We start from the raw sequence: 55,241 nt of genomic DNA on the forward strand, positions 1-55,241 counted from the left end.
GCCTGGCGACTGCCTGTTCGGCGATCGCGGGCAGCCGGGCGAGCCAGTCGTCCCCGGCCGGTGCCGTCTCACCGAGCGCCCGTACCAGGCGCGGCGGCGGTTCGAAAGCCATGCGCGAGTCGTTCCCTTCCAGTCCGGGTCGTGTCGTACGGGCGCCTACGGCGTCACGGGGACACCGGGGCGGAGGCCGACGGTGTCGTACCGGCCGCGCCGGTCCCTTCGCCGGCGGACCGCTCGGCGAGTCCAGGGAAGGCTACGCTCTCCCCGCTCCAGCGCACCGCGCGCACCGCGGCCTCCCGCAGCGCGGCGGCGGCCGACGCGCGCCGTGCGCCCGTCGCCGCCCGCACCAGGTCCGCGTAGACGCCGGCCACCCGGTCCTCCAGGCGGGCGGCGAGCCGCACGGCCGTGGCCGGGTCCTGCACCGGGAACGGCAGCGCGTACGCCGCGTTCGCGGCGACCGGCTGCCCGCCCAGGTCGCGGACCTCGCGGGTCAGCGCGTCCCGTCGCGCCCGGTGGGCGTCGTACGCCGCCCGCGCCTCGGTCCGGCGCGCCGAGCCGATCCGGCCGCCGACGACACCGTAGCCGTACACCGCCGCGTGCTCCGCCGCCAGCGCCTCCTGCAGCGCCCTCAGTTCGGCCGACTTCGCCTCGTCGCTCACTTCGGCCCCTCCGTCAGCAGGTACGCGTGCGTGGCTCCGGCCGCCGCCACCGATGCCAGCAGCCGCGCCAGCTCGCCCGGCACCTCCACCAGGGCCTTGGCGCGCCGGTCGGCGAGGGCGCGCTCGGCGCCGGCCAGGTCGGCGAGGGCGTGCTTCTCGGTGGCCGGGACGGCCGGGTCGGGGGACGGGGAGGCGGAGGACTTCGCGGGCGTGGGCGTCGTACCGTCCCCGAACGCGTCGGCGTGGGCCGCCACCTGCGCGCGCAGCGGGCGCAGCCGCTCCGCCAGGCCGGGGTGTGCGGCGAGCACGGCGTCGTACCGGGCGAGCAGCTCCCGGCTGTCCCGGGCGGCACGCGCGCGTGCCCGTTCCGTCGCCGACGAACCACCGCCGCCGCCGGAGTCCGGATCAGCCGAACACCCCACCAACAGGGCGGCCCCGGCGGCCGAGACGAGCAGGGTTCTTCTGCGCGGCCCCGAGGGGGCGCGCAAGGGCGGGCGGTACGGCACGGCTGACGTCCTCGGGGAGCTCGTACGAACACACGGGCGGGAGGGCAGCCCGCCGTGATCACGGTACCCGCGCATTCCCCCGCCTCATGTCACCGGCTCAGTGGACCCACCGTGAGGGGCGCGCGGCCGTACCGGTGTGCGGCTCTGCCGCGTGGGCGCGACCGGCCCCCACAACCCGCGCCCGCCGACGGTCAACAGCCCCCGGGCCGGAGGGCGCCCGCCCCCGCCGCCGGAGGCACGCGCACGCAACAGTGCCCGCGACCGGATACCCTTTGACCAGACACGCGACCCATCCCACAACAGCACACGCGGCCGAGGAGTCACCCGGATGAGCACCACCCAGAGCGAGAGGCTGCGAGAGCTGCTCGAACCGCTCGTCACCTCCCAGGGACTGGATCTCGAAGAGATCGCCGTGGACTCCGTCGGACGCAAGCGGGTGCTGCGCGTGGTCGTCGACTCCGACACCGGAGCTGATCTGGATGCCATCGCCGATGTGAGCCGTGCGCTCTCGGCGAAGCTCGACGAGACCAACGCGATGGGCGACGCGGCGTACGACCTGGAGGTCGGAACCCCCGGCGCGGAGCGCCTCCTCACCGAGCACCGGCACTTCGTGCGCGCCACCGACCGGCTCGTGAAGTTCCAGCTGACCGAGGGCGGCGAGCTGGTCGCCAGGATCCTGAAGGTCGACGACGAGGGCCTGGACGTCGAGGTTCCCGGGGTCAAGGGCCGCAAGGCCACCAGCCGCAGGCTCGGCTTCCCGGAGATCGCCAAGGCGCGCGTGCAGGTCGAGTTCAACCGCAAGGACGACAAGGTCGAGAAGGACCTGAAGGAAGAGGAGGAGGCGTAGCCGTGGACATCGACATGAGTGCCCTGCGGGGCTTGGTTCGGGAGAAGGAGATCTCCTTCGACCTGCTGGTCGAGGCGATCGAGTCGGCCCTCCTCATCGCTTATCACCGCACCGAGGGAAGCCGCCGACACGCGCGCGTGGAGCTCAACCGGGAGACCGGGCATGTGACCGTGTGGGCGAAGGAGGACCCCGAGGACCTGGAAGAGGGGCAGGAGCCCCGCGAGTTCGACGACACCCCGTCGGGCTTCGGGCGGATCGCCGCCACCACCGCCAAGCAGGTGATCCTGCAGCGGCTGCGGGACGCCGAGGACGACGCCACGCTCGGCGAGTACGCCGGCCGCGAGGGCGACATCGTCACCGGCGTGGTCCAGCAGGGCCGCGACCCGAAGAACGTGCTGGTCGACATCGGCAAGCTGGAGGCCATCCTGCCGGTGCAGGAGCAGGTGCCGGGCGAGACCTACCCGCACGGCATGCGCCTTCGGTCGTACGTCGTCCGGGTGGCCAAGGGCGTCCGCGGACCGTCGGTCACCCTCTCCCGTACGCACCCCAACCTGGTGAAGAAGCTCTTCGCCCTGGAGGTGCCGGAGATCGCCGACGGCTCGGTGGAGATCGCCGCGATCGCCCGTGAGGCCGGTCACCGCACCAAGATCGCCGTACGGTCCACCCGTTCGGGCCTGAACGCCAAGGGCGCCTGCATCGGCCCGATGGGCGGCCGGGTGCGCAACGTGATGGGCGAGCTGAACGGCGAGAAGATCGACATTGTCGACTGGTCGGACGACCCGGCCGAGATGGTGGCGAACGCCCTGTCACCCGCTCGGGTGAGCAAGGTGGAGGTCGTCGACCTGGCCTCCCGTTCCGCCCGGGTGACCGTGCCGGACTACCAGCTGTCGCTCGCGATCGGCAAGGAGGGGCAGAACGCCCGCCTCGCCGCCCGCCTCACCGGCTGGCGGATCGACATCCGGCCCGACACCGAACAGGTGGCCGAGTAACGCCGGGTAACGCCCGATAAGCGCTGAGCGACCGGGCGGCCCGGGAATAGATCCAAGCCGCAGGTCGCTTGGTTTACGACAACAGCCGTTCGATTTTTCCCCCGAAGGGGTGAGGTCGGTGCGGGGAGGTAGACTTAACCGTGTCTGGCCGGACGCATGCCGGAGCATGCCCTGAGCGCACCTGTGTGGGGTGCCGGGAGCGGGCGGCCAAGGACGATCTGCTGCGGATCGTGAGGATCGAGGACGCATGCGCCCCCGATCCTCGCGGTACGCTGCCCGGCCGGGGTGCGTATGTACACCCCGCACTGGTCTGTCTCGACCAGGCGGTACGCCGCCGGGCGTTCCCGCGGGCACTGCGCGTCCCGGGACCGCTCGACACAAAGGCGTTGCGCCGATACGTCGAGCAGACAACAGTTGCCGAGCAGGCAACACCGTAAGACGTGCCGTACGGAACCCCGTGCGGCCTGGTACCTCGCGAGTCGAAAGCAGGTCGAGATTGCGATGAGCACTCGATGAGTACGCGATGAGTACGCCCATGAACTAGCGACGGTCCGGCTTCACCCGGACCTCAAAGGAGCGAAGTGGCTAAGGTCCGGGTTTACGAACTCGCCAAGGAGTTCGGAGTTGAGAGCAAGGTCGTCATGGCCAAGCTCCAGGAGCTCGGTGAATTCGTCCGTTCGGCGTCTTCGACCATCGAAGCGCCTGTAGTACGCAAGCTGACCGACGCCTTCCAGGGCGGTGGCAACGGCAAGTCCGCCGCGAAGCCCGCCCCGCGCAAGGCCGCCCCCAGGCCCGCCGCGCCCTCTCCGGCGCAGGCGGCCCGTCCGGCTGCCCCGAGGCCGGCGGCCCCCAAGCCTCAGACGGCGCCCGCTGCCCAGCAGCCGGCCGCCCCGTCGGCTCCCGCGGCGTCCGCGCCGGCCCCGGGCCCGCGTCCGGTGCCGGGTCCGAAGCCCGCGCCGCGTCCGGCTCCGGCCGCCCCGGAGTTCACCGCTCCGCCGGCCGCTCCGGCCGCCCAGACCCCGCAGGCCCCGGCCGCGCAGGGTCCGCGTCCCGGCGCCCGTCCGGGTGCCCCGAAGCCCGGTGGTGGCCGTCCGGGTGCTCCCGGCCAGGGTCAGGGCCGTCCGGGCCAGGGCGCCCCGCGCGCCGGTGGTCAGGCCCCGCGTCCGGGTGCCCGTCCGGCCGGTCCGCGTCCGGGTAACAACCCCTTCACCTCCGGTGGCTCCACCGGTATGGCCCGTCCGCAGGCCCCGCGCCCGCAGGGCGGCCCGCGTCCGGGCGGTCCGGGTGCCCCTGGCGCCGGTCCCCGTCCGCAGGCCCCCGGCCAGCAGGGCGGCGGTCCGCGTCCGCAGGCTCCGGGCGGTCCCCGTCCGAGCCCGGCCGGCATGCCCCGTCCGCAGGGCGGTCCGCGTCCCGGCCCGTCCGGTCCGCGCCCGAACCCCGGCATGATGCCGCAGCGTCCCGCTGCGGGCCCGCGTCCCGGCGGCGGTGGCCCCGGTGGCCGCGGTCCCGGTGGCGGCGGTCGTCCCGGTGGCGGCGGCGGTCGTCCGGGCGGCGGCGGCTTCGCCCGTCCCGGTGGCGGCGGTGGCGGCTTCGCCGGTCGTCCCGGCGGTCCCGGTGGCGGCGGTGGCGGTGGCTTCGCCGGCCGTCCGGGTGGTCCCGGCGGTGGCGGCGGTGGCCGTCCCGGCTTCGGCGGCCGTCCCGGCGGTCCCGGTGGCCGCGGTGGCACGCAGGGCGCCTTCGGCCGTCCCGGCGGTCCTGCGCGTCGTGGCCGCAAGTCGAAGCGGCAGCGTCGCCAGGAGTACGAGGCCATGCAGGCCCCGAGCGTCGGCGGCGTGATGCTGCCGCGCGGCAACGGCGAGACCATCCGTCTCTCCCGCGGCGCGTCGCTCACCGACTTCGCGGAGAAGATCAACGCCAACCCGGCGTCCCTCGTCGCGGTCATGATGAACCTCGGCGAGATGGTCACCGCGACGCAGTCCGTCTCCGACGAGACCCTGCAGCTCCTCGCCGACGAGATGAACTACGCGGTTCAGATCGTCAGCCCGGAGGAGGAGGACCGCGAGCTGCTCGAGTCCTTCGACATCGAGTTCGGCGAGGACGAGGGCGACGAGGAGGACCTGGTGGTCCGTCCGCCGGTCGTCACCGTCATGGGTCACGTCGACCACGGTAAGACCCGCCTGCTCGACGCCATCCGCAAGACGAACGTCATCGCGGGCGAGGCCGGTGGCATCACCCAGCACATCGGTGCCTACCAGGTCGCGACCGAGGTCAACGACGAAGAGCGCAAGATCACCTTCATCGACACCCCGGGTCACGAGGCGTTCACCGCCATGCGTGCCCGTGGTGCGAAGTCGACCGACATCGCGATCCTGGTCGTCGCGGCCAACGACGGCGTCATGCCGCAGACGGTCGAGGCGCTCAACCACGCCAAGGCGGCCGACGTGCCGATCGTGGTCGCGGTCAACAAGATCGACGTCGAGGGTGCCGACCCGACCAAGGTGCGCGGTCAGCTGACCGAGTACGGCCTGGTGGCCGAGGAGTACGGCGGCGACACCATGTTCGTCGACATCTCCGCCAAGCAGGGTCTGCACATCGACTCGCTGCTGGAGGCCGTGATCCTCACGGCCGACGCCTCGCTCGACCTGCGGGCCAACCCGAACCAGGACGCGCAGGGCATCTCGATCGAGTCCCGTCTCGACCGCGGCCGTGGTGCCGTGGCGACGGTCCTCGTCCAGCGAGGCACGCTGCGGGTCGGCGACACGATGGTGGTGGGCGACGCCTACGGCCGCGTCCGCGCCATGCTCGACGACAACGGCAACAACGTCGCCGAGGCCGGCCCGTCGACGCCGGTCCAGGTCCTGGGCCTGACCAACGTCCCGGGTGCGGGCGACAACTTCCTCGTGGTCGAGGAGGACCGTACGGCCCGCCAGATCGCGGAGAAGCGCGCCGCCCGTGAGCGCAACGCCGCGTTCGCCAAGCGCACGCGCCGCGTGTCGCTGGAGGACCTGGACAAGGTGCTCAAGGCCGGCGAGGTCCAGCAGCTGAACCTGATCATCAAGGGTGACGCTTCCGGTTCGGTCGAGGCCCTGGAGTCCTCGCTGCTCCAGCTGGACGTCGGCGAAGAGGTCGACATCCGGGTCCTGCACCGCGGCGTCGGTGCGGTCACGGAGTCCGACATCGACCTGGCGATGGGTTCCGACGCCATCGTGATCGGCTTCAACGTCCGCGCGGCCGGCCGCGCGGCGCAGATGGCCGAGCGCGAGGGTGTGGACGTCCGGTACTACTCGGTCATCTACCAGGCGATCGAGGAGATCGAGGCGGCCCTCAAGGGCATGCTCAAGCCGGAGTTCGAGGAGGTCGAGCTCGGTACGGCGGAGATCCGCGAGGTCTTCAAGTCGTCCAAGCTGGGCAACATCGCCGGTGTCCTCATCCGCTCCGGCGAGGTGCGCCGCAACACCAAGGCCCGCCTCATCCGCGACGGCAAGGTGGTCGCGGAGAACCTCACCATCGAGGGCCTGCGTCGCTTCAAGGACGACGTCACCGAGATCCGCGAAGGCTACGAGGGCGGTATCAACCTCGGCAACTTCAACGACATCAAGGTCGACGACGTCATCGCGACGTACGAGATGCGGGAGAAGCCGCGGGCGTAACGGCCCACGGTTCGTGAAGCTGGCCGACGGGACCGAGGTCCCGTCGGCCAGCGCCCCTTTTCCCCGCCTGGCCACCCCACCCGGTCGGCCGACGGCCGGGGTCCGGGGCGGAGCCCCCGGGCGGCGCCGAGGCCGACGGTGACCAGGAAAGTCGGTCGAGCCACCGACGGCCAGGCGGTAACGTGGCTCCCAGGCCATCGATCCCGTACCGGCGGGTATACCCGGCACACAACATGTACGTGGGGACTCTGTCCTTCGACCTCCTCCTCGGCGACGTCCACTCGCTGAAGGAGAAGCGCTCCGTCGTCCGCCCGATCGTCGCCGAACTCCAGCGGAAGTACGCGGTGAGCGCGGCGGAGGTGGACCACATGGACCTCCACCGGCGAGCGATCATCGGCCTCGCCATGGTCTCCGGCGACGCGGCCCACCTCACCGACGTACTGGATCGGTGCGAACGGCTGGTCGCGGGCCGCCCCGAGGTCGAGCTGCTGTCCGTACGACGGCGCTTCCACGGCGAAGACGACTGACCACAGAACGCAAGAAGAAACAAGGAACGGGAGACGGACCAGTGGCCGACAACGCGCGGGCGAAAAGGCTGGCGGACCTCATCCGGGAGGTGGTGGCCCAGAAGCTGCAGCGCGGGATCAAGGACCCGCGGCTCGGCTCGCACGTCACCATCACGGACACCCGGGTCACGGGTGACCTGCGGGAGGCGACCGTCTTCTACACGGTCTACGGCGACGACGAGGAGCGGAAGGCCGCAGCGGCGGGCCTGGAGAGCGCCAAGGGCATCCTGCGCTCCGAGGTGGGACGCGCGGCCGGCGTGAAGTTCACGCCGACCCTGACCTTCGTCGCGGACGCACTGCCGGACACCGCCCGGACCATCGAGGACCTCCTCGACAAGGCGCGGCAGTCCGACGAGAAGGTGCGCGAGGCGGCCACCGGCGCCACGTACGCCGGCGGCGCGGACCCGTACAAGAAGCCGTCCGAGGACGACACGACCGACACGGACGGCGACGCCGCGGAATGACGCAGAAGCACACCACGCCCGACGGCCTCGTCATCGTCGACAAGCCGTCGGGCTTCACTTCGCACGACGTGGTCGCCAAGATGCGCGGCATCGCCCGGACCCGCCGGGTCGGCCACGCCGGCACCCTCGACCCGATGGCGACCGGCGTCCTGGTCCTCGGTGTCGAGCGCGCCACCAAGCTCCTCGGGCACCTCGCCCTCACGGAGAAGGAGTACCTGGGCACCATCCGCCTGGGCCAGAACACGATCACCGACGACGCCGAGGGCGAGGTCACCTCGTCCACCGACGCCTCCAAGGTGACCCGGGACGCCATCGACGCCGGCATCGCCAAGCTGACCGGCGACATCATGCAGGTGCCGTCCAAGGTCAGCGCCATCAAGATCGACGGCGTACGGTCGTACAAGCGGGCGCGCGACGGCGAGGACTTCGAGATCCCCGCCCGCCCGGTGACCGTCTCCTCCTTCACCGTGTACGACGTCCGGGACGCCGTGACCGACGACGGCACCCAGGTCCTCGACCTGATCGTCTCCGTCGTCTGCTCCTCCGGCACCTACATCCGCGCCCTCGCCCGTGACCTGGGCGCCGATCTCGGCGTCGGCGGCCACCTCACCGCGCTGCGCCGGACGCGCGTCGGACCGTACAAGATCGATACGGCGAAGACGCTGGACCAGCTCCAGCAGGAGCTGACCGTGATGCCGATCGCGGACGCCGCCGCGGCCGCGTTCCCGCGCTGGCAGGTGGACCCCCGGCGCGCCCGGCTGCTGCTGAACGGCGTCCGGCTGGAGATGCCCGAGGAGTACGCGGGCGCCGGTCCCGTCGCCGTCTTCGAAGCCGAGGGCCGTTTCCTCGCGCTCGTAGAACACCACAAGGGCAAGGCGAAGAGCCTGGCCGTCTTCGGCTGAGACATCGGCCGGGACGTCTGCCGGGACACCTGCCACGGGTGTCACCTCTGCGCGTCGCCCGTGGAGCGGCGGCCGGCCACGGGGCGAGCCCCCTGCCGCCGCTCCACGGTCCCCCCTCGGTTCCCCCACCTCTAGGGTTATCCAACGGCTCCCGCCTATTCACCCGACCGGGCAGGCGCTCGGAGTGAACCGGGGGAGCGGAAGGGGGCGCGTTCGCCAGGCGATCTGTCCCGCCGATCATCGCGCGCCTAACGTCGACAACAGCGCGACGGAAGACAGTGCGCGTGAGCTCGGGCGGGGAGGTACGGGCCATGGCGGGACGGGGCCCGCGCACCGTAAGCGGTGGCCGGTCGGCGGCGGACGGTGCGCGCGAGAGGGCGGAAGGCTTCCGCCGGGGACAGCGGAATCGTACGGACGACAGGGGTGCCGCGGGCACCACTGGATACACCACCGGCACCACAGGTCTCACCCAAGCCACAGCGCCCTCACGTCCCCCGGCCACACCGGACCCGCATCCCGGCGGCCCGCTGCCCGACCCCGCCCTCGTCCAGATCCGCGACCTCGCCGGCCGCCCCCGGGGCGTCGGCTTCCTCGCCGATCACCAGGGGACCCTGCTCACCAGCCACGAGGCGGTCGACGGCCTGCCCCGGCTCGTGCTGCAGGTCGCCGGCGGCGACCGCACCTGTGTGGTCGCCGCCGACGCCGTCACCCCGCTGCCCGAGCGCGACCTGGCACTCGTCCGCACCGAGGGCCTCGGTCTCGACCCGCTGCCGCTGTCCGTGCGGGAGCGGATCGACGCCGGAACCTATGTCCGGATCCCCGCGGGCTGCTGGCGCCAGGCGCGGGTACTGGCCGCCACCGAGGTGACGTACACCGCCACCGACCGCTTCCACCTCCTCCAGGACGCGCTGGAGCTGGCGATCGGCACCGCAGGCCGGGACGCGCTGCGGCTGGGCGGCGGGGCGGCCGGGGGACCGGTGCTCGACGCGGAGACCGGCGCGGTGATCGGCGTCCTCGGCACCGCCCTGCACTCCGCGCAGGGCGACACGGGCTTCGCGGTGCCGCTCCGGCCCGCCGACGGCCCCCTCGGCGAGCTGCTCGCCCGCAACGCGGCCACCGTGCCCGCCTACGGCGGCGACCTCAACCTGGCCGGCCTTCTGCAGCTGACCGCCACCTCGGCCGCCCAGGACGGCCCCCAGGGCCTTCCCGCCGGTGCCGTGGAGCCGGTCGAACGCCAGGGAGTCGCACGGGAGTTGGCCGCCTTCACGGACGGCGAGCGGGCCGTGCTCGGGCTCGTCGGCGCACCCGGCAGCGGCCGTACGACGGCACTGGCGGCCCTCGCCGCCCGCCGGGCCCACGGCGAGCCGGCCGCCCCGACGCTGTGGCTGCGCGGCGCCGACCTGGAGGACGCCGACGACTGCGTGGCCGACGCCGCCCGCCGCACCCTGGAACGGGCCGCCAGGATCGTCGCCGCCGCCCGCTCCGTCCAGCCGGAGTCCCTCGGGGACCTCGGCCCCGAACACCTGGCCCGCCTCGCCGCCCGGGCCGGCCGCCCGCTCCTGGTCCTCCTCGACGGCCCCGAGGAGATGCCCCCCGGCCTCGCCCACCGCCTTCCCGACTGGACCAGGGCAACGGCCGCCTGGCTCCGCCGGACCGGGGCACGGCTGGTGGTGGCCTGCCGGGAGGAGTACTGGGAGCGAGCGGGAGCGGAGTTCCCCGCCGACCTGCTGCACGCTCCGGCGCCTCCCGCGGCTCCCGGCGCCGCGCCGGCGGCCTCCGCCGCTTCGACCCGTCCCGTGGCACTCGCTGCCCCGGTCACCGCCCACAGTTCCGCGACGCCCGCCGCCACCGTCACCCTCGGCGCGCCGCCCACCCCGCAAACCACCAGCACCGCATCCCCCACCCCCCTCCCGCCCTGCCTGCACCTCCCCGACCTGACGGAGGACGAGGCCCGCCTGGCCCGCGCCCGCTACGGGCTGCCGGACGGCCTCCTCGCCGAGCGCGACGCACGGCATCCGCTCACCCTCCGGCTGCTGTCCGAGGTGCGGGCCGCCGCCCCGGACGTCCGGGACGGCGCCGGACCCGTCGACCGGCACGAGGTGTTCGCCGCCCACCTGGACCTGATGTGCCTGCGGATCGCGGTCCGGCTGGCTGCGGAGAGCGGCCCGCGCGGCACCGCCGTACGCCGGCTCGCCGCTCGCGTGGCCGGGCAGGTGCACGAGGCCGCCCGGCGGAGCCTCGGCCCCGGGCAGGGCGAGCTGGACCGGGCGTCGTTCGAGGCGGTGTTCCCCTGGGGGCCCGCGCCGGCCCGGCTCGGCGGCGGCACCGGATGGGCGTCCGCCGTACTGACCGAGGGCCTGCTCGTCCCGGCCGGCCCGGGCTACCGCTTCGCGCACGAGGAGCTGGCCGACTGGCTCCAGGGCCTGCACCTGGACCTCGACGAAGCTCTGCGCGCGCTGGTCCACCGCCCCCGTACCGACCGCGAAACCGCTCCCGTGCCGGTGCCGCACCATCGCGTCGGCCCCGTCGTGCAGGCCCTGCTGCACCTCGCCCGGCAGCACGGAGACCGCCAACTCGCCACCCGACTGCGGGACTTGACGGACGCCCTCGACCGCGACCCCGGCTCCTGGTGGGCCGCCCGGCTGCTCGCCCGCACCCTGCTGCAGGTCCCGGACGCGACGCCGTACACCGAGGTGCTGCGGCTGCTGGCCGACCGGATCGTCGCCTGGCGCCGGGCGCGGCGGCCCGTGCCGGCCGAGTTCGGTCCCGGCTTCTGGACCGAACTGCCGGTCTGCGACACCGAGCGGCTCGATCTGCTGCGCCGGCTCGTGCTGGCCGACCAGGCGCCCCCGGAGGCCGGCGAGCGCTACCTGGACGCCGTCGCCCGGCTGCTCGCCGCCGCGCCCGCCGTCGTACAGCCTCGGCTGACCCGCTGGTTCGACGACGAACGGCCGCTGCCCGCGACCCCGCACGCCACCGTCGCGACCGCCGCGCAGGCGCTGCTGCACACCCACCGGCACGGCGCGCTGGACGACCTCACCGAGATCCTGGCGGCCAGTGCGCACCGGCGTGCCGACGAACTGCTCGCGACCCTCGCCGAGGACGAGCCGTCGGCCGTCTGCCGGGCGGTCGACCGCTGGGCGCACGACGAGCGCCCGGCCCGCCGGACCGCGGCCGTGGCCCACGGCCTGCGCGCGGCCCCGCACGTCCGTACGGAGGCCGACCGCGAGCTGCTGCGCTACGCCGCGCTCGCCCTGCTGGCCCGCCCCGCCGACCGCGCCCTGCACGGCGGCGCCCTCGCCCTGCTGGTCCACGACCCGCACACCCGCGACCGGCACCTCGCCGCGGCCCTGCGGCACTTCGCCGACGGCGATCCGCAGTTCCCGCCGAGCGCCCTGGCCCCCGCCCTGGCCACCCACCCCGAACCGGTCCTGGAGGCCTTCCGCACCCGGCTGTGCGGCCCGCGCGCGGGGGAGGCGGCGGGCACCGTGGGGGAGGCGCTTCGCACCCTCACGGACGTCACCACCCCGGCCCTGGCCCGCCGCGTCGTCCCCGTGCTGCAGGAGACCGCACGGCTGCGCCCGCACACCGCCGGACCCGTCGCCGGCCACGTCGACCGCCGCCTCGCCGAGGGCCCCAGCGCCCGCCCCGTCCTGCTGCCCCTGGTCACCGGCCTGCTCGACGGCGCACCCGAACAGCTCCGTGCCGCCCTCGCCACCGTCCTCGCCGCCGCCGCCACCCCCGCCTCCCGCCCGCTGCGCCGGGAGCTCCTGGAACTGCTGCTCGCCCGGGAACAGGAACCGTCCGTGCTGGACGCCGTACTGCACGCGGCGGCCGAGCACGGTGACGGCTGCGACGACGGCCGGGAGGAGGAGGTCCGCGGGCTCGTCCACCGCACCGGTCTGCTCCTCGTGCGCACCCCCGAGGGCGCCACCCGCTTCGACCGCGGCCTGGTCGACCTGGGCCGGCACGTGCCCGGATTCGCCGCGCGCATGGCCGGCTGGCTGGCCGCCGCCCCGGAGGACTGGGCCGCCGTCGTGGGCCCCAGCACTCGCCGCATGCTGGAGAACCTCGCCGGCGTCCGCGTACCGGCGTGAGCGGTGACAGGGAGGTGCCGTGAACGTGCGCCCGGTCACAGCCCCGATACCGATGCGGGTCCGGGGCACCCGGCATGGCACCCTTAGACCTGCGCAAGTCTTAGGCGTCGATATGGACACGGGTTCGAGGAGCGGTCACAGTGCAGCGCTGGCGTGGCTTGGAGGACATCCCCCAGGACTGGGGGCGCAGCGTCGTCACCATCGGTTCCTACGACGGCGTCCACCGCGGCCACCAGCTGATCATCAGGCACGCCGTGGACCGCGCCCGTGAGCTGGGCGTCCCCGCCGTCGTGGTCACCTTCGACCCGCACCCCAGCGAGGTCGTCCGCCCCGGCAGCCACCCGCCGCTGCTCGCCCCGCACCACCGCCGCGCGGAGCTCATGGCCGACCTGGGCGTGGACGCGGTCCTGATCCTCCCCTTCACCACCGAGTTCTCGAAGCTCTCGCCCGCCGATTTCGTGGTGAAGGTCCTGGTGGACAAGCTGCACGCGAAGGCGGTCGTGGAGGGCCCGAACTTCCGCTTCGGCCACAAGGCCGCCGGCAACGTGGAGTTCCTGGCCGAGCAGGGCAAGATCTACGACTACGACGTCGAGGTCGTCGACCTGTACGTCACCGGCGAGGCGGGCGGCGGACAGCCGTTCTCCTCGACCCTGACCCGCCGCCTGGTCGCCGAGGGCGACGTCGAGGGCGCCCGCGAGATCCTGGGCCGCCCGCACCGCGTGGAGGGCGTGGTCGTCCGCGGCGCCCAGCGCGGCCGCGAACTGGGCTTCCCGACGGCCAACGTCGAGACCCTCCCGCACACCGCCATCCCCGCCGACGGCGTGTACGCCGGCTATCTGCACGTCGAGGGCGAGGCCATGCCGGCCGCGATCTCCGTCGGCACCAACCCGCAGTTCGACGGCACCGAGCGCACGGTGGAGGCGTACGCCATCGACCGCGTCGGCCTCGACCTGTACGGCCTGCACGTCGCCGTCGACTTCCTCGCCTATGTGCGCGGCCAGGCGAAGTTCGAGTCGCTGGAGGCCCTGCTGGAGCAGATGGCGGCGGATGTGAAGCGGTGCCGGGAGATCGTGGCGGCGGAGGAGTAGGCCTTCGGCGTTCCCACTGCACGAAGGGGCGGCCGGTGCGATGAGCACCGGCCGCCCCTTTCGTCTGCTGCGGCTACTGCTGCTGCGGCGGGGCCTGCGGCGGCTGCTGTCCCTGCGGGGGCTGCGGGTAGCCGTACGGCTGGCCGGGCTGCTGCGGCTGGCCCTGCTGCGGCGGGTACGGCTGCTGACCCGGCGCGGCCTGCGGGTAGGGCTGCTGACTCGGCGCGGCCTGCGGGTAGGGCTGCTGGCCGGGTGCCTGCGGGTACGGCGGCTGGGCCTGCTGGGGCGCGTAGGGCTGCGGCGGCCCCGTGTACAGCTCCTGGCCGGGTGCCTGCGGGTAGGGCTGGCCCGGCATCGGCTGGCCCGGCATCGGCGGGGCGGCGACCGGCGGCGGGTTGCCGTCGCTGGTCCACAGGCCGTGCGCCTGCTGGTGCCGCACGAAGTCCTCGGCGACCAGCGCGGCGAGGTTGAAGTACGCCTCGCGCGTCCGCGGCCGCATCATGTCGAGGTCGACCTCGGCACCGGCCGCCAGATGCTCGTCGAAGGGCACGACCACGACGGCGCGGGTCCGCGTCTCGAAGTGGGACACGATGTCCTCGACCTTGATCATCTTGCCGGTCTCGCGGACCCCGGAGATGACCGTGAGGGACCGGGAGACCAGGTCGGCGTACCCGTGCGCGGACAGCCAGTCCAGCGTCGTGCTGGCGCTGCTCGCACCGTCCACGGAGGGCGTGGAGATGATGATCAGCTGGTCGGCGAGGTCCAGCACGCCACGCATGGCGCTGTAGAGCAGACCCGTGCCGGAGTCGGTCAGGATGACCGGGTACTGCCGGCCGAGGACGTCGATCGCGCGCCGGTAGTCCTCGTCGTTGAACGTGGTCGAGACGGCCGGGTCCACGTCGTTGGCGATGATCTCCAGACCGGAGGGCGCCTGCGAGGTGAACCGCCGGATGTCCATGTACGAGTTCAGATACGGGATCGCCTGGACGAGGTCGCGGATGGTGGCACCCGTCTCCCGGCGCACGCGCCGCCCGAGGGTACCGGCGTCCGGGTTCGCGTCGATGGCGAGGATCTTGTCCTGCCGCTCGGTGGCGAGGGTGGAGCCCAGCGCGGTGGTCGTGGTCGTCTTGCCGACACCGCCCTTGAGGCTGATGACCGCGATCCGGTAGCAGGACAGCACCGGCGTACGGATCAGCTGCAGCTTGCGCTGCCGCTCGGCCTCCTCCTTCTTGCCGCCGAGCTTGAACCGGCCGCCCGCCGCCGCGGGCCGTCCGCTCTTGGCCTTCTGCTTCTTGTTGTTCAGCAGCCGGTCCGAGGACAGCTCCACGGCGGCCGTGTAACCGAGCGGCGCGGCACCGGGGTTGGTCGGCTGCCGCTGGTCGTGCTGGAGCGGCTGCGGCCACGCCGCACCGGAACGCGGATCCACCGGCGCCTGGGGAGCGTGCGGGGCCTGGGGCATGTGGGGGGCTTGGGGTGGCTGAGGGGCCTGCTGTCCCTCGGTGGCCGCGGGCGCGCCGTCGGGGCCCTGCGGAGGCTGCGGGAAGCCGTAACCGCCAGTTGCGTTGGGGTGGTTGGGGTTCGGCTGGGCGGCGGGCGGCTGGGGGAAGCCGTAACCGCCGGGCTGGGGCTGGGGCTGGGGCTGGGGCTGGGGCTGGGGTTGGGGCTGGGCCTGTGGCTGAGGCTGAGGCTGAGGCTGAGGCTGGGCGTTGGGGGTGCCCGGTTGCGGGAAGCCGTAACCGCCTGCCGCGTTCGGGCCGTTGGGGGTCGGCTGCGGCGCGGGCGGCTGGGGGAAGCCGTAACCGCCTGCTGTGTTCGGGCCGTTGGGGGTCGGCTGCGGTGCGGTGGGCACGCCGGGCTGGTTCGCCTGGTTGGGCTGGTGCCAGGCGGCGGGCGCGGGCTGCGGGGCCTGCGGCTGGAACGGCGGCTGCTGGCCGGGCCCGCCACCGGCGCCCTGCCCGGCCGACGGCTGCGGCTGTCCGGGCATCGGGCCGGGCTGCTGCTGCGCGGGCCACTGGGCCGCCGGAGCGGGCGCCGCGGGCTGATAGGAGGGCGGCAGCGGGGGCACACCACTCTGCGGCGCGGGCGGAGGCGTCCAGCCGGGCTGGGCGTCCTGGGCGGGAGCGGGCGGCACGGGGGCCTGGGGCGCGCCGGTCTGCGACGCGCCGTCCTGCGCGGTGGCCTCGGTCGTGGTGCCGTCAGAGTCGACGGCACCTTGCGCCACGGCGTCCGTGGATCCGGAGGCGTCGGAGTCGGCGTCGTCGGACTCGGTGTTGTCGGACTGGGTGTTGTCGGCCTTGGCGAGGTCGGCTTCGGCATCCTCGGCGGACCCGTCCCGGGCGCTGTCGGTGTCCCCGGCCTCGGCACCGGCGTCACCCTCGGCCGTGTCCTCGACCTGGGCCTTGCTCTCGCCTTCGCCTTCGCTTTCATCCGCGTCGGCCTCGGAGACAGCCGCTTCCTCCCCGGAACCGGCTTCCGCGGAGAGCACCTTCGCGGACTGCGCACGCGACAGCTCCCCGGCACCCTCGGCCGCGTCGCTCTCGGCACCGGCGGAGCCCGTGGCCGTACCCTCCGTCGAGCCCTCGTCGCCGGCGCCGTCCCGCATCGCGGCCGCGCGCTCGGCGATCTCGGCGATCTCGCGCTTCAGGGCCACGGCGGAGAACCGCATGGTGGCCCCGCTCTCCAGGTCCCCGTTGCCCGTCTCCGGCTCCACCGTGGGCGCCGGCGCCTCCGGCTGCGCCTGCTGAGCCGGCGGGGCGGCCTGCGGCGGCTGCGCCTCGAAGCCCTCCGGCAACCGCGGCATCGGAACGGGAGTTCCGACGGGCGGCGCGGGCGCGGAGTAGGGGGTGCCCTCGGCCGGCGCAGGCGGAGCATAGGGCGCGCCCTGGGCCTGCGGGGGCGGTGGCGCGTACGAAGTCCCCTGCGGCGGCGTGAACGGAGCGCCCTGCGGGGGCGGCGGGGGTACCGGAGCCGGCGACGGCGCACCGGAGGAGCCCTGCGCGTTCTGCGTGTACCAGGCGGGCGGCGCGTAGTCGATGGTGAACTCGCCCGTCATCTCGATGGCGGACTCCGCGTCGGTCTGGTCGTCGTCGGGTGTGTCCCAACCCCCGCGGATCCCGTCCCGATCGCTGTTCACAGTTCCTCCTGGTGTGGTCGAACACCCTCATGCCGTGCTTGGGGGCGACCGTTCCTGTCGCACGATTCGCCGGGCTTCCCCCTTGGGTCGACGGACCCCCGCGTCGCAGCGCGCGCACCGCCCGACCCCAGCCTAATCACCAAAGCGACGCGACTGGCAGGCCCGGCTGCCCCTTCCTGCCCGTCCGACGCGTCACACCGGGCCCGAGACGGCCACGGCGCACCCGGACGTACACCAAAACGTGACAACAGTGCTCGTGAGAAACCAGGCAAGTTGGACGCGTCAGTCCATCCGGCGTGCCACGCCCAGCAGTCCCGTCTCGGCGTCGGTCGCCCGAGTCACCACGTACTGCCGGTCCCGCTCCGTGCACCAGAGGGTCACTCCGTCCGGAAGCGTGGGCAGCGTGTCGAGTTCGGGGCGCGGGAGCCCCATCACCCGCCCGATCTCCACCGCTTCGTCCGGCGACACCCGCTGCACGCCCACCAGGCGCGCCTGACGCATCAACCGCGGCGCGACCGGACTCAGATACGGCAGCAGCGTCAGCACCGACTGCCAGGGAGCCGACACCACACGTCCGCGCGGCGGGCGCATGCCGCAGTCCCGCACCACCAGCACGGGCGTACCGGCCGAGGCGCCCTGCGGGGGCACACGGCCGACGTCGTACACCGCGAGGCCGTTCTGCCCGCCGCCCATGGCGTGCACCATGGGCATCCAGGCCTGTGCGCGCCCCGTCTCGACGGCCACGCGCGCCCCCGTCGCCGCCGCCCGCAGCGCCATGACCTGCGCGGTCCACAGGCCGCCGATGAGCACGATGTCGTACGGCGTGGGGCGGTTCACCCCGAGCACGGCGGGCCGGCCCTCGGCGTTGACGCCGACGACCACGCCGTCGTCACCGATGGGCAGGGACAGCGCGTCGGCCTGCTCCACGGGCAGCACATGCCGCGGATGGCGGGGGCCGAGGAGACCGAAGCCGGTGCGCAGCCGTTCGCCGAGTCCGGGCGCCGACGAGGCCGTGCCGGACGGCGTGGGAGATGTCGACAGGGCCATCAGCGGGCACCTCCAAGCGGCAGGGTGGCCAGAACACCGGGGAGTTGTTCACGGTCCAGGCGGGCAAGTCCGGTTCGCGCAGACCGTGCGGCCTGTTCCAGATTGCGCCGGGCGTCGGTCAGTTCCTGGTTGCTGCGGCCGGTGATGCGGACATGGCCGGTGATGGCCACGTCCTGCTGCGCGCCCTTGGCCAGGGTCAGGCTGAAGGTCGTCGCCAGGGCGGGCACCTCGGTCAGCTGCGCCACCAACTGCGCCAGCGAGCCACCCGATCCGCCCAGTTGAGGCCAGCGGCGCACCCAGTAGGTGGTGTGCCGGCGGTTGTCGCAGCGCCAGCTGCGGAGGGACTCCTCGGTGCGGCGCTGCGGCGCCTCGCCGCGCCCGGCCTGGGCCGTCACCATGGGGTTGGCGCACGCGGACGTCGCGATGGCGGCCGTCAGCTCCTCCTCGGTGAGCACGCTCGCCCGGAACCCGGCGCCGGTCAGCCGGCTCGACAGATGCTCGGCCGAGCGGGTCAGGCACTTCTGTGCGCCCGTCAGTCCGCCGCCGCGCGCGGCCACCGCCTCCGGGCACAGCTCGGGATCCAGCTTCAGCGCGATCCACGTGATGCGCACCGCGGGGGAGCCGGTCTGGGCCTGCAGGGGCGCGTAGTTGCTGACCACGACCGACTGCTGGGGCAGGTGCAGCGCGGGCGCGGGCTGGGTGTGCACGACGATCTGCGCCGACTCCAGCCGGATTCCGTCGACTTCGAGGGCGTCCCGCACCAGGCCCACCGGAAGCGGTCTGCGGCCGCGCTCCGCGCGCAGCGCGTCGGCGTCCGACTCCACCTGGAGCACCGCGGTCAGGAAGCCGCCGTCGCCGACCATGCCGATCGGCCGCTGGTCGCGGTCGTCGCCGCGGCTGTAGCTGTAGGTGCGCAGGGTCGGGTCGCACTCCACGGCCGGTGCGAGTCCGGCGTCGGTGCCCGCCGGCACCGGTGTGCTCGCCGCCCGCCGTTTGCGGGTCCGCAGCGCCAGCAGGGTGCTGAGCCATTCCGGCAGGGAGCGTCCCCGGCGGCGTACGACCGCGAGGACCACGAACAGCGCGGCGACCGGGGCGACGGCGATCAGGGCGACCGTGCCCACGAGCCACCCGCACAGCACGAGCGCACCCGCGATCTCCAGCAGCACCAGCCGCTGCAGCGCGAACGAACCGCCGCGGCCCGAACGGGACTCCGGATGCGGCGTGAACGAACCCTGGTAAGTGGCCGGTACCTGCTGGGTGGTGGGCTGAGAGGAAGACGAGCCGCGGGCACTCGAGCGGCGCGTGCGACGAGGTCGTGATCCCGATTGCGATCGCGACCGGGTCCGCGTTGCGGAAGCCATCACTCCAAAACCCCCGAACTCACCCGGAAACCCTTTGAGCTCCGGTCCCTTCAAGCCGTGAGCACCCTACCCGTGCCACAAGCACACCCACGCAACAGGCATAGTAGGGGGCGGGTCTGACAGTCGAGTCACCAGAGGCAACCGAGGGCGGGGGACGGATCTTCACAGGTCCCCCACGGCTCCGCAACGGGGAGAGAGCGGACACAGATGGCATCACGGCGGCACGAACTCAACGCCTACACCTTCGCGAAGCGCCGCACGCTCGCAGCATTCCTTCAGCCTTCGCCCTCCGGCTCGGAGGAAGGCGCCCCCAAGCCGCTGGGCGCACTGGTGCCCGGTCTCGTCGTCGGCGCCGTGGTCCTCGCGGTGTTCGGCGCGATCGGGATGTTCAGCCCGACGGCGCCCAAGGGGTGGGACGACCCGGAGAAGCACGTCATCGTCGCCAGCGAGTCGACGACGCGGTACGTCGTCCTGAAGACGGGCAAGCAGGTGCAGCTGCACCCGGTCCTCAACATGGCCTCGGCCAAGTTGCTGCTGAGCCCCGAGAACGACAGCGTCATCACCGTCGACGAGAAGATCCTGGACAGCGGCAAACCCCCGCACGGCGTCACCATCGGCATCCCCTACGCCCCCGACCGCCTGCCCTCCGCCGACGAGGCCTCGGCCGCCAAGCGCTGGGCGGTCTGCGAGCGGCCCGGCGCCGGCGGCCGGGCCATCCAGAAGGCGGCCTTCGTCCTCGCGAAGAAGGAATGGCCCAAGACGGAGGGAGCCGACCGGCTCACCGGAGGCGACCTGATGTACGTCGTCGCCCCGGACGGCAAGACCCAGTACGTCGTCGACGCACACGGCACGGCGTACCAGATCGGGAACCCGGACGACAAGGAACTGCTCAAGGCCCTCGACACCCAGGGCCGTGCCCCGCAGCGCGTCTCCCAGGAGTGGCTCGCCACCCTGCATAAGGGCGACGCGGTCTCGATCCCCCGCATCCAGGGCACGCCCGGCGCGAAGGCCGGCGCAGGGTTGCCGGACCAGTACGACAAGGTCGGCGAGGTCATCAAGGCGTACGACGGCCATACCCTCCAGTACTACGTCGTGCTGCAGGGCAAGGTCGCCCGCATCTCCGAGTTCACGGCCACGCTCCTGCTCAACAGCGGACAGCTCGTCAACGTCGGCCAGGCAGGCGAGGCACAGAAGGTCAGCCCCGGCGCGATCGCCGACAGCACCACCTTCGAGGGCGGCAGGAACTGGCCGACGTACAAGCCGAGGACGGTGAACGACGGCTCCAGCGCCACCAGCGGCCGCAACACGGTCTGCAACGTCCTGCGCTCGGTCGGCGCCAAGGGCGGCACCACCCTGTCGACATGGGTGGGCACGGACTTCCCCGCCCAGCTGCCCACCGGCTCCTCCAGCGGGTACGTCACCCCGGGCTCCGGCCAGCTCTACCGCCAGTTCCAGGGCACGGAGACCTCGGTCGGCGGTGTCTTCCTGGTGACCGACACCGGACTGCGCTACGCCCTCCAGTCCAACAGCGACAGCGACAGCAACAACGAAGGCATCGGCACCTCCGCCAAGAAGCGCAAGGAGGAGCTGCAGGAGGCGAGGATCGCCCAGACCCATCTCGGCTACGAGAAGGTGTCTCCCGCCCCCATCCCGATGGAGTGGTCGACGTTCCTGCCGACGGGACCGCGCCTGTCGGAGGCGGCGGCACGGCAGCCGCAGGGCTCCTAGCGGCGGGGCGGAGGAGAACGGAATCATGCTGAAGGCGAAGGCAGGCACGCCGGGGACCGCGGCAAGAGCGGCGGCCCTGACCGCCGCGACGGTCCTCACCGCGACGACGACGGTGATCGCCCTCCCCGCCGCCCCGGCCCTGGCGGACGACGGCCAGTGCACGTTCCCGTCGAAGCCGTACGCGGGCCGGCCGTGGGCGTTGCAGCGCGTCAACCTCGACGAGCTGTGGGCGCTGTCGACGGGCAAGGGCGTTCAGGTGGCCGTGATCGACACCGGGGTCGACGTGAAGAATCCGCAGCTCACCAAGGCCGTGGACGCGTCGAAGGGCGAGAATCTGCTCCCGGCCAAGAACGCCAAGGGCGAGGCGATAGACCGCGGCAACAAGTCGGGCACCACGGACACGGTCGGCCACGGCACGCGCGTGGCGGGCATCATCGCGGCCCGCCCGATGAAGGGGACGGGCTTCGTCGGCCTGGCACCGGACGCGACGATCATCCCGATCAAGCAGAACGACGCCGAAGGCGACGGCACGGCGGACAAGCTGGCCCAGGCGATCCGCGACGCGGTCGCCAAGGGCGCGGACGTCATCAACATCTCCCAGGACACGGCCAACGCGGTCTCGGGCGGCCCGGCGCTGCAGTCGGCCGTCGACTACGCCCTGAGCCGGCACGTCGTGGTCGTGGCCTCGGCCGGCAACGACGGCCTGGGCGGCAACGTCAAGCTGACCTACCCGGCGTCGTACAAGGGCGTCCTGGCCGTGGCGGCTTCCGACCGCAACAACGAACGGGCGCCGTTTTCACAGTCGCAGGACACGGTGGGCGTCGCCGCACCCGGCGTCGACATGATCTCCACGGTTCCCGGCGGCGGCCACTGCTCCGACAACGGCACGAGTTTCTCGGCCCCCTATGTGGCGGGTGTGGCTGCCCTGTTGAAGGCCAAGTACCCCGACTGGACGGCCCAGGAGGTCGTCGCCCAGATCGAGCAGACCGCGGAACGCTCCATCCCGGGGCACGACCGGCTCGTGGGCTGGGGCGTGGTGGACCCGGTGAAGGCACTCTCGGACGTGGATCCGGAGCACCCCGTCCAGTCCCCGCACCCCGAGGGCGGCGTGTCCAAGGCGGAGGCCCCGTCGGTCACGCCGCTGCACTTCGGCGAGACCGCGGAGGAGCGCAACAGCCGCATGGCGACCTACGTCGTCGTGGGCGTCCTGGTCCTGGTGGCGGGGCTCAGCGGTACGGCGGTGGCGGTACGCGACGCGCGGCGCAGGCGCGGCAGGCTGGAGACCGGGCGACGAACGCCCTGGACAAACTGAACGTGCTGGGCCTGTTCCTGTCCGCCGTGCTGCCGGCCGTGGCGTGCGTGAAGGCGGACCGGGTCCGCTCCTGGCGCGCGCATCAGTCCATCGGCACCGGAACTGCCCGACGGCGCCTTCGTCTTCGCGCGGATCCTCTTCATCAGCCTCGCCGGCTATGGCATCTACACGGCCGTCCAGGGCTTCGGCGTCTCCGACCGCACGTCCCCGGGACGACAGCGAGCTGACCAGCGCGGTGCATCGGGCCACGGACGACCTGGACGGCTACCGGTTCACGGTCGACGGCTCCGGCACGCCGCTGCACTTCTACGCCCTACGCGTCGCTGCTCGAGGGCAAACTGGTCGAGTACGGCGGCGGCGACGCCCCGCAGACCGGCGTGACCGCCACCCCATGCGACGCCGACACGGCCGACGACAGACGGACGACTACTCCCCGCCCGGGCTCAACGGCGGGGAGAGCTCACTGACGTACCGGGGACACCGGATCGCTGTGACGAAGCAGAAAAGGGAGTGCTGACCCGGGGGAGTGGTGGGCAGGCCGGCTGACCTCACAGCTTGCCGAAGACCACGCCTCGCCAGGTCCAGCCGGACTTCAGGACAGTGTCGCGCAGCGGCTGGCGCAGCTCGGCACTGTCGAAGCGGAAGGTCTCCGTCGCCTCGAGCCGACCGCTCTCCCCCCGTCCGATCGTCCACTCGCGGCTGACGGTCCGGCTCGGTCCGCGCGTGTACTCGGAAGAGATCTGGAGCCTCGTCGGAGTCCCGACCCGCGAGACCTCCCACTGCTCCTCCAGAGCGCGCACCTCGTGCCCCTTGCGGTCCAACCGCATCCGGATCCGCACGGCGTGACTGATCTGGGACTGCACGAAGACCTGTTGCCAGGCGGGCTCCGTCAACCGCCACTCCGCCAGAAGGTCGCATCCCTCACCGCCGCCGTAACGGATGACGTACGGAACATCGGGCTGATTGAGTCCGAGCAGAGCTGCCCGCAGCTCCTCGCCCGGGATCGGTGGTACTCCCTCCGGGGGATGCTGAGTGCCGGTCAGTTTGTCGAAGAGTCCCATGTGGTCAGCCTACGAAGGGAACCACCGTCAGCTCGCGGCCGGGGAGGCCTTGTCGGCAGGAACTGGAGCGTGGTCGGTAACGACCGGTCGCATGTGGAAGTTCTGCAAAGATCCAGCGATGCCGCGCCTTCATAGGCGATCGCGGTCAGGGTTGGCCGACGGCCTTGAGAGCGCCCGGCGGTCACCGCACATCGCCTCACCGCACACCCGCAAATCGGGCAAACCGAGACGCCTGGTTCAGTCTCGTAACCGAGTCAACACATATGCCGGTTGGACCCGTTGGGCAGGTTGACTACAGTGGTCAAGTGCTGTGAGTCGCGGCTCGCTTTGCGATCGTACGGCGAGCGGACGATCGGTCTCGCCTCGGTCGAGACCGATGGTGTACGGGGAAACGGGGAGGAGTGTCGTGCTTCCGGCAGACATGGTGGGGGGCGTGTCGGCTGCGAACCTCAAGGTCAGCGGAGACGCCTTGACGCAGTTCGTCAACACAGTGGACAGCGTCCTGCAGGATCTTGAGAAGTCGGCCGGCAATCCGGCGCGAGTCGGCGAGCAGACGATCCGGCACACGTCGCTCCGCAGCGGGTCTGCAGCGTTCCATGAGGCCGACGCCCTGTACGGGACGTTCAACGCTGTCCACGAGACGCTGACGAACCTTTCCAAGGCCCTGCATCTGCAGATCGAGGCGATCGGCATCGCCGTCAAGGGGGCCAACGGCACCTTCGACAACCTTGAGGAAGAGCAGCGTCGCAGGTTCTACGAGATCCAGGCGGAGATCAGGCAACTCGATTCGCAGGGCGCCAAGAACGCCGGCGGCGGTAAGAACGCCGGTGGCGGCGCGAACGCCGGCGGCGGCGAGAAGGGGAGGCTCTGAACATGACCGACAAGCACAAAGCGGACATGGACCGGGTCTCCACGGAGAACAAGTTCACCGACTTCGCTCGGGGCCTCGGGGACCAGCCCAGTACTGGCGGCCTCTTTTTCAATCCCGTCGAGATCCTTCGCTCTGTTGCCAAGGCCACCCCGTACGGGCAGGCCATGGTCAAGCGGACGGAATTCGACAACTATGACCTGAACGCGATGCTCGACCTGGTCGATCAGACGAACCCGGAGGACCTGGAGTCCTCCGGTCGGGCCCTCTGGGACGCGCGCGACGCCATCAAGAAGGCAGCCGAAACACTCAAGGGCAAGTTCGATACGGTCGTCTGGGTCGGCAAGGCGGGCGACGACTTCCGTGCATGGGGCGACAATCTCGTCAAGAACGCACATGGGCTGGCCGATTTCGCGGGCGGAGCCGGTGACTCGATCGCCACCGCCGCCGAGGGGCTGGCGTCTGTTCGTAATGCCATGCAGCTTCCCCGCGACACGAGAGCGGTTCCGACGCGGCCCGAAAAGTTCACGGCGGCCGAAAAGGCGGCGGACAAAGAGGGGTACGCCACTGCAGTAACGGTGGAGAAGCACCGCCAAGAGGCGGTCAACCAGATGAACCGGTTGGCGTCTTACTATGCGGTGTCGAACCAATCGCTGCAGGACTTGCACAAGAGCGCTCCTGACTTCGGCGGCCTGCCGAACGTCGGGGTGCCCAAGCCCAGCAAATTTGACGAACCCGCTACACAGGGTTCTGCTTCGCATGGCACGGGCTCAAGCGTGGTCGCAGGGCACCACCCGACAGTGGAGCCGGTGCGTCATGTGACTCCGAGCGGCACAAGCCACACGCCAACACCCGGAAGCGACACGCCAGCCCCCGCAACGGATGTCACGGACCGAGTCAGGCACCCGGACGCGCCGGTGGGTACGCACATCGATACCACGGGCACGCTGCCGCCGCCCACGACCACCACATCCGGGCCCAGTCACACTCCGCCGCTCACGGGCACGCCTCCTACAAGTGGTAGCCAACCCAACGTGTTCGACGGCGGTGGCTTCAGGCTTCCTATGCCCAACGCCACCTCGGGCCGGGGCTTGAACGGCGCCGGCGGGTTCCGCAACCCACCGACCGCTCAGGGGCGCGCGAGTACGTCCGAGCTGACCAATCCGGGCTCCGGGCGCTCCGCGGGGCGAGGGCCCATGGACCAGATGGGCCGCGCGACTTCGACTGGTCAGTCCGCTGCCAAAGGCGCCGGTTCCGGACCGAGGACGTCCTCGCCCATGGGCCGAGGAGTCACGGGCGGCACACCACGACCCGGAGGCACGGGGGCACCACGTACGGGCAGCGGTCCGACCACCGGCGCGGCCCGGTCCAACGGAGTCGTCGGGGGACGGCCGTCCGCCACGAATCCGTCGGCGAAGAACGGGTCGAGGATCCCGCGCGGCACGGTCGTCGGCGGCGAGGAGCAGGCCAACTCCCGGCCCGCGACCGGCCGGTTGGGCCAGCGCGGTGTCTTCGGCGCGCCCGAGTCCTCGGCGCGGCCGGGTACAGGTGTCACCGGTGGTTCACGTTCCGGTGCCGGGTCGGCCGAAGCTGTCACGGGCAGGCCGACCGCGCGCAACTCCGAGGCAGGAGCCGAACGCAAAGGCATGACCCGTGGTGGCGCAGGCCTGACACGCGGCGCCGATCAGAAGGGAAAGCCCGGCGACCAGCGGAAGACGGACGCAGCTCCGCGCCCCGACTACGTGGTCGAGGACGAAGAGACACACCTGCCGAACAAGCCCCGGCGCGAAGTGCCGCCGGTCACCAACTGAACGCAAGCGAGGACAGTCAACGCCATGAAGTCAGGGACCAGCCGACGAGCCGAGCAGGCTGACGTCCGCAGGGCGCGCTGCGGAAGACGAGTGCGCGCGGTGGGCGCGGTCGTCGGCGCCCTGACCGTTGTGACCGTCGGTTTGGCCCCGGGTGCCGCCGCGTCCGACGAACAGTCGAAGCAGTGGTACTTGGGCCCCATGCAAGCCGAGCAGATGTGGAAGGTGAGCACGGGGAAGGGCGTCAAGATAGCGGTCATCGACTCTGGGGTGAACGCGAACACGCCGTCGCTCAAGGGGCAGGTCTTGACCGATGAGGTCCCCAAGTCGGTGGCTTATCACGCGACGGTCGACTACGCGGGCCACGGCACGAGCATGGCCGAATTGATCGCAGGCACTGGGGCAGGCGGTGGGCTGAAGGGACTGGCGCCAGGCGCCAAGATCGTTCCCTATCGCGTCAAGGTCACGGGCATCAAAGGGGCGAAGGAAGAGGCCAGGACTCCGGACGCCGCCCAGGCGTTGAGGGCTGCTGCCGATACCGACGTAAAGATCATCAGTATCTCCATTGGTGGAATGAGCCTCGCGGAGGACGAGGCTGCGGTCAAATACGCGCTCTCGAAGGGCAAGCTGCTGGTTGCGGCAGTGGGTAATGACGGGAAGAACGGCCATGCCGATTATCCCGCCTCCTACCCCTACGTCCTCGGTGTCGCATCTGTCGGCAAGTCCCTCACCGTGTCGAGCTTTTCCTCAAGCGGAGGCTACGCCGACCTGGCGGCCCCTGGTGAGGGATATCCGGGTTATTGCGATGGCGGCACCGTCCGTTATTGCGACAACCGGCAAGGCACGAGTCCGGCTACCGCGCTCACCTCAGCCGCCGCCGCTTTGATCTGGTCCGCACACCCCGACTGGACTGTGTATCAGGTCGAGCGCGCCCTTCTCGACACCGCTGGACGCACCTGGCCGAAGGACAAGCCGAGCAAGTACCTCGGCTACGGAATCATCCGTCCCCGCGTGGTCCTGGCGGACAAGAATTACGATCCCGGCCCCGCCGATGTCGACCCGCTCGAGAAACAGGACCGTAGTAAGGAGTGGGCAAGCGTCGCCCCTGTCGCCCCTGAAGCGTCTTCTTCTCCTTCTGCACCAGCCTCGTCACAAGCCCAGGACAAGGGTTCCACCGGCGCAACCTCGGCGGCAGGATCGAGCGCGGAGTCATCGAGCGGCGGCGGAAACACCACTTGGATCGCACTCGGGGCCGTTGGCGCGGTCGTCGTGGTCGGCGGCGGCGCCCTGGCCATCGCGCGGGCACGGCGCGCCAGGTGAGCCCATCGACACCAACTGCCGTATCAGCCCAGTGCCGTTCGGCCAAGGACAGGCACTGCGTGCTCGCCGCTGGAAGCGACAGGCGACAGCGGTGAGCCGAAACCGTCAGATCAACAACGGACACACGAAAGGCAGGGCCGATCATGGCCGGCGGAACGCAGAAGCTCCATGATGATGCAGTAATCCGTCTGGAGAAGCAGATGCTCGAGAAGTACGAGAACATCCAGAAGCGCGTGCACGCGCTGCAGGGCGTCATCGACAGTCTCGAGGGCCAGTGGCAGGGTATCGGCCGTGCCGCGTTCGACAAGAAGCAGTACGAGATCAACCAGTCGCTGCGCAACATCGGCAACATCCTCGGCGACGTCATCGAGGCCATGACCACGACGCGCAACATCAAGGACAGCAAGGAAGACGAGGTCCGCGCGGCGGTCAACAAGATCGACCTCCAGGACGGCGCTTCCACCGTTCCGACGTCCGCTCTGAACTCCTACTGAGTCGAGCGACACACAGGACATCTGCCGGACAACCGGCGCACTCACCAGCTACACACCAGCGAGACGAGGTAGACAGGCATGGCCAACAACGCTGAGGGCCTCTCAGTCACTTACGACGGGCTCGACACCGCGGCGACCAGCATCGGTAACCAGGCGAGCCAGCTCGAGTCGGATCTGCACGACCTGCGCGGCCTGGTGGTGAACAGCCTGCAGTACTGGGAGGGCCAGGCGCAGGGCACCTTCCACGAGAAGCTGCAGCGCTGGGACAAGGAAGCGAACGACATCCACCAGGCGCTCCAGGGCATTGGGCACGTCGTCGCCCAGTCCGGCGGTACGTACATGGAAGGCGACAAGAAGGCGGCCTCCTACTTCCAGTAGGAACACGGCTCTCGGAAGCAACTCCAGGGTGGGCGCGCGCGGGAGGCGCCCACCCTGCTGTTGTGCCGAGCGACAAAGGCCGAGCAGTCGAATCAGAGGGACGAAGAATGAGCAGGCGCGCGTCAGGCACTGGACCGAGTGGCCGAGGTACCCGGCAGATCGGCCCGTACACGGTCGTCACGCGGCTCGACTCCGGCCTTCCCGCACACACGCCCGTCCCCGAGCACCGCTTCATTGCCCGCAGCGCCGACGGCGACCGCACCGTACTGCTCAGCAGCCCCCTGGCGACCGCCGACCCGCAGCGCTTCATGGCCGAAGCCGACGCCTCCCGGTATCTCCTGGGTTCCTGGGTCCTCCCGGCCGTCGAACTCGCCGCCCCGGGCGAGCAACCGTGGCACGCGCGTCCCTACGTGCCCGCGCTTCCGCTCCCCATCGCCCTTGCCCTCCACGGCGGACCGCTGCCCGAGCGGACGGTCCGGGCGCTCGGCGTCGCGCTGGCCGAGAACCTGGCCGTCATGCACGGGCAGAACCTGACGCACGCCGGGCTCTGCCCGGCCGCCGTGCTGATCGCCGTGGACGGACCCCGGCTCACCTGCTTTGGGGCGATACGGGCCGCCGCGCCGGACGGTGCCCCGCGGCAGGAGGTGCCCGGCCTCGATCCCGGCTCCCTGCCGCCAGAGCAGGCCGCCGGTGGGCAGCCGCGCCCGCTCGGCGACGTGTACGCGCTCGGCGCGACGCTCGCCTACGCCGCCACCGGGTACACGATGCCGGAACGGGAGGAACTTCCGCCCTCCCTGCGCTCGCTGGTCTCGCGGTGTCTGTCCCGTGACCCGGCCCAGCGTCCCCAACTCGCGGAGATCATCGATGAGTTGGCGGGAGGCGCCCAGCCGGACAGGCAGGTCGGTTTCGCTCCGCCCTCGCGAGTGGACGCCTTCCTCGCCCCCGGTTGGCTGCCCGCCCGGCTCGTCGCCGCCATCGTTCACCAGTCGGCGTCCGTCCTGGCCGCCGAGGTGCCGTTGCCGACGCCGGCACAGACACCGGTGCACGCGTCCTGGCCGCCCGGCGGAGCGCCGTCCCCGGCCCCAGCACCCCACCCCAGCCACTGACGACAAGAACCGCATGCCGACTCCCCTCACCCATGACGATCCCGTCGCCCTCGGCCCGTACCGGCTCATCGCGCGGCTGGGCAGCGGTGGCATGGGCACCGTCTACGTGGCGCGTTCCGCCGGCGGTCGTACCGTCGCCCTGAAGACCATGCACGCCGCCATCGCCAACGATCCGGCGGCCCGCACCCGGTTCCGGCTGGAGGTGGATGCGGCCCGGGTGATCGGCGAGCAGTTCGGGGCGCGGGTGATGGACGCGGATCCGCTCGCCGAGACGCCCTGGCTGGCCACGGAGTACGTGCTGGGCCCCCCGCTCGACGCGGCTGTCGAGGCCGGGGGACCATTGCCCGAGCAGTCCGTACGCGCCCTCGGCGCCGCCCTGTGCTCGGCGCTCGGTCAACTGCACCGGTCGGACGTCGTGCATCGCGACCTCAAGCCGTCCAACATCCTGCTGACCGCCTACGGGCCGAAGGTCATCGACTTCGGCATCGCACGGGCGATCGGCGACGACCGTCTGACCCGCGCCGGCGCCGCCGTCGGCACGCCTGCCTTCATGTCCCCGGAACAGGCCACCGGGCAGGAGCACGACGCGGCCGGCGATGTCTTCGCGCTCGCCGGGGTGCTGGTGTACGCGGCCACCGGGCGCGGCCCGTTCGGGCACGGGCAGGCGGCGGATCTGCTGTACCGGGTGCGGTACGCGGAGCCGGATCTCAACGGGGTACCGGCCGCGCTGGTGCCGGTGCTGGCCCAGTGTCTGGTCAAGGAGCCGGGGGCCCGTCCCACCACGGGGCAGCTCGCGGCGCAACTCCACGACGGCAGGGGCGAGTTCGCGGACCACCTGCCCATCGAGCTGCTCGCGGACATCGGGCGGCGGGCTGCCGACGTCTGGCGGCTGGTGCCACAGCGTCTGCCCGCGCCGGCGGCCGGTCCGGAGGCTGCGGTGGATACCACGGCGACCGGTGGTCGCCCGTCGCGCCGCGGGTTCCTCGCCCTCGCCGGCGTACTTGCCGCCGGTGCGGTGGCGGGCGGAGGCGCGTGGTGGTGGCAGGAGCGCGCCGCAGCGCGGGGCGGTGAAGGTACGACTGGCCAGGGCAGCGCCCGCCGGACGCGGAACCTCGATCCGCTGTGGTCGTACCAGTTCGACTCCCCGATGCTCACGGACGTCTTCGGCATGGTCGTCCCCCAGGGGATCGGCGGGATGATCGTGGTTCCCATGGGCGGATACACCCATGGCGTGAGTCCCAAGAGCGGCGCGAGCAAGTGGCAGGTGTACAGCCAAGAGAGCGGCTGGCAGATGATCGTGGCAGGTGGCCGCCTCTACGGGCTCACGCTGGGGAGTGTGACCGACGACGGGTTCGGGTCCGCCGTCAGCCTCCGGACCGTCGATCCGCACAATGGCAAGACGGTCAAGACACTGGTCCGGCTCGCGGATACCAACGACGAGCTCTCAACACATCAACTCCTCTACGTCACCGATCGCGTCGCGTACGTCGTCGTTGGCAACGGGAAGGAGGATGGAACTGGCTACATGATGGCCCGGCAGACCTTCACCCTCCGCGCCGCCGACCTTCGGACCGGCAAGCAGCTGTGGTCGAAGGCATTGCCTGCACGGCCGGACGACAGCAAGAGGCTGCACGTTCTCGCCGCCCGGGCCGTTGGCCGCCGCCTGGTGACACTCCAAGAGGTGCAGGAGTGGACCGTACACATCGTCGTACGGGACACCTCGACCGGAGCTGTGGTGTGGGACAGGCCGTATGACATCGACGATCCGGACATCCTCCGCGGCGGGATCGCCGCGGATGGCGATCATGTGTATCTCGGTGGCAGACGGCTGCGAGCGCTACGGCTGAGCGACGGGGCCGTGGCCTGGCAGACCACGACGGACCGTGCATACAGTCCACCGGCGCTCAGGGCGGGCGTGGTGTACGCGGTGGGTGCGGGGACCGGGCTGACGGCGTTCGATGCGGCCAGCGGACGAGTCCTGTGGACCGAGAAGGGCGGAGCGGCGGACGAGGCATCCACCGCCTGGCAGCCCGTCCTCGGAACCGAGTACGCGTACTACAAGAACGCGGCCCTGCTGCATGTGGTCAGCCTGTCGGACCGCACCACTGCGCTGACTTACCGGACGAGCGGAAAGCAGTTCCGTGCGGACACGGACTCAAAGTTGGTTCTCGGCGTGAACAGCACCGACCTGACCGCCTATCCCCTCAAGTGACATGACCGGAAGCGGCGAAACCGCGGATCGCGCTCAGCGACGCCTGGCCAGGGCCTCGCCGCTCGTCCGCCCCTACTCATCACCTCCGGGCAGAAGGACCCCCCTATGAAACCCCTTGGCACTGGCGACCCACTCCGCCTCGGTCCCTATCGCGTCCTCGGGGTCCTCGGCGAAGGCGGCATGGGCAAGGTCTACGTCGGCCAAGACGGCGCCGGCAGCCTGGCCGCCGTCAAGGTGCTCAGGCCCGAGCTCACCCACGACACCAACCTCGCCCAGCGGTTCGTGCGCGAGGCGCAGGCCGCGCAGGCGGTGCGGAGCAGCGGCATCGCGAACGTGCTCGGCGCGTGGACCGAGGGCGGACGGCCCTGGATCGCTACCGAATTTCTCGCGGGGCTCACTCTGGACCAGGCGGTCGACACCTACGGTCCTCTCGACGGGCCGGCGCTGCGTGCTCTGGCCAGCGCGCTCGCCCGGACCCTCGCCGACATCCATGCGGCCGGGTTCATTCACAGGGACCTCAAGCCGCCCAACATCGTGCTGACCTCGTCCGGTCCGCGAGTCATCGACTTCGGCATCGCCCGACCCGAACACGGGCTGACTCTCACAACGACCGGGCAGGTGCCCGTCACCCCGGGGTATGGCGCTCCCGAGCAGGTCCTCGGCCAGCGGGTGGCTCCGTCGGCTGACGTGTTCTCGCTCGGCGCGGTGCTGGCCTATGCGGCAAGTGGCAGACGGGCGTACGAGGGCTCGCATGTCGCGGCCGTGCAGTACGAAGTGGTACACGGCGAGCCTCGGCTCGACGGAATCGCCCCGCCGTTGCAGGCACTGATCCTGCCCTGCCTGGCCAAGGATCCCGGTGCGCGTCCCGCTCCGGCCCAGATCATCCAGGCCATGGCGGCGCCCAAGGGGGCCGACCGGGTGTGGCGGCGTGGACCGATCGCTGACGCCATCAAGGAACGGGAGGCCGGGGCACGTCGGCTGACCGCGCCTGTCACGATGGAGACAGCCCCGTCCGTCACCCGCCGGCGTCTGCTCACGGGACTCGCCGCGGGAGGCGTGGTCCTGGCGGGCGGGGGCGGTACGGCGGCGTGGTGGATCGGCTCGCGGGCCGGGTCGACGAAAAGGCAGAGCGGCCCCTTCGACATTCCTCCGGCTGTGCGCATGCCTGTACAGAAGCTGGACACCAAGGGTGTCAAGGAACCGTTCAGCAATGATGTCCAGCCGACGGATCTGTGGGAAGTGGCCAACGAAGCAGATGCCTACTCCCGACCGTTGTTGCCGGTCGGAGACGTCATCGTCTTCGGTGTCGCGACCGGTGGTGTCGCGGCTTTCGACATCACGAGCGGCAAGCGTCGCTGGACCGCGCCTCACCTCAGAACGAAGAGCGGCTACCTCTCCCTCTCCGACCGGCTCGTCATCGGTGCCGACGGCAAGGGCGTGCTGCGGACCTTCGTGCCCTCCACCGGTGAACCCAAGTGGACGTGCCCGGCGGCCGAGGCGGCCACGCTCCTCGCGGCTGACGAGGATGCGGTGTACTTCGTGACGAAGGACAACAAACTGCGCAGCGTGAACCGCTCCGAGGCCAAGGTTCGCTGGACGGTGCCCGTCCCTGTCGATTTCCGCGGCAAGTTGCTCAACCCGGCCGTGATCGGCCAGGGCATGCTTGTCATGTCGACCTTGGACGGCACCGTGCTGGTCGTGCATACCGGCAACGGCCGCACGGCGTGGACCCGTCTCGACCACCAGGAAGTCACTGTCCGTCCCTCTGTCTCCAACGACACCGTGTACATCAACGGCAAGTACCTGGACGCCCGCCGGCTGAGCGACGGAGAGAAGATCTGGAGCACCAGGCTCGGCGACTGGGAGACCGACTGGGACAAGTGGGGCCCTCCCGCGGCTTACGAGGACGCGGTCTATGCCAGCGCGGGGGACGGCATCCGATACCTGTCCAAGAAGGATGGCAAGGTGCTGTGGAATGCCTTCGATTGCGCGGACTCCGGGAGCCCGGTGGTACGGCAGGGCCACGCCGTCTGGGCGCTTGAATTCGACAACAGTGCGAACCGGCCCGCGCTGCTGGTCAATTCCGTGCGAGTATCCGACGGAGAGCGCGCACGAAGCTACCAGCTGCCCCAGTCTGACTACGCCCGCCTAGCCGCCGCCGGTAATCGTGTCTTCGTTCTGCACGACAGTTCGGTCATCGCTCTTGCGGCGTTCTGAGCCCTGCGCAGCTCATTTTTTCGTACCCGTTCATCCCACTCAGGTGGAGGGCCCGGCGCACTCCTTGGCCGTGGAGGCCGCATCGGTGAACTCGGTGATGACCTTCTCCATGGTCGTCGTGTCGATCGTGCCGTGCTCCTTCCGGATCATGGTGAAGACCTCGTGGTCTGCTTTCTCCGGCTTGCTGCACGAGACGTGCCCCACTGCCTTCGAGTCGGAAACGATGTACTTCGGCCCTTCCTTCTTGACGTTGGCGGACGTCAGACCGTAGGTGCCGTAGGCGACGTTTCTGAGGGTGGTGCCCGACTCCCATTGCTCGATGATGCTGGTGACGGCGACCTGTCCGTCGACCACCAGTCGGCACCGAGTGAGACCGGAAGGGCCGCTCTTCACGGATGTGATCTTCTTACCTGCTGGCAGAAGCGGTGCGAGTGCCGATGAGGACACGGCCGTTCCGCACAGCGACGACGGAACGGCGTACTCCCGCTTGCCTTCCGAAGATCCTGAAGAGCAGCTCGCCAGGGTCAGGCAGATGGCGAAGAGGCCTGCGGCGCGGGGCAAGAGGGAATGGAAGCGGCTGTCAGACATCGGATTCGATTCCTCGTCAGGAGATTTCCGTCTGGAGGTCGTCGGCCATGCGCCGCCCGTCCGTGGAAGCGTCGTTGAAGCCGTCCTGGGTGCCGTAGCGCGCCCACTCGCCGACCTGGCCCGCGTAGGGCGAGTGATGCGCCTTGGCCGCCTCGGTGGCTGCCTTCTGTGCCAGGGCGATATTGCGTTCGCGGCTGTCCTCCCAGAGCTCGGCCGAGGTGAGGCCCTTGTCCTCCAGGTTGCTGCCCTCTACGCCGTTGAAGAGTTCGCCGAGTACGGCACCGCTGACGGTGCCGGCGACGCCACCGACAGCGGCTCCCGCAATAGGGGACGCGATGAAACTCGTTCCCACTCCGATACCGGTGCCGACGACGCCGCTCGCCGCGTTCTGCCACTGCGATACGGCGTGGTTGTAGGCCTCGTCCGCCTCTTTCGCGGGTCCCAGTACGGCCTCTTGGCGCCCGATGGCGAGGCAGCCTCCAACTTCTGCCGACCGCCGGGAGATTTCCTTGATCGTGTTCTCCATGCTCTGCCCGTACCGCTGGTCCTCGGGCAGGTCCGGATTCATGTGGTAATCCATGAGGTTCGCCATGTAATTCTTCTGGCCGACCTCCACAGCCGAGTACCCCTCAGGGTTCTGCCCGACGGCGATCAGGAACCGGGACACGTCGGCGTGGTCCATCTGTGCCGACGAGCCGGCGACCGGGAAGAGATTCTCGATCTGCTTCCAGTCTGCGGAGTCCGGATCAGGCTTCACGTCGGTCGTGGCCCGGTTGATGTCCGGCAGATACTCCGACGCCATCTGCCCGATGCTGTCGGACATGTAGCCGTTCTTGGTCAGGCGGTCGGGGTCGTCGCTGATGGACGCTACGACGCTCGCCATGAGCTTGGCCTGCTGATCGTTGTGCGCCGGGGTGTCCGCCGTGGGCAGCTCGCCCGCCGGGTGTCCCGTCGTGGCTGCTTCGATCGCCATGGCCAGGTTGTTCTGTCCTGGGTGGATGTCGTTGCCCTTGAGGTCGGTCTCCTTGGGCCACTCACGGTCCTCGAAGAGGTACGAGAAGTTGGAGACCGCCTCCTTGTGGTCTCCCCCCTTGGGCAGGTACTCCTCGTTGAGGAAGTCCGTGGCCGCGTCCGGGCTGGCCGACAGTGCCTTGAGGTAGCCCGTCAACGGGTCGTCGCCGCTGTCGTCGCCCATGCGGTTGAGCCACGGGTCCACGCCCATGTGCTGCCAGGCCATGTTGGCGTGCTCGCCGTTGCCGGTGAGCTTGCGCTCGGTGGCCATGAGTGCGGTGCCGTAGCTCTTGAGGAACTGGTCGTCGTAGTCACCCGCCCGCATGAGGTTGCTCATGACCTGGAAGCCCATAGGCCCGGTCTGCCCGCCGACCGGCTGGTCGCCGAGAGCGATCATCTTGCCCTTCCACTCAGTCATGGCGGTCGAATCGCTCTGCGAGGCGGTGGCGAGCGTCAGGCCGAGGTTGCGTTGCAGGTCGTCGTACTGGTCGACCCGCGCCTGCCCCAACTCTGCGGCCTTGTGGGGATCGTTGATGCCGGCCCAGAACTCGAGCGTCTTCTTCGGTCCGAGGTCGGTGGCGAAACGCTCCGCGAACAGGGGGTCAGCGGCGTATTTCTTCAGCCCGGCGTTGAGCTTGTCGAACTCGGCGGGCGTCAGCTTCTCCGGGTCCTTCTTGGCGAGGGCGGCCAACTTGTCCGCTTCCTTGATGGCAGCGTCGGCCGAGTCGCGGTCCTTGTAGTTCGCGTCCGAGAAGCCGTACTGGGTTTGGTCGACGAGAGCCGTGAGTACCGTTTTCGCCGAGTTGTCGCTCTCCGTGGCATTACGGAGAATCTTCTCTACCTCGTCCCGGAGGGCGGTGACGTCGTGCTCGTCGTGTTCCGGAGGGGTGTAGCCGGACGCGGCCCGGTCCGGGTGGACGTTCATGGTCACGGTGAAGGTGCCCTTGCCGGTGTCCATCACCGTCAGGTTCTTCTTCAGCCCGCGCTCGATCGCTCCAGTGAGCTGCTTCTGATAACTCTTCAGCTCTCCGGCCGTGTCACTCAGGATGTTGTGGATGGTCTGAGCCTGGGTGTGGGCGTCCTGGAACTCCCCGGCCGTCTTGCCGATGAACTCCTTGGTCACCTGGCTATTCTCGCCGGCCCAATCGGCCTTGTTCGCGGCCTGGTGCAGGCCCTTCTCGGCATCCTCCGCCAGGTCTTTCAGGTTGCTGACGATGTGTCCCCAGTCCTCGACGGCGTCGTCGAGCAGCTTGAAGTTGGCGAAGCGCAGAGCGTCGAGATCCATGAGTCGGTGTCCCCGTCGTGTGTCGAGATCAGTTCTTCTTCGGCGGGTCATAGACCGGGTTGTGCTTCCCCGGTCCCCCGACACGCTCGTCGAAGCCGGCGTCGAGGGTGTCGATGCTGCTCATCTGCCGATGGATGTACGCGTCGTCGCCTGCATGGATCTTCTTGGTGACCTGCATGTGGTTGGAGATCTGGGCGCACGCGTCCAAAAGGGAGTTGAGCTGCGTGTCCCACTTGTTCGACACGTGCTGGAGCCCTGAGCCGAGAGCGAAACCTTGCTTCGTCAGATCGCCCGCTGCCGAGTCCACGCTGGTGTTCGACAGCCGGGCCTTGTCCCAGAGCTGGTTGTAGAGGGTGTGGGCCTCGCTGCCGATCTTCGTCAGGTCGTGCTGGGTGACCTTGAGGTCGCCGGTCTGGCTGGGAACGGTGGCGGAGCCTCCTCCAGGATCGTCCGGCACATGGTTGAGCTGCATATGCGCCGCCCCACCCTGCTGGCGCGCCAGCGCGTCCGACTTGAGCTGCTCCCATTCATCCCATGCCATGGATGACCTACCCCCGCGGAGTGCCTGACCAGTAATTGCGTTCCATCTGAATCGTCTAGGTCGGGTAAAAATAGCAAAGCGTGGGAACGCGCACAGCAGCAAGCTCAACTGCTCCCAAAACCTCCACTTCAATCCCGCAGCTTCCCAAGAACGCCAGGTGCCGCGGACCGGAACGATCCGCGGCACCCAGGCCAGGCCAACAGCATCAGCCCGACAACGACTCCCAGAGCGAAGGCCTCCTAGGACTCCGCCAACCCCACCTGCACCATGGGCTTCCCCCGCTTCCGCGAGACGAAGATGCCCCGTCCCGCCGGCATCGCCCGCGGCCGTACTCCGCCCAGCAGTTCGCCCTCGGCCGGGTCGCCCGCGAGGACCACGCCCTGGGCGCCGAGTTCCTTGATGCGCTGCATGAAGGACTCGTAGCCGGCGCGGCCGGCGCCCGCCGTGGAGCGCGCGATGATGAAGCGGACGCCGACGTCGCGGGCGAAGGGGAGGAGTTCCGTCAGGCCCGCCAGCGGGTTGCCGCTCGATGTGGACACGAGGTCGTAGTCGTCGATGACGACGTACACCGTGGGCCCCCGCCACCAGCTGCGGTTGCGCAGCTGCTCCGGGGTCACGTCGGCGGTCGGCGTACGGCGTTGCTCAGCCAAGGGAGCCGTCGGGAGCGGACGTCTTGTCCTTCCGACTGCCGACGGCAACGTACTGACGGTGGCGACCAGCGACGGCCGCTTCGCATGGGAGCTGCGAAACCAAGCGGAGAAGGTCTCGATCACTCCGGTCGCACAGCATGGCGTCGTGTACCTCAACGGCAGGACGCTGACCGCACGGAAGATCACCGACGGCACGAAGATCTGGTCTCACACGACCCAGGATGTACGACCACCCTGCGCAGTTGGGGGCGGGTGAGTGTCCACGGAGACTCCGTCTACGCGCCTGGCGGGATGTTCCCCGAGCGGCGAAGAGTGATCGACGGCGGCCATACCTGGACGTCCTACAAGGCCGGCAGCGGCGACAGTGCCGTGCTCGTCCAGGGAACCGGAGTGTGGATGATCGACCACTCGTACCGCACGACGATCAATACCGTGGGCCTGGGCACAGGACGGTCGGGCTGGTCGTACGAGTTGCCCGAAGCACGGCACCACTCCATCGCGGTCGACGGCAACAGGGCGTTCGTCAGAAACGACGGCTCTCTCTACGCGCTGCCGGTGTTCTGAGGCCCTCGCGAAGGTTCATCGGCGCATTCGTACGGAAGCGCCGACTCAGGACTTCTCCTTGCACGGACTCTGGGCCTTGAGCGAGTTCGTGTATCCCTGGATCAGCTGTTTCATGGCTGGTTCGTCCGCGTGCGCCAGCTTGAGAATCTTGATGAGGGTGCTGATGTCCTCCTCCTCGACATCGGTGCCCCGGCACTTGATCAGCGATGCCGCAGCGTGATCGGCGTATGCGATGGCGTTGTTCTCCGCGGACTTCGGGTCCTGAATCGAGAGTCGGCTGCGCAGGATGTTCCGCGCAGAGTCTCCGGAGTCGATGCGTTCTCCGCTGACTTCCAGCACCGTGGCTCCGTCAACCTTGACCGTGCACAGCCCGGAGCCCTCGTCCAGACTTCCGGTCCGTTCGACGGCGAGCCGCTTGCCCGAGGACGGCAGCAGCTGAGAGAGAGCCTTGCTCGGCACGGACACTCCGCACAGGACGTTCGGGACTGTGAACTCCTGCTTCGGCCCGCCGGAGGAGCAGCCGACCATCGTCAGTGCGGCAACGAGGAGTGACGCGCCTCGGAGGGCATGCGGTGCGTATCTCAATGCTTGCTACTCTCCGATTTCCACTGGGCGCCGTCCGAGTGGCTGTGACGGGCAGATGTACGCGCGGCTCTTCTGAGATCCTCGGCGGTGTCTGGATCCACGGTGTTGTTGTTCACCAGTGCGTGGTCGACGGCGGCCCTTGCGGAATCCAGAGCCGCCTGCCGACCGTTGGTGTACTCCTCGCCGGCCTGCGTCTCGGCTTCGCTCGACGTGTCCTGCTCGATGCTCTGGCGGCGGAGGGACGGGGGACCTGGTCGTTCACCAGGACGAACCTAGGAGCCGTCGGGCAAGAAGCCAACATTCTTTACGACGACGTGAAGAGTCAGGCGGACATCGTCGCCGCCGGATCGGGCAATGGCTCGACCGGCTCGACGATGCAGGCCGCGGCAACTCTGAAGTCGCACGGATAGGCCTCCTAGGACTCCGCCAACCCCACCTGCACCATGGGCTTCCCCCGCTTCCGCGAGACGAAGATGCCCCGTCCCGCCGGCATCGCCCGCGGCCGTACTCCGCCCAGCAGTTCGCCCTCGGCCGGGTCGCCCGCGAGGACCACGCCCTGGGCGCCGAGTTCCTTGATGCGCTGTATGAAGGACTCGTAGCCGGCGCGGCCGGCGCCCGCCGTGGAGCGCGCGATGATGAAGCGGACGCCGACGTCGCGGGCGAAGGGGAGGAGTTCCGTCAGGCCCGCCAGCGGGTTGCCGGTCGATGTGGACACGAGGTCGTAGTCGTCGATGACGACGTACACCGTGGGCCCCCGCCACCAGCTGCGGTTGCGCAACTGCTCCGGGGTCACGTCGGCCGTCGGCGTACGGCGCTGCATCAGGTCGGCCAGCGCGTCCATGTGGTGCTGCATCTGGTTCGACATGGGGATGTACTCGGCCAGGTGCGAGTCCGGGGTCACCCCGAGCAGCGAGCGCCGGTTGTCGACGACGAACAGCTTGCAGTCGTTGCCGTCGTAGCGCTCGGTGAGGCGCTTGATCAGCAGCTTCAGCAGGTTCGACTTGCCGGACTCGCTCTCGCCGAACACCAGGAAGAACGGGTCCTGTTCGAAGTCCACGAACACCGGCTCGAGGTTGTCCTCGTCGAGGGCGAAGGAGATGCCCCGGTGGGGGAACCGGTCGCCCGGCGGGAGCTGGGTCGCCGGGAACTCGCGTGGCAGCAGGCGTACCTCGGGTGCGCCGGGCTCCTGCCAGTGCCGGGTGACCTCGGCCGCCAGCGCGGTCGTGGCCTCCGCCAGGTCCGTGTCGGAGGAGAGACCGTCGATGCGCGGGACCGCCGCCATGAAGTGCTGCTTCTGCGGGGTCTGGCCGCGGCCCGGAACCCCGGTGGGCACGTTGGCCGCGATCTTGCGGTCGATCTCCGAGTCCATCGGGTCACCGAGCCGCAGCTCGAGGCGGTTCATCAGGTGGTCCTTGAGGTTCGCCCGGACCTCCATCGAACGCGACCCGGTGATGATCACGTGGATGCCGTAGCCGAGCCCGCGCTGGGCCATGTCCAGGACCAGCGGCTCCAGGGCCTCGTAGTCCGTGCGGAAGTTGCCCCAGCCGTCGATGACGAGGAAGACGTCACCCCAGGGCTGGTCGGTCACCGAGATGTCGCCGCGCGCCCGACGGGTGCGGAACTCGGCGATGGAGGAGATGCCCGCGGACCGGAAGTACTCCTCGCGCCGGGTCATGACGCCGTACACCTCGGCCGCCGTACGCCGGACCTTCTCCGGGTCGAGGCGTGAGGCCACGCCGCCCACGTGGGGCAGGGCGGCCACCGCCGCCATACCGCCGCCACCGAAGTCCAGGCCGTAGAACTGCACCTCATAAGGGGTGTGGGTGAGGGCGAACGACGCGATGATCGAGCGCAGCAGTGTCGACTTGCCGGACTGCGGGCCGCCGATGATCTGCATATGGCCGGCCGCGCCGCCGAAGTCGAGCCACAGCGGGTCGCGCCGCTGCTCGTAGGGCTTGTCGATGAGGCCGACGGGGACGACGAGCCGGCCGGCGCCCTCGTATCCCGGCTGGGTCATGCCACGGCCGGGCACCGGGGCGAGGCCCGGCAACAGCGCGTCGAGCGACGGCGGGCTGTCCAGCGGGGGCAGCCACACCTGGTGGGCGGCCGGACCCTGCGCCTCCAGGCGCCGCACGATCACGTCGAGGACGGTGTCGGCGAGCGCGTCGTCCTGCCGCTCCTCCGCCGTCTCCTGGCGCTGCTTCGGAACCGGCGCGTACTGCACCGGCACCTCGGCCGCGGTGAACAGGACCGGCCTGCGGTCGACGGGTAGCGGGCCGCCGAACGCCGCCGCCTGCTGCGAGCTCGTGCGGTACACGCCGGAGACGTACGCCGCCTTGAACCGCAGCATTTCGTCGGTGCCGAACTTCAGGAAACCGGAACCCGGGACGTTCGGCAGTTCGTAGGCGTCCGGGACACCGATCGCGGCGCGGGACTCGGCCGCCGAGAACGTACGCAGACCGATGCGGTACGACAGATAGGTCTCCAGGCCGCGCAGGCGGCCCTCCTCAAGGCGCTGCGAGGCCAGCAGCAGATGCACGCCCAGCGAACGGCCGATGCGGCCGATCTGCACGAACATCTCGATGAAGTCAGGCTTCGCGGTCAGCAGCTCGCTGAACTCGTCGATCACGAGGACGAGGGACGGGATCGGCTGCAGGGGGGCGCCGGCCGCGCGGGCCTTCTCGTAGTCGTGGATGTTGGCGTAGTTGCCCGCGTCGCGCAGCAGCTCCTGGCGGCGGTTCAGTTCACCGCGGATCGAGTCGCCCATGCGGTCGACGAGGGTCAGGTCGTCGGCCAGGTTGGTGATCACGGCCGCCACGTGCGGCAGCTGGGCCATGCCCGCGAACGTGGCACCACCCTTGAAGTCGGCGAGGACGAAGTTCAGCGTCTCGGAGGAGTGGGTCACCGCGAGGCCGAGGACCAGTGTGCGCAGCAGCTCCGACTTGCCGGAACCGGTCGCACCGACGCACAGGCCGTGCGGGCCCATGCCCTCCTGCGCGGCCTCCTTGAGGTCGAGCATGACGGGCCGGCCGTCCTCACCGACACCGATCGGCACCCGCAGCCGCTCCGACTGCGAGCGCGGCCGCCAGGTCCGCTTCGGGTCGACCGAGGCCGCGTCGCCCAGGTTCAGCAGGTCGGTGAACTCCAGGTTCGCGAGCAGGGGTTCGTCGTCGTCCCCGCCCGACGCCACCCGCAGCGGCGCCAGTTGACGGGCGAGAGCTTCGGCGGCCTCGTACGACAGGACGTCGGGCGTCCCTTCGTAGACCATGCCGTGCGCGGACTCCAGGCGCAGCTCCTTGGGCTGCACGATGACGGACAGGTCGCCCCGGCCGATGGTGAGGTCGCCCGGCACGACCTCCAGGACCGTCACACCCTGCATGCCCTCGGGGCTGGCCAGCAGGGAGGTCGGGGGCAGCGAGACGCCGTCGAGCACGACCACCACGTGCGGCTGCTCGGGGACCGGGGGGCCACCGGGGTGGAAGCGCGGGCGGCCCTGGAGACGGGCGGCGAGCCGGTCCTCCAGCTCGACCGGGTCGGTGGTGATCAGACGGATGCTGCCGGCGCCGTCGGCGAGGCCCAAGGCCTGCACGTGCGGCAGCCACTTGGCCCACTCCCACTCGGGTGCCGACTGGCGCTCCGAGACGACGGCGATGACCAGGTCCTCGGGGGAGTGCAGCGAGGCGAGGGAGGCGGTGACGGCACGGGCGGCGCCGCGCACGGTGCCGGGTTCGCCGCTGATCGTCACGTGGTAGAAGGCGCGCAACGAGACCGCCATCGGCAGCTCTTCGAGGGTGCTGTGCGTGGCGAGGAAGCGCTGCATGGCGCCCGCGGTGAGCGGCTCCAGCTCGTCCACCGGGCCGGTCTGCGGCGGGATCAGGGGAGTGGCCAGGGACTGCGGACCGAGACCCACGCGCACCTGCCCGAAGTCCTCGTCCCCGGTGCGCCGTTCCCACACCCGGCTGCCCTCGGCGACCAGCGCCCACAGTTGCTCCGGCGAAGGATGCAGGTAGTACTGCGCGTCGCGCTGGGCCTGCGCGGTGTCCAGGGCGGCACGCCGGGTCTGCGACAGGTAACGCAGGTAGTCACGGCGCATGTCGGCCATCTGCCCCTGGTTGCCGCGCCGGTAGCGGACCAGCATCGAGATGCCCATGGCGACCGTCGAGGCCACCATCAACAGGCCCATGATCTTCATGAAGGGCTGGGCCTGGGGATTGAAGAAGAACACCACCGACCCGCCCATGCCGAGCATGGGCAGGAGCTGCATCCAAGCGCTTTCCTGCTGGCCGCGCGGAAGTTCCGGCGGAGCTTGCAACAGGACCTCGTCCGTGGGCACTTCCTTCGGCAGTGCCCGCGGTGGGCGCTTGACGACGATGTGGCTCACTACGCACCAATTCCCTTGCCGGACCGAGATTTTTCGTCCGCCGCCCCGTGTCAGGCGAACGTCGATCGCGAAGCGCGATCCTACTGACAACCACTGACAACGGCTGGCGGTAGGGTGCCGGTGAGACGCGTGAGCAGTTGCGAATCGTTCCGGGAAAACTCGGGCAATCCGCAACGGTTCGAAGGAGGCGCCTCCCCGCAAACCCCGGATGCGACCGCTCGGTTCACCGGCGGAGCGTGCGGCGCCGCACAACCTACACAGGATTTTTACGGGCGGAAGGTGCGCGGCGGCACCGCGGACCGCCCCACCACCGACGAGGGGGAACAGCAGGTGAGCATGACGGCCTCCGCGCCGGCCGGCGCACCCGGGGGACACGGCACCGGAGCCTCCGGGTCGGGCATGGGATTCGGCTTCTGCCGGGTCACCATCGTGGCGCCCGACAGCCGTATCGACGTGGCGCTGCCCGACGACGTACCAGTTGCCGACCTGTACCCGGAGATACTGCGCCTGTCCCAGCAGAGCCCCGCCGAGGGCGCTCCGGTCGGCTACCACCTCGTACGGCGCGACGGCACCGTCCTCGACGGCGCCCGGTCCTTCACGGCGCAACGCATCCTCGACGGCGAACTGCTCACCCTGCGTCCGTTCGCCGAGTCGCTGCCGCCCGCCGTCCTCGACGACGTCTCCGAGGCGGTGGCCTCCGCCGTCACCCGCGACCGCACCCTGTGGAGCGGCGACCTCACCCGCGCCGCCGGCCTCGTCGCCGGCGGCATCCTGCCCGCGCTGCTCGCCTTCGTGGCCTGGAGTGCCCAGGTCCACCACGACATGCACAGCCTGCAGGGCATCATCGCGGGCGTCACCGGCATCCTGCTGGTCACCCTCGCCTGCGTACGCGCGCGTGTGTACGACGACCGGGGCTCGGCGGTCGCGCTGGGACTCGGCGCCCTGCCCAACATCGGCGTGGCCGGTTCGGGACTGCTGCCGCTCGCCGATCACGAGGGCATCGGACGGCTCCAGTTCCTGCTCGCCTGCACGGCGGTCCTGGTCGCCTCCCTGGTGCTCACCCTGGTCTCGCCCGGCGGTGACGGACCCTTCGTGGCGTTCCTCTTCGCCTCCGCGATCGGTCTGGTCACCACTTTCATCGCGACCCTCACCGATCTCAGGCCCATCGAGACGGCCGCCATCTGCGCCCCGCTGTCCGTCGTGGCGCTGGCCTTCCTGCCGGGCCTGTCCATGCGCTTCGCGCGGCTGCCCATCGGCTTCGAACCGCCCAACCCCTCCCGCGGCGGCTACGACACCGGCGAGCCCGCCGCGCAGGAGCCCGTGGACGCCGAGCGGGTGGCCGCGCAGGCCCGGCGCGGCCACGAACTCCTCGTCGGTCTCGTCGGGGGCTGTGCCCTCGTCGCCGTGGGCGCGTCGATCGTCCTCGGTTTCTCCAGCAACGTCTGGGCCCAGCTCCTGGCCCTCGCGACCGGCGTGGCGATGCTGATGCGGGCGCACCTGTTCCGCTACACCGCGCAGGTCGGTGCCACCCTGGCGGCCGGCCTCGCCGCCCTCGTCTTCCTCGGCCTCGGGCTCGCCCTGAACTCGCCCCGGGGCTATCTGATCGACGCCTTCCAGGGCGACACCTCGTCGCTCGACATCCGCAGCCTCTGGCTCGCCGCGGCGGTCGGCGCGGCCACTGCCCTGGTCACCGCGATCGGCCTGATCACTCCGCGCCGCGGTGTCACCCCCTTCTGGGGCCGCTTCCTGGAGATCGCCGAGAGCTTCGTCCTGCTCACGCTCATCCCGCTGGCGCTGGCCGTGTTCGACGTGTACGCGCGTGCACGGGCGATGACCAGCTGAGGACCGACGCCGGGGAAGGCCACGGAAAAAGGGGCGGCACACATGCGTGCCGTCCCTTTCTCACGTTCCGCCACTACCCCCCAAGCCCCCCGTTCCGCTCCGAAGGCTCCAGATCGAACTCCCCGTCCCGCGCCCCCAGGACGAACGCCCGCCACTCCGCCTCGGTGTAGCGCAGCACGGTGTCGTGGTCGAGGGAGGAGCGCATCGCCACCGCCCCGCCGGGCAGGTACGCGATCTCGACGCGCTCCTCGTGCTCCTCCGTGCCGGGCGCGCAGTGCCACTCCGCGCCGGAGATGTCGAGGGCGTACAGCTCGTCCCGTTCCCGCTCCTTGCGTGCCTTGACGTCTTCCTGCGATTCCGGCGACGGGATCCCGGCGCTCGTGCCCTGTGTCTCGGCCATGGTGAAGCGGCCCCCTTCGGCATGCGGACGGCATTGCGTTGTCACCCTACTGGGAGGCCACGCACGCGTACGGTGAAATCACCTGGTCAACGCCCGGAAGAGCGGCGGGCCGGACGGGCGGCCGCTTGTGCCTGGAGAGCGGAGGTTTCGTCACAGGCGGGCAACCGGCGCGCCCATGGCATGCCATGCCCACGTAAATTTCCGGGCATGAGCATGCCTGGCACCGCCCCAGTGTCCCTCCCGTCGACCGACGTCCTCGCCCTTGGGCGCGGCCGTGGCGGCTACCACAGCGGCTATCACGGCGGCTACCACCACTACGGGAGCCACGGATCCGGCGGCAGCGGTTTCGTGTGGCTGACGGTCATCGCCCTGATCCTCGTGATCGTGGCCCTCCTGATCTGGAACGCCCAGCGCGACCGGTGACACGGACGGCCGAACCGTGCTGGTACCCTGAGTGACGGCCGTTTGTGTACGCACCTCCGGAGATCTGTGAAAAGACTCTGGTGGCCGCGCCCAGCGGATCCCCGCCTCCCGAGTAACGGAAGCTCCCCCGAGACGTAGACCGGGGGCACTCGGTGGCACTCAACAGACTATGAGGAGTACGCGTGTCGCTCGACGCCGCTACGAAGAAGCAGATCATCGGCGAGTTCGGTACCAAGGAGGGTGACACCGGCTCCCCCGAGGTCCAGGTCGCCCTGCTCTCCCGTCGGATCTCCGACCTGACGGAGCACCTCAAGACCCACAAGCACGACCACCACTCCCGTCGTGGCCTGCTGATCCTGGTCGGTCAGCGCCGCCGCCTTCTCCAGTACCTGGCGAAGAAGGACATCCAGCGCTTCCGTACGCTGGTCGACCGCCTCGGCATCCGCCGTGGTGCGGCGGGCGCCAAGTAAGACGCCGTGAAGGGAGCGGTTCCCGGAAGCACCCGGGACCGCTCCCTTCGTCGTACGTGCGGAAACCTTGCTCGCACGTGCGGAAACGTGCGGAGTGTCACTCACGCTTTGTAGTGTGGTAGCACAACGCAATACGTACGACACAGAACGACGTACAACACAGAACGAGGAGAAGCGCACCTAGCCGCCGCCGGTCCTCGGTAGTGGCCCCCGGGGGGAAGCGAGCCCCGGGTGCTTCGATCGAAGACCGGCCCGCACCGCACGGCGCGCTTCTCCACCGCCGTCCCCCTGCCACACGGGCAGCCAAGGGACGAAAGACGATATGTAACGGAGAAAACGCTAGTGGAGAACGAGACCCACTACGCCGAGGCCGTCATCGACAACGGCGCCTTCGGCACCCGTACGATCCGCTTCGAGACGGGCCGCCTGGCCAAGCAGGCCGCCGGTTCCGCCGTGGCGTACCTGGACGACGACACCATGGTGCTGTCGGCCACCACCGCCTCCAAGAACCCCAAGGACCAGCTCGACTTCTTCCCGCTCACGGTCGACGTCGAGGAGCGCATGTACGCGGCCGGGAAGATCCCCGGTTCCTTCTTCCGCCGTGAGGGCCGGCCGTCCGAGGACGCCATCCTCACCTGCCGCCTGATCGACCGCCCGCTGCGCCCGTCCTTCAAGAAGGGCCTGCGCAACGAGATCCAGGTCGTCTGCACGGTCATGGCGCTCAACCCCGACCACCTGTACGACGTCGTGGCGATCAACGCCGCGTCCGCGTCCACGCAGCTCGCCGGTCTGCCCTTCTCCGGCCCGATCGGCGGCGTCCGCGTCGCGCTGATCCGCGGCCAGTGGGTCGCCTTCCCGACGCACACCGAGCTCGAGGACGCCGTCTTCGACATGGTGGTCGCCGGCCGCGTCCTGGAGGACGGCGACGTCGCGATCATGATGGTCGAGGCCGAGGCCACCGACAGGACCATCAAGCTGGTCGAGGGTGGCGCCGAGGCGCCGACCGAGGAGGTCGTCGCCGCCGGTCTGGAGGCCGCCAAGCCCTTCATCAAGGTCCTGTGCCGCGCCCAGTCCGACCTCGCCGCCAAGGCCGCCAAGCCGACCGGCGAGTTCCCCATCTTCCTGGACTACCAGGACGACGTCCTGGAGGCCCTGACCGCAGCGGTCAAGCCCGAGCTCGCCCAGGCGCTCACCATCGCCGGCAAGCAGGAGCGCGAGGCCGAGCTGGACCGCGTCAAGGGTCTGGCCGCCGAGAAGCTCCTGCCGGAGTTCGAGGGCCGCGAGAAGGAGATCTCCGCCGCGTACCGCTCGCTGACCAAGACCCTGGTCCGTGAGCGCGTGATCAAGGAGAAGAAGCGCATCGACGGCCGTGGGGTGACGGACATCCGTACCCTCGCCGCCGAGGTCGAGGCCATCCCGCGGGTGCACGGTTCCGCGCTGTTCGAGCGTGGCGAGACCCAGATCCTGGGCGTCACCACCCTCAACATGCTTCGCATGGAGCAGCAGCTGGACACCCTCTCCCCGGTGACCCGCAAGCGCTACATGCACAACTACAACTTCCCGCCGTACTCCACCGGTGAGACCGGCCGCGTCGGCTCCCCGAAGCGCCGCGAGATCGGCCACGGCGCCCTCGCCGAGCGCGCCCTGGTGCCGGTGCTGCCGACGCGCGAGGAGTTCCCGTACGCGATCCGCCAGGTGTCCGAGGCCCTCGGCTCCAACGGCTCGACGTCCATGGGCTCGGTCTGCGCCTCCACCATGTCGCTGCTGAACGCCGGTGTGCCGCTGAAGGCCCCGGTCGCCGGTATCGCCATGGGTCTGATCTCCCAGGAGATCGACGGCGAGACGCACTACGTCACCCTCACCGACATCCTCGGTGCCGAGGACGCCTTCGGTGACATGGACTTCAAGGTCGCCGGCACCAAGGAGTTCGTGACCGCCCTCCAGCTCGACACCAAGCTGGACGGCATCCCCGCCTCCGTCCTGGCCGCGGCCCTCAAGCAGGCCCGCGACGCACGCCTGCACATCCTCGACGTGATGATGGAGGCCATCGACCGGCCCGACGAGATGAGCCCGCACGCCCCGCGGATCATCACCGTCAAGATCCCGGTCGACAAGATCGGCGAGGTCATCGGCCCCAAGGGCAAGATGATCAACCAGATCCAGGAGGACACGGGCGCCGAGATCACCATCGAGGACGATGGCACGATCTACATCGGTGCCGCCGACGGCCCCTCCGCCGAGGCCGCCCGCGCCACGATCAACGGCATCGCCAACCCGACGATGCCCGAGGTCGGCGAGCGCTACCTCGGTACGGTCGTCAAGACGACCACCTTCGGTGCGTTCGTCTCCCTGCTGCCCGGCAAGGACGGTCTGCTGCACATCTCGCAGATCCGCAAGCTCGCCGGCGGCAAGCGCGTGGAGAACGTCGAGGACGTCCTCGGCGTGGGCCAGAAGGTCCAGGTCGAGATCGCCGAGATCGACTCCCGCGGCAAGCTCTCCCTCGTTCCGGTGATCGAGGGCGAGGAAGGCAACGACTCGGACAAGGACGACGCCGAGCAGTGACGTCCCGTAGCTCCAAGGTGACGGCCCGCCCCTCTTCGGAGGCGCGGGCCGTCGCCCGTACCCAAACCCTCATCAAGGGCCAGAACGGCATCGGCACGGTCCGCAAGACCACCCTCCCCGGGGGCCTGCGCATCGTCACCGAGACTCTGCCCTCGGTCCGCTCCGCGACCTTCGGCATCTGGGCGCACGTCGGCTCCCGCGACGAGACCCCGGCGCTGAACGGCGCCACGCACTACCTGGAGCACCTGCTCTTCAAGGGCACGGACAAGCGCAGCGCGCTGGACATCTCCTCCGCCATCGACGCCGTCGGCGGCGAGATGAACGCGTTCACGGCGAAGGAGTACACGTGCTACTACGCGCGCGTGCTCGACACCGACCTGCCGCTCGCCATCGACGTCGTCTGCGACATGCTGACCGGCTCGCTGATCCTGGAGGAGGACGTCGACGTCGAGCGCGGCGCGATCCTCGAAGAGATCGCCATGACCGAGGACGACCCGGGCGACTGTGTGCACGACCTGTTCGCGCACACCATGTTCGGCGACAACGCCCTCGGCCGCCCCGTGCTCGGCACGGTCGACACGGTCAACGCCCTCACCGCCGACCGCATCCGCCGCTTCTACAAGAAGCACTACGACCCCACCCACCTGGTGGTCGCCTGCGCCGGCAACATCGACCACGCGAAGGTCGTACGACAGGTCCGCGCGGCCTTCGAGAAGGCGGGCGCCTTCAACGGCCTCGACGCGCAGCCCATCGGCCCGCGCGACGGCAGCCGTGCGATCCGCACCTTCGGCAAGGTCGAGCTGCTCGGCCGCAAGACCGAGCAGGCGCACGTCGTCCTCGGCATGCCGGGCCTCGCCCGCACCGACGACCGCCGCTGGGCCATGGGCGTCCTCAACACCGCCCTTGGCGGCGGCATGTCCTCCCGTCTCTTCCAGGAGGTCCGGGAGAAGCGGGGCCTGGCGTACAGCGTGTACTCGTACACCTCCGGTTTCGCCGACTGCGGCCTGTTCGGCGTGTACGCCGGCTGCCGGCCGAGCCAGGTGCACGACGTGCTGAAGATCTGCCGCGACGAACTCGACCACGTCGCCGTCAACGGCCTCACCGACGACGAGATCGCCCGCGCCATCGGCCAGCTCCAGGGCTCCACCGTCCTCGGCCTGGAGGACACCGGCGCGCTGATGAACCGCATCGGCAAGAGCGAGCTGTGCTGGGGCGAGCAGATGTCCGTCGACGACATGCTGGACCGGATAGCGGCGGTCACCCCGGACGAGGTCCGCTCGGTCGCCCGCGACATCCTGGGGCAGCGCCCGTCGCTGTCGGTCATCGGCCCGCTGAAGGACAAGCAGGCCGCGCGGCTGCACGACGCCGTCGCCTAGTCACCTCCCGGTCACTCCCTAAGGAAGCAAGAGATGAGCAAGCTGCGCGTGGCGGTCCTCGGTGCCAGGGGCCGGATCGGGTCCGAGGCGGTCAAGGCGGTCGAGGCCGCCGAGGACATGGAGCTGGTCGCCGCCCTCGGCCGGGGCGACAAGCTCCAGACGCTGGCGGAGAGCGGCGCCCAGGTCGCCGTGGAGCTGACCACCCCCGACTCCGTCATGGACAACCTGGACTTCTGCGTGCGCCACGGCATCCACGCGGTCGTCGGTACGACCGGCTGGACCGAGGAGCGCCTCGCGCGGCTGAAGGGCTGGCTGGCCGAGTCCCCGGAGACCGGTGTGCTGATCGCGCCGAACTTCTCCATCGGCGCCGTCCTGACGATGAAGTTCGCGCAGATCGCCGCGCCGTACTTCGAGTCGGTCGAGGTCGTCGAACTGCACCACCCGAAGAAGGTGGACGCTCCGAGCGGTACGGCCACGCGCACGGCCCAGCTCATCGCCGAGGCCCGCAGGGCTGCCGGTACGGCCCCGGCGCCGGACGCCACGGTGACGGCCCTCGACGGCGCGCGGGGCGCCAGCGTCGACGGGATCCCGGTCCACGCCGTCCGCCTGCGCGGCCTCCTGGCCCACCAGGAGGTGCTGCTCGGCGGCGAGGGCGAGACCCTGACCATCCGCCACGACTCCCTGCACCACAGCAGCTTCATGCCGGGCATCCTGCTCGGCGCCCGCCGCGTGGTGACCACTCCGGGCCTGACCTTCGGCCTGGAGCACTTCCTGGACCTGAGCTGAGACAGACTCCCCGATGCGCGCGAAGATCTCCTACCTCGTCACGGCCGCCGTCCTGGTCTTCTACTTCGTCCTGGTCGGCAGCCGCGGCGTCATGCTCATCCAGTCCGGCACGGTCGTGACCGTGACCTTCGGGGTCGCGGTCCTGATCCTGCCGGTCATCGGCCTGTGGTTCCTGTGGAAGAACACCCAGTTCGTCCGCAGGGCCAACGCTCTCGCCGCCGAACTCGACGCCGAGGGCGGACTGCCCGTGGACGAGCTGAAGCGCCTGCCCAGCGGCCGGATCGACCGGGACTCGGCCGACGAGGTCTTCGCCAAGCGCAAGGCCGAGACCGAGGCGACGCCCGACGACTGGCGCTGCTGGTTCCGCCTCGCCGTCGCCTACCACGACGCCCGCGACACCCCTCGCGCCCGCAAGGCGATGCAAAGGGCCATCGCCCTGCACGACGGCAAGCCGGCCGAGGCCTGACGCCGTCCGGCGGCGCTCAGGCGCCCAGCCGCCGAACGTTCTCTGCGCGGGCGGCACCCTGCCGGCGCCGGTAGGCGATCCAACCCCGGCGGCCGGCACCAGCCCCGGCACCCTTCTGTTCAGCCGCGCCCGCGGCCGTACTCCGCCGCCCAGGCCTCCACCGTGTCCGCCGCGCGGTCGAAGGCGGCCGGGCGGCCCAGGAAGTCCAGTGTGTGCGTGGTCAGCAGCGGCGGCGTGTCCGTGGCCGGCCGGTCCTTGCGTACGAGCTCCAGCGCCTGCCCCTGCACCGCCCGCGGCAACCCCAGCCAGCGCACCGGCTGCTGCACCGTCCGCACCGAGATCACCCGCGCCCACGGCACCGTACGCGTCACCAGGAAGCCGACGTGGCGCAGCCCGCGCCCGCTCACCCACACGCCCATGCGCAGCAGCCGCAGCGCGCCGGCGATGACCACGAGCCCGGCTGTCAGGAAAGCCCCTGCGGAGGACACCGAGCGGGTCAGGGCTATGGCCACCGCCGAGAACAGCACGAAGGAGGCGAGCAGCAGCACCAGCGCCGCCACAGCCACCCGCCAGGGACCGGGACGATACGGGCGCCGCCAGCGCTCCCGGTCGTCGTAGGGCAACGCGCTCTCGGAAGCGGCCTCGAAGGTGCGGTCGGCCGTCAGAAAGGACAGGGGCACGGCTGGTCCTCACTCGATGCGTGCGTGGCTGTGCCGGTGAGGCTATCCGCCGCTGTTCCCGCTCACCACCCTGGGTGGCCGGAAGGGTCAGTGCCCCTGAGAGGCCTGGGACTGCTGTGTCGGCGTACTGGACGGGGTGGACATCGCCGGCATGCCGAGGATCAGGGCTCCCACCAGCCCGGCGACGAGGGTGAGGCCCAGCAGCCAGCGCCCGGCTATCTCCCCGAAGGACGCCCGAGGACGGGGCGGGGGAGTGACATTGCTCCGGAACCTGTCCGCCTCGGCCAGGAAGGCGAAGGGCACGGGCTCGCGCCGACGGAACATCTTGCGTGCGTCTCCTTTCGGGATCGAACGAGTGATCCTCACCGATACAGACGATCGAGTGACACAAAAGGTGCCCATGTCGGAAAAAATCCGTGGAGGGATTTTTGAGGCCGGGTACTGCCGAGGTCCGGGCGGGTGCCCCGTAAGGTGGGCGCGAACCACAGCTGTGATGGGAAGGACCCCAACCCCCGTGACCACCCCCGAGTCGCTCACGTTCCGCAGTGACGTCACCGTCGAGCTGGTGAAGTCCAGTGCTTCGGACGCCGACGTCCTCTTCGCCGCGCGGGTCTCCACCGCCGGCGAGCAGTCCCTGGACGAGCTGAAGAAGGACCCCGAGCGCTCCAAGGGGCTGATCAACTTCCTGATGCGGGACCGGCACGGCAGCCCGTTCGAGCACAACTCGATGACGTTCTTCGTCAGTGCCCCGATCTTCGTCTTCCGCGAGTTCATGCGGCACCGCGTCGGCTGGTCCTACAACGAGGAGTCCGGCCGCTACCGGGAGCTCGAGCCGGTCTTCTACGTCCCCGGCACCGACCGCAAGCTGGTCCAGGAGGGCCGCCCCGGCAAGTACGTCTTCGTCGAGGGCACCCCGGCCCAGCACGAGGCGGTCTCCAGCACCCTGCGGGAGTCGTACGAGCAGGCGTACGCGGCGTACCAGAAGATGCTCGCCGAGGGCGTCGCCCGCGAGGTCGCCCGCGCGGCCCTCCCCGTCGGCCTCTACTCCTCGATGTACGCCACCTGCAACGCCCGCTCCCTGATGCACTTCCTCGGCCTGCGCACCCAGCACGAACTGGCCAAGGTGCCGTCCTTCCCGCAGCGGGAGATCGAGATGGTCGGCGAGAAGATGGAGGCGGAGTGGGCGAAGCTCATGCCGCTGACGTACGCCGCCTTCAACGCGAACGGGCGCGTGGCCCCGTAAGAAAGGCCTACGAAGCCCTGTTCCCCCGCCCGGAACGGATGTACGGATCAGCCTGGCGAAGTGTCCGTATTGCGGCATTTAGAGAAGTTCATCTAGCCTGATCAAACGGACCCGGCACTGCTTGAACCCCCGAGCAGGCAGTGCCGGGCTCCGCATTTGTCCTGACTTTCCCGACCCCCCGAGGGCAGACCGCACAGGGAGCACCGAGTAGCGTGTTACCCATGGCTCCGACCTCGACTCCGCAGACCCCCTTCGGGCGGGTCCTCACCGCCATGGTCACGCCCTTCACGGCGGACGGCGCACTCGACCTCGACGGCGCGCAGCGGCTCGCCGCCCACCTGGTGGACGCAGGCAACGACGGCCTGATCGTCAACGGGACCACCGGCGAGTCCCCCACCACCAGCGATGCGGAGAAATCGGACCTCGTACGAGCCGTACTGGAGGCCGTCGGCGACCGCGCCCACGTCGTCGCCGGCGTCGGCACCAACGACACCCACCACAGCGTCGAGCTGGCCCGCCAGGCCGAGCGCGACGGCGCGCACGGCCTGCTGGTCGTCACGCCGTACTACAACAAGCCCCCGCAGGAGGGCCTGTACCGGCACTTCACGGCCGTCGCCGACGCCACCGGCCTCCCGGTCATGCTCTACGACATCCCCGGCCGCAGCGGCGTCCCGATCAACACCGAGACCCTCGTCCGGCTCGCCGAGCACCCCCGGATCGTCGCCAACAAGGACGCCAAGGGCGACCTCGGCCGCGCCAGCTGGGCCATCGCCGAGTCCGGCCTCGCCTGGTACTCCGGCGATGACATGCTGAACCTCCCGCTGCTCTCCGTGGGCGCGGTCGGCTTCGTCTCGGTCGTCGGCCACGTCGTCACCCCCGACCTGCGCGCCCTCGTCGACGCGTACGTCTCCGGCGACGTCGTCAAGGCCACCGAGATCCACCAGAAGCTCCTCCCGGTCTACACCGGCATGTTCCGCACCCAGGGCGTCATGACCACCAAGGCCGCGCTCGCCCTCCAGGGACTGCCCGCGGGCCCGCTGCGCTCGCCCATGGTCGAGTGCTCGCCCGAGGAGATCGCCCAGCTCAAGATCGATCTTGCCGCCGGCGGGGTACAGCTCTGACAACAGACTTGGCACCACACGGGCTTCACAAGTGAAGAACAACAGAAGAGGCGGGCCACCGGTGCCCGCACCCCACAACGACAACTGCTTCTGCACGAACGTCTCACGCGCCACGTGCCCGACCGGTACGTGGCGCGTGTGGTGAGGAGAGTCTTTTGAGTCATCCGCATCCCGAACTCGGCCCGCCCCCGCCCCTCCCCGAGGGAGGTCTGCGGGTCACCCCGCTCGGCGGTCTCGGTGAGATCGGCCGAAACATGACAGTCTTCGAGTACGGCGGCCGCCTCCTGATCGTCGACTGCGGAGTGCTCTTCCCCGAGGAGGAGCAGCCCGGAATCGACCTGATCCTGCCGGACTTCTCGTCCATCCGGGACCGCCTCGACGACATCGAGGGCATCGTCCTCACGCACGGCCACGAGGACCACATCGGCGGCGTCCCGTTCCTGCTCCGCGAGAA

Annotated in this window: 47 protein-coding genes and 1 pseudogene (2 of these 48 running past the window's edge); 32 read left to right on the forward strand and 16 right to left on the reverse strand. The window is 70.4% G+C overall.

The features are described 5' to 3' along the window. The 3 genes in view from ACQPXS_RS32770 to ACQPXS_RS32780 are tightly spaced (at most 52 nt apart) and all read right to left on the reverse strand, a layout consistent with a single transcriptional unit that may run on beyond the window. On the reverse strand, positions 1 to 112 hold the 5' portion of the coding sequence (locus tag ACQPXS_RS32770) for an aminoglycoside phosphotransferase family protein (RefSeq protein WP_433452954.1). It extends 788 nt beyond the left edge of the window; 112 of the gene's 900 nt are visible here — the first part of the coding sequence; the start codon lies at positions 110 to 112; the stop codon falls past the left edge of the window. A gap of 52 nt (positions 113 to 164) precedes the next feature. After that, on the reverse strand, positions 165 to 659 hold the full coding sequence (locus ACQPXS_RS32775) for a ferritin-like domain-containing protein (RefSeq protein WP_351807100.1): 495 nt from the start codon (positions 657 to 659) through the stop codon (positions 165 to 167). Then, positions 656 to 1,165, reverse strand: a complete 510-nt coding sequence (locus ACQPXS_RS32780) for a hypothetical protein (RefSeq protein ID WP_433452955.1) — start codon at positions 1,163 to 1,165, stop codon at positions 656 to 658. The genes ACQPXS_RS32775 and ACQPXS_RS32780 overlap by 4 nt, the downstream gene beginning before the upstream one ends. Positions 1,166 to 1,493: 328 nt before the next feature. Between ACQPXS_RS32780 and rimP the strand changes: the two genes are divergently transcribed. The 9 genes from rimP (at position 1,494) to ACQPXS_RS32825 (ending at position 13,768) form a co-directional block, all read left to right on the forward strand. Then, the gene (gene rimP / locus ACQPXS_RS32785; protein ID WP_356306042.1) at positions 1,494 to 2,012 is read left to right on the forward strand and encodes a ribosome maturation factor RimP; all 519 of its coding nucleotides are present in this window, start codon (positions 1,494 to 1,496) and stop codon (positions 2,010 to 2,012) included. A 2-nt stretch (positions 2,013 to 2,014) separates the two neighbouring features. Then, entirely contained in the window at positions 2,015 to 3,001 is a 987-nt protein-coding gene (nusA, locus tag ACQPXS_RS32790) for a transcription termination factor NusA (protein ID WP_323376887.1), read from the forward strand. A gap of 140 nt (positions 3,002 to 3,141) precedes the next feature. After that, positions 3,142 to 3,438, forward strand: coding sequence for a YlxR family protein (locus tag ACQPXS_RS32795; RefSeq protein WP_433452957.1), 297 nt, complete (start codon positions 3,142 to 3,144; stop codon positions 3,436 to 3,438). Positions 3,439 to 3,582: 144 nt separating this feature from the next. Further along, positions 3,583 to 6,651, forward strand: coding sequence for a translation initiation factor IF-2 (infB, locus tag ACQPXS_RS32800; RefSeq protein WP_433452959.1), 3,069 nt, complete (start codon positions 3,583 to 3,585; stop codon positions 6,649 to 6,651). Positions 6,652 to 6,884: 233 nt separating this feature from the next. After that, positions 6,885 to 7,178: a DUF503 domain-containing protein gene (locus tag ACQPXS_RS32805; RefSeq protein WP_208898485.1), complete on the forward strand. Its 294-nt coding sequence runs from the start codon at positions 6,885 to 6,887 to the stop codon at positions 7,176 to 7,178. A gap of 41 nt (positions 7,179 to 7,219) precedes the next feature. Further along, on the forward strand, positions 7,220 to 7,681 hold the full coding sequence (rbfA, locus tag ACQPXS_RS32810) for a 30S ribosome-binding factor RbfA (protein ID WP_351807095.1): 462 nt from the start codon (positions 7,220 to 7,222) through the stop codon (positions 7,679 to 7,681). Then, positions 7,678 to 8,583 carry a tRNA pseudouridine(55) synthase TruB gene (truB, locus tag ACQPXS_RS32815; protein ID WP_433452961.1) on the forward strand — a complete coding sequence of 302 codons (906 nt, stop codon included), beginning with the start codon at positions 7,678 to 7,680 and terminating at the stop codon, positions 8,581 to 8,583. The genes rbfA and truB overlap by 4 nt, the downstream gene beginning before the upstream one ends. 311 nt (positions 8,584 to 8,894) lie before the next feature. Next, positions 8,895 to 12,680: a trypsin-like peptidase domain-containing protein gene (locus tag ACQPXS_RS32820; RefSeq protein WP_433452963.1), complete on the forward strand. Its 3,786-nt coding sequence runs from the start codon at positions 8,895 to 8,897 to the stop codon at positions 12,678 to 12,680. A gap of 140 nt (positions 12,681 to 12,820) precedes the next feature. After that, complete coding sequence (locus ACQPXS_RS32825; protein ID WP_433452964.1) at positions 12,821 to 13,768, forward strand: bifunctional riboflavin kinase/FAD synthetase; 948 nt, start codon at positions 12,821 to 12,823, stop codon at positions 13,766 to 13,768. Positions 13,769 to 13,841: 73 nt separating this feature from the next. Here ACQPXS_RS32825 and ACQPXS_RS32830 read toward each other — a convergent pair whose 3' ends face one another. From ACQPXS_RS32830 to eccE, 3 genes are all read right to left on the reverse strand, one after another. Beyond that, positions 13,842 to 16,901 carry an SCO5717 family growth-regulating ATPase gene (locus ACQPXS_RS32830; RefSeq protein WP_433452966.1) on the reverse strand — a complete coding sequence of 1,020 codons (3,060 nt, stop codon included), beginning with the start codon at positions 16,899 to 16,901 and terminating at the stop codon, positions 13,842 to 13,844. A gap of 282 nt (positions 16,902 to 17,183) precedes the next feature. Next, a complete protein-coding gene (locus ACQPXS_RS32835) occupies positions 17,184 to 17,948 on the reverse strand; it encodes a hypothetical protein (RefSeq protein WP_365334625.1) in 765 nt (254 codons plus the stop codon). Next, entirely contained in the window at positions 17,948 to 19,309 is a 1,362-nt protein-coding gene (gene eccE / locus ACQPXS_RS32840) for a type VII secretion protein EccE (RefSeq protein ID WP_433452968.1), read from the reverse strand. Before eccE ends, ACQPXS_RS32835 begins: the two co-directional genes overlap by 1 nt. A 207-nt stretch (positions 19,310 to 19,516) precedes the next feature. Here eccE and eccB point away from each other — a divergent pair, with 207 nt between their 5' ends. After that, entirely contained in the window at positions 19,517 to 21,037 is a 1,521-nt protein-coding gene (gene eccB / locus ACQPXS_RS32845) for a type VII secretion protein EccB (RefSeq protein ID WP_433452969.1), read from the forward strand. Between the two features lie 25 nt (positions 21,038 to 21,062). Continuing rightward, entirely contained in the window at positions 21,063 to 22,349 is a 1,287-nt protein-coding gene (gene mycP, locus ACQPXS_RS32850; RefSeq protein ID WP_433452971.1) for a type VII secretion-associated serine protease mycosin, read from the forward strand. Positions 22,350 to 22,897: 548 nt separating this feature from the next. Here the strand turns inward: mycP and ACQPXS_RS32855 are convergent. Then, positions 22,898 to 23,410: a hypothetical protein gene (locus tag ACQPXS_RS32855; RefSeq protein WP_433452973.1), complete on the reverse strand. Its 513-nt coding sequence runs from the start codon at positions 23,408 to 23,410 to the stop codon at positions 22,898 to 22,900. Positions 23,411 to 23,843: 433 nt separating this feature from the next. Here ACQPXS_RS32855 and ACQPXS_RS32860 point away from each other — a divergent pair, with 433 nt between their 5' ends. The 8 genes from ACQPXS_RS32860 to ACQPXS_RS32895 all read left to right on the forward strand — a co-directional run bounded on the left by ACQPXS_RS32860 (position 23,844) and on the right by ACQPXS_RS32895 (position 33,813). Then, positions 23,844 to 24,281 (forward strand): hypothetical protein, encoded by a 438-nt coding sequence (locus ACQPXS_RS32860; protein WP_433452974.1) that lies wholly within the window; start codon positions 23,844 to 23,846, stop codon positions 24,279 to 24,281. 2 nt (positions 24,282 to 24,283) lie between these two features. After that, complete coding sequence (locus ACQPXS_RS32865) at positions 24,284 to 26,089, forward strand: hypothetical protein (RefSeq protein WP_433452976.1); 1,806 nt, start codon at positions 24,284 to 24,286, stop codon at positions 26,087 to 26,089. A gap of 90 nt (positions 26,090 to 26,179) precedes the next feature. Continuing rightward, positions 26,180 to 27,406, forward strand: a complete 1,227-nt coding sequence (locus ACQPXS_RS32870; protein WP_433452977.1) for a S8 family serine peptidase — start codon at positions 26,180 to 26,182, stop codon at positions 27,404 to 27,406. A gap of 200 nt (positions 27,407 to 27,606) precedes the next feature. Then, a complete protein-coding gene (locus ACQPXS_RS32875; protein WP_433452978.1) occupies positions 27,607 to 27,900 on the forward strand; it encodes a WXG100 family type VII secretion target in 294 nt (97 codons plus the stop codon). A gap of 78 nt (positions 27,901 to 27,978) precedes the next feature. Next, positions 27,979 to 28,278: a WXG100 family type VII secretion target gene (locus ACQPXS_RS32880; RefSeq protein ID WP_351807079.1), complete on the forward strand. Its 300-nt coding sequence runs from the start codon at positions 27,979 to 27,981 to the stop codon at positions 28,276 to 28,278. 107 nt (positions 28,279 to 28,385) lie between these two features. Next, the gene (locus ACQPXS_RS32885; RefSeq protein ID WP_433452979.1) at positions 28,386 to 29,384 is read left to right on the forward strand and encodes a serine/threonine protein kinase; all 999 of its coding nucleotides are present in this window, start codon (positions 28,386 to 28,388) and stop codon (positions 29,382 to 29,384) included. Between the two features lie 13 nt (positions 29,385 to 29,397). Beyond that, positions 29,398 to 31,596: a protein kinase domain-containing protein gene (locus tag ACQPXS_RS32890; RefSeq protein ID WP_433452980.1), complete on the forward strand. Its 2,199-nt coding sequence runs from the start codon at positions 29,398 to 29,400 to the stop codon at positions 31,594 to 31,596. Between the two features lie 105 nt (positions 31,597 to 31,701). Then, positions 31,702 to 33,813 (forward strand): protein kinase domain-containing protein, encoded by a 2,112-nt coding sequence (locus tag ACQPXS_RS32895; RefSeq protein WP_433452982.1) that lies wholly within the window; start codon positions 31,702 to 31,704, stop codon positions 33,811 to 33,813. 39 nt (positions 33,814 to 33,852) lie between these two features. Here the strand turns inward: ACQPXS_RS32895 and ACQPXS_RS32900 are convergent, their stop codons facing one another. The 4 genes and pseudogenes from ACQPXS_RS32900 to ACQPXS_RS32915 form a co-directional block, all read right to left on the reverse strand. Beyond that, positions 33,853 to 34,206, reverse strand: coding sequence for a hypothetical protein (locus ACQPXS_RS32900; protein WP_433452983.1), 354 nt, complete (start codon positions 34,204 to 34,206; stop codon positions 33,853 to 33,855). 211 nt (positions 34,207 to 34,417) lie between these two features. After that, positions 34,418 to 36,697: a hypothetical protein gene (locus tag ACQPXS_RS32905; RefSeq protein ID WP_433452984.1), complete on the reverse strand. Its 2,280-nt coding sequence runs from the start codon at positions 36,695 to 36,697 to the stop codon at positions 34,418 to 34,420. A gap of 28 nt (positions 36,698 to 36,725) precedes the next feature. Beyond that, a complete protein-coding gene (locus ACQPXS_RS32910; RefSeq protein ID WP_351807072.1) occupies positions 36,726 to 37,238 on the reverse strand; it encodes a hypothetical protein in 513 nt (170 codons plus the stop codon). Between the two features lie 239 nt (positions 37,239 to 37,477). After that, positions 37,478 to 37,879, reverse strand: a pseudogene (locus ACQPXS_RS32915) (type VII secretion protein EccC); the annotation flags it as partial. Here ACQPXS_RS32915 and ACQPXS_RS32920 point away from each other — a divergent pair. Both ACQPXS_RS32920 and ACQPXS_RS32925 read left to right on the forward strand, forming a co-directional pair. Beyond that, the gene (locus ACQPXS_RS32920; protein WP_433452986.1) at positions 37,794 to 38,144 is read left to right on the forward strand and encodes a PQQ-binding-like beta-propeller repeat protein; all 351 of its coding nucleotides are present in this window, start codon (positions 37,794 to 37,796) and stop codon (positions 38,142 to 38,144) included. The pseudogene ACQPXS_RS32915 and the gene ACQPXS_RS32920 overlap by 86 nt on opposite strands. Beyond that, the gene (locus ACQPXS_RS32925; RefSeq protein WP_433452988.1) at positions 38,141 to 38,452 is read left to right on the forward strand and encodes a PQQ-binding-like beta-propeller repeat protein; all 312 of its coding nucleotides are present in this window, start codon (positions 38,141 to 38,143) and stop codon (positions 38,450 to 38,452) included. The genes ACQPXS_RS32920 and ACQPXS_RS32925 overlap by 4 nt, the downstream gene beginning before the upstream one ends. 45 nt (positions 38,453 to 38,497) lie before the next feature. Here ACQPXS_RS32925 and ACQPXS_RS32930 read toward each other — a convergent pair whose 3' ends face one another. Continuing rightward, positions 38,498 to 38,911, reverse strand: a complete 414-nt coding sequence (locus tag ACQPXS_RS32930) for a hypothetical protein (protein WP_433452989.1) — start codon at positions 38,909 to 38,911, stop codon at positions 38,498 to 38,500. Between the two features lie 164 nt (positions 38,912 to 39,075). On the opposite strand from ACQPXS_RS32930, the gene ACQPXS_RS32935 reads away from it, so the two are divergent. Then, the gene (locus tag ACQPXS_RS32935; protein WP_433452990.1) at positions 39,076 to 39,447 is read left to right on the forward strand and encodes a hypothetical protein; all 372 of its coding nucleotides are present in this window, start codon (positions 39,076 to 39,078) and stop codon (positions 39,445 to 39,447) included. A gap of 5 nt (positions 39,448 to 39,452) precedes the next feature. Here ACQPXS_RS32935 and eccCa read toward each other — a convergent pair whose 3' ends face one another. Beyond that, positions 39,453 to 43,418: a type VII secretion protein EccCa gene (gene eccCa / locus ACQPXS_RS32940; protein ID WP_433452992.1), complete on the reverse strand. Its 3,966-nt coding sequence runs from the start codon at positions 43,416 to 43,418 to the stop codon at positions 39,453 to 39,455. A 336-nt stretch (positions 43,419 to 43,754) separates the two neighbouring features. Here eccCa and eccD point away from each other — a divergent pair, with 336 nt between their 5' ends. Then, positions 43,755 to 45,260, forward strand: coding sequence for a type VII secretion integral membrane protein EccD (gene eccD / locus ACQPXS_RS32945; RefSeq protein ID WP_433456048.1), 1,506 nt, complete (start codon positions 43,755 to 43,757; stop codon positions 45,258 to 45,260). Positions 45,261 to 45,333: 73 nt separating this feature from the next. On the opposite strand, the gene ACQPXS_RS32950 is transcribed toward eccD, so the two are convergent. Beyond that, a complete protein-coding gene (locus ACQPXS_RS32950; protein WP_433452993.1) occupies positions 45,334 to 45,660 on the reverse strand; it encodes a DUF397 domain-containing protein in 327 nt (108 codons plus the stop codon). A gap of 207 nt (positions 45,661 to 45,867) precedes the next feature. On the opposite strand from ACQPXS_RS32950, the gene ACQPXS_RS32955 reads away from it, so the two are divergent. The 6 genes from ACQPXS_RS32955 to ACQPXS_RS32980 all read left to right on the forward strand — a co-directional run bounded on the left by ACQPXS_RS32955 (position 45,868) and on the right by ACQPXS_RS32980 (position 51,743). Continuing rightward, entirely contained in the window at positions 45,868 to 46,083 is a 216-nt protein-coding gene (locus ACQPXS_RS32955; protein ID WP_433452994.1) for a hypothetical protein, read from the forward strand. A 182-nt stretch (positions 46,084 to 46,265) separates the two neighbouring features. Beyond that, entirely contained in the window at positions 46,266 to 46,553 is a 288-nt protein-coding gene (rpsO, locus tag ACQPXS_RS32960; RefSeq protein WP_053664877.1) for a 30S ribosomal protein S15, read from the forward strand. A 342-nt stretch (positions 46,554 to 46,895) separates the two neighbouring features. Continuing rightward, positions 46,896 to 49,115, forward strand: coding sequence for a polyribonucleotide nucleotidyltransferase (locus ACQPXS_RS32965; protein WP_351807067.1), 2,220 nt, complete (start codon positions 46,896 to 46,898; stop codon positions 49,113 to 49,115). Then, on the forward strand, positions 49,112 to 50,491 hold the full coding sequence (locus ACQPXS_RS32970; RefSeq protein ID WP_433452996.1) for a M16 family metallopeptidase: 1,380 nt from the start codon (positions 49,112 to 49,114) through the stop codon (positions 50,489 to 50,491). Before ACQPXS_RS32965 ends, ACQPXS_RS32970 begins: the two co-directional genes overlap by 4 nt. 33 nt (positions 50,492 to 50,524) lie before the next feature. Next, entirely contained in the window at positions 50,525 to 51,277 is a 753-nt protein-coding gene (gene dapB / locus ACQPXS_RS32975; protein WP_356306107.1) for a 4-hydroxy-tetrahydrodipicolinate reductase, read from the forward strand. Between the two features lie 13 nt (positions 51,278 to 51,290). After that, positions 51,291 to 51,743 (forward strand): hypothetical protein, encoded by a 453-nt coding sequence (locus tag ACQPXS_RS32980; protein ID WP_351807064.1) that lies wholly within the window; start codon positions 51,291 to 51,293, stop codon positions 51,741 to 51,743. Between the two features lie 119 nt (positions 51,744 to 51,862). Here ACQPXS_RS32980 and ACQPXS_RS32985 read toward each other — a convergent pair whose 3' ends face one another. Both ACQPXS_RS32985 and ACQPXS_RS32990 read right to left on the reverse strand, forming a co-directional pair. Continuing rightward, positions 51,863 to 52,423 (reverse strand): hypothetical protein, encoded by a 561-nt coding sequence (locus ACQPXS_RS32985; RefSeq protein WP_433452998.1) that lies wholly within the window; start codon positions 52,421 to 52,423, stop codon positions 51,863 to 51,865. 87 nt (positions 52,424 to 52,510) lie between these two features. Further along, positions 52,511 to 52,747 (reverse strand): hypothetical protein, encoded by a 237-nt coding sequence (locus ACQPXS_RS32990; protein WP_055708662.1) that lies wholly within the window; start codon positions 52,745 to 52,747, stop codon positions 52,511 to 52,513. Positions 52,748 to 52,916: 169 nt separating this feature from the next. Here ACQPXS_RS32990 and thyX point away from each other — a divergent pair, with 169 nt between their 5' ends. The 3 genes from thyX to ACQPXS_RS33005 form a co-directional block, all read left to right on the forward strand. Then, positions 52,917 to 53,666 carry an FAD-dependent thymidylate synthase gene (gene thyX / locus ACQPXS_RS32995; RefSeq protein ID WP_351807062.1) on the forward strand — a complete coding sequence of 250 codons (750 nt, stop codon included), beginning with the start codon at positions 52,917 to 52,919 and terminating at the stop codon, positions 53,664 to 53,666. Between the two features lie 221 nt (positions 53,667 to 53,887). Beyond that, the gene (dapA, locus tag ACQPXS_RS33000; RefSeq protein WP_433453000.1) at positions 53,888 to 54,787 is read left to right on the forward strand and encodes a 4-hydroxy-tetrahydrodipicolinate synthase; all 900 of its coding nucleotides are present in this window, start codon (positions 53,888 to 53,890) and stop codon (positions 54,785 to 54,787) included. Positions 54,788 to 54,942: 155 nt separating this feature from the next. Further along, on the forward strand, positions 54,943 to 55,241 hold the start of the coding sequence (locus ACQPXS_RS33005) for a ribonuclease J (protein ID WP_351807060.1). It continues 1,387 nt past the right edge of the window; 299 of the gene's 1,686 nt are visible here — the first part of the coding sequence; it begins with the start codon at positions 54,943 to 54,945; its stop codon lies beyond the right edge, outside the window.

The organism is Streptomyces sp. CA-142005 (assembly GCF_050942335.1).
Lineage (GTDB): Bacteria > Actinomycetota > Actinomycetes > Streptomycetales > Streptomycetaceae > Streptomyces.

Coding starts and splice junctions, on each gene's coding strand:
- rimP (WP_356306042.1), top strand. CDS start 1,494: ATGAGCACCACCCAGAGCGAGAGGCTGCGAGAGCTGCTCGAACCGCTC.
- ACQPXS_RS32805 (WP_208898485.1), top strand. CDS start 6,885: ATGTACGTGGGGACTCTGTCCTTCGACCTCCTCCTCGGCGACGTCCAC.
- truB (WP_433452961.1), top strand. CDS start 7,678: ATGACGCAGAAGCACACCACGCCCGACGGCCTCGTCATCGTCGACAAG.
- ACQPXS_RS32820 (WP_433452963.1), top strand. CDS start 8,895: ATGGCGGGACGGGGCCCGCGCACCGTAAGCGGTGGCCGGTCGGCGGCG.
- ACQPXS_RS32835 (WP_365334625.1), bottom strand. CDS start 17,948: ATGGCCCTGTCGACATCTCCCACGCCGTCCGGCACGGCCTCGTCGGCG.
- eccE (WP_433452968.1), bottom strand. CDS start 19,309: ATGGCTTCCGCAACGCGGACCCGGTCGCGATCGCAATCGGGATCACGA.
- eccB (WP_433452969.1), top strand. CDS start 19,517: ATGGCATCACGGCGGCACGAACTCAACGCCTACACCTTCGCGAAGCGC.
- mycP (WP_433452971.1), top strand. CDS start 21,063: ATGCTGAAGGCGAAGGCAGGCACGCCGGGGACCGCGGCAAGAGCGGCG.
- ACQPXS_RS32855 (WP_433452973.1), bottom strand. CDS start 23,410: ATGGGACTCTTCGACAAACTGACCGGCACTCAGCATCCCCCGGAGGGA.
- ACQPXS_RS32865 (WP_433452976.1), top strand. CDS start 24,284: ATGACCGACAAGCACAAAGCGGACATGGACCGGGTCTCCACGGAGAAC.
- ACQPXS_RS32875 (WP_433452978.1), top strand. CDS start 27,607: ATGCTCGAGAAGTACGAGAACATCCAGAAGCGCGTGCACGCGCTGCAG.
- ACQPXS_RS32880 (WP_351807079.1), top strand. CDS start 27,979: ATGGCCAACAACGCTGAGGGCCTCTCAGTCACTTACGACGGGCTCGAC.
- ACQPXS_RS32885 (WP_433452979.1), top strand. CDS start 28,386: ATGAGCAGGCGCGCGTCAGGCACTGGACCGAGTGGCCGAGGTACCCGG.
- ACQPXS_RS32890 (WP_433452980.1), top strand. CDS start 29,398: ATGCCGACTCCCCTCACCCATGACGATCCCGTCGCCCTCGGCCCGTAC.
- ACQPXS_RS32895 (WP_433452982.1), top strand. CDS start 31,702: ATGAAACCCCTTGGCACTGGCGACCCACTCCGCCTCGGTCCCTATCGC.
- ACQPXS_RS32905 (WP_433452984.1), bottom strand. CDS start 36,697: ATGGATCTCGACGCTCTGCGCTTCGCCAACTTCAAGCTGCTCGACGAC.
- ACQPXS_RS32910 (WP_351807072.1), bottom strand. CDS start 37,238: ATGGCATGGGATGAATGGGAGCAGCTCAAGTCGGACGCGCTGGCGCGC.
- ACQPXS_RS32920 (WP_433452986.1), top strand. CDS start 37,794: ATGACGACGTACACCGTGGGCCCCCGCCACCAGCTGCGGTTGCGCAGC.
- eccD (WP_433456048.1), top strand. CDS start 43,755: ATGACGGCCTCCGCGCCGGCCGGCGCACCCGGGGGACACGGCACCGGA.
- ACQPXS_RS32950 (WP_433452993.1), bottom strand. CDS start 45,660: ATGGCCGAGACACAGGGCACGAGCGCCGGGATCCCGTCGCCGGAATCG.
- ACQPXS_RS32955 (WP_433452994.1), top strand. CDS start 45,868: ATGAGCATGCCTGGCACCGCCCCAGTGTCCCTCCCGTCGACCGACGTC.
- dapB (WP_356306107.1), top strand. CDS start 50,525: ATGAGCAAGCTGCGCGTGGCGGTCCTCGGTGCCAGGGGCCGGATCGGG.
- ACQPXS_RS32980 (WP_351807064.1), top strand. CDS start 51,291: ATGCGCGCGAAGATCTCCTACCTCGTCACGGCCGCCGTCCTGGTCTTC.
- ACQPXS_RS32990 (WP_055708662.1), bottom strand. CDS start 52,747: ATGTTCCGTCGGCGCGAGCCCGTGCCCTTCGCCTTCCTGGCCGAGGCG.
- thyX (WP_351807062.1), top strand. CDS start 52,917: ATGGGAAGGACCCCAACCCCCGTGACCACCCCCGAGTCGCTCACGTTC.
- dapA (WP_433453000.1), top strand. CDS start 53,888: ATGGCTCCGACCTCGACTCCGCAGACCCCCTTCGGGCGGGTCCTCACC.